Genomic DNA, 57,671 nt, shown 5'->3' on the forward strand with positions numbered 1-57,671 from the left:
TGGGAGTGCAAAGGTAGTAGCTTTTTTTCAATCTGCAATACCCCGAGCAAAATCTTTTTTTTTCTTTTCTTTTCAGCTTCCGGTGAAGCGCCTGGTTCCTGTCAAACCGGGTTGCAAAGGTAACACCCTTTAGGCGATGTTTGCAAGGGGTGAAGAAAATAAATTCGGAAGTTTTTTTTTCAGAAGGCCGTAGCGCTAATCGCTGCTGTTGTCACCGTAAAGGGGATTTACGCCCCGCTCGCCTAGTGTCTTTTCTGCCCTTCGCTTCCTTTCCCTTCCTGCTGAACGGGTTGCAAAAGTACGCACTCTTTGTTAACATGCAAGGCCTCAAGCTCAAGTTTTTCTGTCTGCACCGCTAAGTGGCTGGAAACCTGAAACATTCTTTTTTAGTCGCTGTTAGCTATCGGGGTTAAAGATGCTTTGCCTGACTTCCGTCTTACTTTCCTTCCCCGTTCGCCCGGCGGCCCCGGACGTGAAGTGATAACAGCCATTTGACCTCGGAAAGTTCCCGAGAGCAGATTAATTTAAAGCTTTAGTTTCTATAGTGTCCTTGTTATAGTATAGAACTAGAGTTTAAGTATAGATAACCTTTCAAACTATAAACAAGAAAGGCTCCCTATGACAGGAGCCTTTCTTTGTATTCATTCAAAAGCTAAACTTTTTCAGCTTCTCTTTTCAAGGTACTCTTTCTATCTGGCCCTACCGAAACTATAGTTATAGGCACATTTAGATGAGACTCTATATAAGAGAGGTAATTTTTAAAGGCTTCAGGTAAATCTTCAGTAGCCTCTATTTTATTTAAGTCAACTCTCCAACCTGGCAGTTCTTCATAAATCGGCTCCAGTCCTTCTTCGTCTAAAGAATGCGGAAGCTGATCAGTTATCTCCCCCGAAGCTAGCTTATAGTGCGTACATACTTTTATAGTATCAAAATCTGTCAGCACATCTGCTTTCATCATATTAAGCTGGGTAACCCCGTTCAGCATGATACTATACTTAAGTGTTGGCAGATCTACCCAACCACAACGGCGCGGACGACCAGTTGTTGAACCAAACTCGCGGCCTGCTTGACGGATAGCCTCTCCTTCTTCGTTCAGTAACTCTGTTGGGAATGGACCACTACCTACACGTGTGCAGTACGCTTTAAAGATTCCATATACTTCGCCTATATATTTTGGAGCTACACCTAAGCCGGTACACGCACCTGCTACCATAGTAGTAGAAGAGGTTACAAACGGATAAGTTCCGAAATCAACATCCAGTAAAGAGCCTTGAGCACCTTCTGCAAGAATACGCTTCCCACTTTGCAGTGCTTCGTTGATCAAATACTCTGTGTCAGCCAGTTTTAAGGTGCGCAGGTAATCTACAGCCTCGAAGAACAATTGCTCCTGTTCGCCTAATTCCAACGACTGGCCATAGAACTCAACAGTTTTGCGATGGCGTTCTACCAGTTTATTATAACGGTCTTTAAAATCAGCAGCCAGGATATCACCAACACGCAAACCAACACGACCAATTTTATCCTGGTAAGTCGGGCCTATACCTTTTAAAGTAGAACCGATCTTGCCGCTACCCAATGCTTCTTCGGATACTCTGTCTAGAACCTTATGCGACGGTAGAATCAGTGAAGCTTTCTTGGAGATGTACAGGTTTTGGGCAGCATCTACACCGCGGTCCTGCAGTTTCTGCATCTCGATGCGGAATACGATCGGGTCCAGCACTACGCCATTCCCGATAACATTCTGAATATGAGAGTGGAAGATACCTGACGGGATCTGGTGCAGCACATGTTTGGTGCCTTCAAACTCTAACGTATGTCCTGCATTCGGACCACCCTGGAAACGGGCTACAATGTCATAGGTGGGTGCCAGTACGTCAACGATTTTGCCTTTGCCTTCGTCGCCCCACTGCAGACCTAATAAAATATCAACTGCCATTTAAGTGTTAGTAAATTGATTCTTTTAAGAATTGTGCCGCGTAATCGTCGTTTTCAGCAATCGTGAAAATAGCATTGAGCTTTGTAACGATCAGCAGCTTGCGGATATGTTCTGATGGTTTAATGAGTACGAGCTCACCGCCCCTGTTTCTGAATTTAGTAAGCAACGATACAAGCACGCCCATACCACTGCTATCCATAAACCTTACATTAGAGAGATCGACCGCACAAAGAAAAACTTTACCATCCTGTAGTCCATCCACTTCTTCAATCATCTGATGCGTATCTTTCCCGACTATAAGGTCACCCTCCAGCCGTACGAATAGCACATCATCTTTAAGCTCTGTCTGGTACTTCATGTTTTTGCTCTGTAGTCGCTTTTTTGGCGCGGCAATCGCCGCAAATACCGTAAAGGTTTAGAGAATGATGCAAGATATGAAAATTTAGTAGTTCGCCCACCATAGTTTGGATCTGATGTACCCTTGGATCGCAAAATTCAACCACTTTATGGCATTCTGTACAAATCACATGGTCGTGCTGGCGATAGCCGTATGATTTCTCGTATTGCGCCAGGTTGCGGCCAAACTGATGCTTGCTTACAAGGTCGTTTTCTACCAGCAGGTCCAGGGTGTTATAAACTGTTGCCCTGCTCACGCGGTAGTTTTTGTTCTTCATGCTTATATAAAGCGACTCTACATCAAAGTGCCCGTCACGGGAGTAGATCTCTTCCAGGATAGCATAGCGCTCCGGCGTTTTGCGAAGGCCCTTGCTTTCCAGGTAGGCGGTAAAAATCTTCTTTACCTCTTCAAATTTTATAGGATTTAATACCATGTGCTTGTTTTATAGTTTGCTGCCAGCTCTAGAGCATCTTTAAAATTCGTTTTTTCCATGCTCTTAATCGAAACGCTCAACGGTAAGTATACCGTTCACTTTCCCCATGCGCTGCATCAGTTTATCGAGGTGGCCGGTATCGTTCACGAACACCATTATATTACCTTCAAAAATGCCGTCATGCGAATCTATAGTTATAGAGCGCATGTTTACCCGTAAGCTGTTTGAGATAATGCGTGTCAGGTCATTTACCAAACCTACCCTATCGGTACCTTTTATCCGGATACCAGCCAGGAAAGCCAGTTCTTTCTGATCTGTCCATTTTGCTCTTACCACGCGGTTACCATAGTTCGACATCAGTTCGATAGCGCGCTGGCAGTTGGTACGGTGTATTTCAATATCTTCATCACCGGTCTCGAAGCCAAAAACATCATCGCCCGGTATCGGGTTACAACAGCCGGCTATCTTATAGTTCATGTTAGAGGTATTTTCCCCTATCACGAGCATATCAGAGTTTACACCACGAATTTTCTGCACTTCCCTGTCAAAACTTTTCGGATCAAGAGTAGAGCTTCCTTTTTCGGCGGTGGCAGTGAAGATAACTTCTTTAATGTTTTTTGTATCGATGTGACCAGTGGCCAGTCTATAGTATAAGTCCTGAACCGATGGCACATTAAAGAAAGCCATCAACTTATTCATGTTTGCCTGGTTATCGGCTACTTTGAGCTGCGCCAGACGCTTATCAAGCAAAACCTTACCCTGTTCTGTTTTATGTTTGCGTTCCTCACGCAGCGCCTCTTTTATGCGGGACCGCGCCTTGGAAGTGACCGCGTAGTTTAGCCATTCCTCGTTAGGCTTTTGTTTTTGCGAAGTTAGAATCTCCACCTGGTCTCCGTTATAAAGCCTATAGCTGAGTGGCACCAGTTTCTGATTAACCTTTGCACCCAGGCATTGTAATCCTATCTGGCTATGGATCTCAAAAGCAAAATCCAGGGCAGTTGCTTTATCCGGCAAAATGATCAGTTCACCTTTCGGCGTAAATACAAACACCTCTTCCACGAAAAGGTTTTTGCGGAACTCATCCATAAACTCAAGCGCGTTGCCGGTATTGTTCTCCAGCATATCACGCACTTTATTTATCCATTGCTCCAGACCCGATTCGTTGCCGGCGCCATCTTTATATTTCCAGTGTGCAGCGTAACCACGTTCGGCAATCTCATCCATACGCTTGGTACGAATCTGCACCTCTACCCACTGACCAGACTTACTCATTACCGTAGTATGCAGCGATTCGTAGCCGTTAGCTTTTGGCGTATTTACCCAGTCGCGGAGGCGGTCCGGGTTTGGCTGGTAAAAGTCTGTTATAATAGAGTAAACCTGCCAACAGGCTGCTTTCTCATTTTCGAAGGGTACATCCAGTGTAATACGGATGGCAAACAGGTCATACACCTCTTCGAATGTAATGTTCTGTTTCTTTATCTTTTTAAGGATGGAGTAAATAGACTTTGGCCGGCCTTTTATATTAAATTTAAAGCCATGCTTGTCCAGTTCCTCCTCTATAGGCGCAATAAAATCTTTAATAAACTTACTGCGAGCGGCACGGGTCTGCCTGATCTTGTTTGATATATCCTTATAGGTCGCTGTATCGGTATACTTTAAGTACAGATCCTCAAGCTCCGATTTAATGGCGTATAAACCCAGGCGATGCGCAAGTGGCGCATACAGGTACATGGTCTCAGATGCAATCTTCAGCTGCTTGTGGCGGGGCATGCTATCGAGCGTACGCATGTTATGCAGACGGTCAGCCAGCTTTATCAATATAACCCGTACATCGTCGCTGAGGGTAAGCAGCATTTTACGGAAGTTCTCGGCTTGCTGCGAGGTACCGTAATCAAAAACACCGGAGATCTTGGTAAGCCCTTCTATAATGCGCGCTACACTTGGCCCGAAGTCACGTTCAACGTCTTCGATCTCCATTTCGGTATCTTCCACCACATCGTGCAAAAGCGCTGCAACTATAGAAGTAGTACCCAGGCCAATTTCCTCTACAGCGATCTGTGCAACTGCTATCGGGTGATAGATATAAGGCTCACCGGATTTGCGACGCATATCTTTATGCGCCTCTACAGATGTGTTAAAGGCTTTTTTTATAATCTTGGCATCGTTATCCCTTAAAAAGGGTTTGGCATGCCGAAGTAATCTTCTGTATAGTCGTAAGATCTCTTTGCGTTCAGCTTCCGGATCGATCATAGTAATAATAGGGTATCAAAAAAAGCGGGTAACCACTAGACAGCTATGCAACCCTTTATCTATATAAGTATAAAACAGCTGCTAACCTAGTAAGTTTCAAATATACAGGATAAATAGCTGCTTTCAATAGGAGCACTCAAAAGCTGCACGGTATAGTTATAAAAATCTATCCGGTAACTATAACTATGGCTGAAGAAGCACTAATAGCATACTGGTTTGCATGGCCTGAACTATAGTTTGAAAAATTTATTTAACTCTAAATAAAACATAATTAACATGTTACCTATGAGACCTGAAAAATAATTGACTTTTTTTTGGGGCAGGTATTGCAAATAAGAATCTGCGTTGTAATTTTGCATCATCATTACAAACAAGCACACATTATGCGGATGTGGCGAAATTGGTAGACGCACTAGACTTAGGATCTAGCGCTGCGAGGCATGGGGGTTCGAGTCCCTCCATCCGCACAACACAAACGAACCCTCAGCAGTCATGTTGGGGGTTTGTTATTACTGGATGTACCAAATTAAAAATTTATAGCCTTGAATATTACATTAAACCAAACCGACAGCACTAACGCGCAACTGAAGGTGGTTCTGGAAGAAGCGGATTACGCTTCTAAGGTAGACCAGCAGGTAAAGGAATTCAGCAAAAAAGCACAGATCAAAGGTTTCAGACCTGGTAAAGTGCCTGCCGGCCTTGTTAAAAAAATGTATGGCAAGAGCATCCTGGTAGAGCAGATCAACAAATTGCTTCAGGAAGAGATCTCTAAATACATAAAGGATAATGATGTAAAACTGCTGGGCGAACCACTTCCGGAGCCAAGCCAGGCTAACATTGACTGGGATAACCAGAAAGACTTTGAATTTACGTATGCTGTTGGTTTACTGCCTGACTTCAACCTTCCGTTGGATAAGAGCGTAGACGGTTACGCAATTGAACTGGACAAGAAAACAATTGACGAGGCTTACGAAAACATTAAGCGCCAGTTTGGTAAAACCACTAACCCTGAAACATCAGAAGAAGGTGATTTTATTTATGGTGACCTGAAGCAGGTTGACGGTGAGTTTGAGTCTAAGACGTTGATTCCGACAAGCCGCGTTGTTGCTGGCAAAGAGCAGTTTATCGGTGTTAAAGCTGGTGATGTTATCAAGTTTGACATCCGTAAAGCTTTTGGTGATGACAATGCTGCCCTTGCACACGTAACCGGCCTGAGCAAAGAAGTAACAGCTGAGCTGAATGGTGAATTTGAATTTACTGTAGAGAAGATCAACCGCACAGAAGAAGCTGAGTTAAATCAAGAACTTTTCGATAAGCTTTTCGGTAAAGACGCAATAACTACTGAAGAGGAGTTTGATGCGAAGATCCGTGAGACTATAAAAGAAAACTACGACCGTGAAGCTGATAACCTGCTTAACCGCAACATCATCGACACACTGGTTGACAACGTAGCTGTTGATATTCCTGCTGATTTCTTTAAGCGCTGGTTACAGGTTACAAACGAAGGCCGTTTAACAACTGAGCAGATCGAAGAAAACTTTGACAAATACACCAAGGAGTTAAAGTGGTCGATGATCAAGAACAAGGTTGTTGAAGAGAACGAGCTGAAAGTGAGCAACGATGAAGTTGTAAGCAGCACGAAAGAGAAGATGATGGCGCAGTTTAACATGCCGGAGATACCAGAAGAACTGGCTGAAAGCATGAACAACTATGCACAGCAGTATCTGCAGCAGGATAACGGCCGTAACTATATTAATGAGTACGAGCAACTGCTGGCCGAGAAGGTGCTCGCAAAACTAAAAGAAAAGATGACTGTTGTAGAGAAAAGCATCTCTGCAGAGGACTTCAGAAACTTATCGTTCTAATCTGAGCGAATAAGTTTATATATTACCAAAAAAGTCCTTTAGTTTTAAAGGACTTTTTTATTTTTGACAAAACCGTAACACAAACAACTATGATGTTTAACAAAGACGAGTTCCGCAAATTCGCTGTAAAAGGCCAGGGCCTTAGCGGGCTGGGCGTAGACCAATATATCCATCACATAGAAGGAAAGGCCATGCACAACATCGAGAGCATGACGCGCTCGGTAATTGAGGAACGCCCTACTAACTTCCGTGAGATCGACGTTTTCTCACGCCTGATCATGGACCGTATTATTTTCCTTGGCACGCAGGTAGATGATTTTATCGCTAACATCATCACAGCACAGTTGCTGTTCCTGGAGTCGGCGGACGCGAAGAAGGACATTCTATTATATATTAACTCACCGGGTGGTTCGGTGTATGCCGGTCTGGGTATTTACGATACCATGCAATATGTGAACCCTGATGTGGCAACGATCTGTACTGGTCTGGCTGCAAGTATGGGGGCTGTATTGCTGGCTGGTGGTGCTAAAGACAAGCGTTCTGCTCTGCCTCACTCCCGCGTTATGATTCACCAGCCGATGGGTGGTGCACAGGGACAGGCAACTGATATAGAGATCACAGCCCGCGAGATCCTGAAACTGAAGAAGGAGCTTTATGAGATTCTAGCTTCGCACTCAGGCAAATCGTACCAGGATATTTACGACAACTCGGAGCGTGACTACTGGATGCGTGCCGAAGAAGCAAAAGAATTTGGTTTGATTGATGAGGTACTGACCCGCAAGAAGCAGTAATCAGTTTGACCAGCTATAAACCATAAGCCCACTTCCCAAATCGGAGTGGGCTTATGGTTTATAGTTACTTTATAGTACACCAACTATAGCCCTAACTGAAAAGTGAAAGAATCTCAAACAATTTATCAACAGGGCTATGTGGATACCTTCTTCGTATAACAAACTATAAATCAAACCTTTGACCAAAAATAGAGTAATATAAATAATTTAATTTTTAGGGTATTTTTGAGCGTTTTGCTAAGGATGTCTTAAATTTTTTATGTTTTATTAAACTTCCAATTTTGTACCTTTGTTTTGAGCGTGAAAATATTCGCTCTTAATTCCCCGTACCAACTAATACTTATGGCTGAAATTACGTGCTCATTTTGCGGCAAAAACAAGAAGGATGTATCGGTAATGATTTCCGGTATAAATGCGCATATCTGTGACAGATGTATCGGGCAGGCACAACAGATCCTGAACGAGGAGAACAAGATAAGAGCGAATAGCCGTAGCCCTAAGTTTAACCTGATGAAGCCGCGCGAGATGAAAACATATCTCGACCAGTTTGTGGTAGGCCAGGATGATGCGAAGAAGGTAATGTCAGTAGCGGTTTATAACCACTACAAGCGCCTGATGCAGCACAACGAAGGGGAAGCCGAGGAAGTAGTGATCGAGAAATCGAATATTATTATGGTTGGCGAAACCGGAACCGGTAAAACTTACCTGGCCCGTATGATGGCCGGCATTCTGCAGGTTCCTTTCTGTATTGCCGATGCAACCGTATTGACTGAAGCTGGTTACGTTGGTGAAGACGTTGAGAGTATACTTACCCGTTTATTACAGGCCGCAGACTATAACGTGGAAGCTGCTGAACGTGGTATTGTTTATATTGATGAGATCGATAAAATTGCCCGTAAGAGCGATAACCCATCTATTACCCGCGATGTAAGCGGCGAAGGTGTACAGCAGGCCCTGCTTAAGTTACTGGAAGGTACGGTAGTAAACGTGCCACCACAAGGCGGACGCAAGCACCCTGAGCAGAAAATGATCACTGTAAATACAGAGAACATCCTGTTCATTTGTGGTGGTGCTTTTGTTGGTATCGACAGACTGATCAAAAACCGTTTGAATACCCGCCCAATTGGTTTCTCTAAATCGAAGCAGGACGATAACGAAGAAGGTGAAAACTTCCTGCGTTATTTATCGGCACAGGATCTGAAAAACTTTGGCTTGATACCTGAGCTTATCGGTCGTCTGCCAGTATTAACGCATCTTGACCCGCTTGATAAAGAAACACTGAGACTGATCTTACTGGAGCCTAAGAACTCTATCGTGAAGCAGTACAAGCGCCTGTTCGAGATGGAGAACATTAACCTGAGCTTTGACGAAGGTGCCCTGGAGTACATTGTAGAGAAAGCAGCTGAGTATAAGCTTGGTGCCCGTGGTCTGCGCTCTATCTGCGAAGGTATTATGACAGACGCTATGTTCGATCTGCCATCAGAAGAAGGAACTCATGACTTGGTTATAACAGGTGATTATGCCCGTGAAAAGTTTGAGAAATCAAGCCTTAAGAAATTGAAAGTAGCGTAACGCTCACTTATAGTTAAAAACAAAGATCCCCGGTAGTTTAGATTACCGGGGATCTTTGTTTTTATAGGTTTTGTGTCTGCTCTCGCTCGCGTCCCGCGAGTTTGAGGTATTCGGTAGCGTCTCGCCACTTTGCCATACTATAGCTCTTTCGGACATCCTTGTCCGAAAGCCATCTGCCGGGGATTTCCTAATCCCCGTATTACGAATAACGCGGACTAAGAAGTCCGCAGCAGATTTGGTTCCGGACATGGATGTCCGGAACAGCAGTAAGTAACTTCGAACTATAGTTTACACGGGCCGGAGGCCTAGCTATAGTTCGACACGAGCGAGGACGCTCGCTCCATTGTATGCAATTATAGCTTAATCCAAATCTCTGTCGCCACGCTTCAATTCATCTACGGAGCGCATTACTTTATCTTTCAGGCCTGATTTATATTTCTCCAGTTTATCAGCAACGGCAGCGTTTGTTGTTCCGATGATCTGAGCGGCTAAAATTCCTGCATTTAGAGCACCATCTAACGCAACTGTTGCCACTGGTACGCCACCTGGCATCTGAAGTATAGAAAGCACTGAATCCCAGCCATCTATAGAATTACTTGATTTTACAGGCACACCGATAACAGGCAGTGTTGTAAGAGAAGCAACCATACCCGGCAGATGTGCGGCGCCGCCAGCTCCGGCTATAATCACCTTCAACCCTTTTTTGCGCGCTTGCTCAGCATATTCGAACATGCGGTGCGGGGTGCGGTGCGCCGAAACTATAGTTAGTTCATATGGTACGCCCAGGGTTTCCAGTATTTCGGCAGCGGCATCCATAATTTTAAGGTCAGACTGGCTGCCCATGATTATACCTACTAAAGGTTGTGTATGTGTAGTTTGCTCGGCCATCGTTTTATGCTTTTACTTTTATTACGTTTTTAATTTGCTCGGCACGCTGCTGCGCTTCTTCTATCGTTTGCCCCAGCACAGTAATGTGTCCCATTTTGCGGGCAGGCCGGGTATACTTTTTACCGTATAGATGGATGTAAACGCCCGGTACAGCCAAAGCTTCCTGCAAGCCTTCGTACTTCGCTTCGCCATCAAAACCAGGTTCGCCGAGCAGGTTCAGCATTACGGCGGCGCTTTGTATCTCGGTAGAGCCCAGCGGCAGGTTAAGGATAGCGCGCAGATGTTGTTCGTATTGCGAGGTATAGTTGGCTTTTATTGTATGGTGGCCGCTGTTGTGCGGACGAGGCGCTACTTCATTTACCAGGATCAGCCCATCTTTGGTCAGGAACATTTCCACAGCCAAGATGCCCACCATATCAAAAGCTTCAATTACGCGGGTGGCAATCTCAATGGCGTAGCGCTGTAATTTATAAGCTACATTGGCCGGCGCGAAAAGCGAATCAACTAAATTATGCTCCGGATGAAAACTCAGCTCTACTACCGGGAAAGCCGTAACTTCACCATTTGCATTGCGGGCAACTATGACGGATATCTCTTTCTCAAAATCAACCAGCTTCTCCAGCACACTTGGCTCTTCAAAGGCTTTCACGAAATCAGCTTCGTTTGTTAAACGGGTAACTCCTCTCCCATCATAACCTTCGCGGCGCAGCTTCTGGAATGCAGGCAGGAACGCTGTATTTTGCTCCAACTCGGTCTTATCTGCCAGAATTATAAAGTCTGAGGTCGGGATGTTGTGTTTGCGGAAGAACTCTTTCTGCAGGCCTTTGTCCTGAATAGTGCGAACAGTCTTGGCATCAGGGTAAACTTTTACACCTTCCTGCTCCAGCTTTTCAAGGGCATCTGCGTTTACGTGCTCAATTTCTATAGTTAGAATATCGCACTGCTTACCAAACTCATATACGGTGTCAAAATCGCGGAAGCTGCCTACAAAAAACTCGTTGCAGATATCCTTGCAAGGTGCATTCTCATCGGGGTCCAGCACTAAGGTATAGATGTTAAAATCGAGCCCGGCCTGCATCAGCATACGGCCCAGTTGCCCGCCGCCCAGTATACCAAGCTTTACTTCTCCTTTCATAGATAGGGTTTTGAGTGTTCGTTCCTCAAAAATAAGGATTATAGTTAAACCTACCCGCCACAACTATAGTAATATGCAGCTACAACAAGATAGACTTTGATTTATATACGCAAAGCCTTATATTGATAGCTTAACTTTTTTTGAAACCGCACAATCTTTAATGGAAATCATACTTGCCACTTTTTCTGCATTATTCTCTGTAGTAAACCCGTTCGGCGCCATGCCGGTCTTTCTTACGCTTACCCAGGACGATACGCCGGCGCACCGTAACCAGCAGGCCCTGAAAGCTTGTTTATACATGGTGGGTATCCTGGCAGTGTTTTTCCTGGCAGGGCAGTATGTACTTAACTTTTTTGGTATCCGTATCCACGATTTGCGCATTGCAGGTGGCCTGATGATCATGCGTGCTGGTTTTGAGTTGCTTTCGCCAGGAGCAAGCAAGAAGAAGATATCACCGGAAGTTGTGGAAGAAGGGCAGCATAAAGAGGACATCTCATTTACGCCGCTGGCCATGCCGATGCTTTCCGGTCCCGGAGCCATTGCGGTAAGTATAGCCATGTATACCACCTCGCTTTCTTACCTGGATATGGCTTTGATTCTGGTATCAATCGTGTTGCTGGCGATAGTTTGCTATATTATCCTACGTTTCTCGCATCAGCTTACACGCTATATGGGCAAATCTGGGTTGTCGGCCCTCTCGCGCATTATGGGTTTTATAGTTTTATCTATCGGGGTAAACTTTATAGTTTCAGCTATTTATGCGCTGTTCTTTACAGGGCGGTAGGTTTTCCAGTAGATATCAGGAAAGATGAAAAACTCGATTTTAGCAATATTACTTTTAGCTTGTTTATCATGTCACGTGAAGGATGAGAAAGCTAAAGCTATTGCAGAATCCGAAAACATAAGATATAAGGTAGGTCTACAGTCTATCGGTAACGATTGGAAACTCGACTCAACATTTAAATTTCTTTCTATTCATCCCAATTTTATCATTGTAGATAGAAAACTGCAGAATACAGCAGATCAAGCTATATTTTACATAGCTGATTATTTATCCAATAAGAATGGAGATGAGAGAAAGGTGGTTTACTTACGAAATGAGAATGGCAACGCCAGGGTTGTTAAAGAAGAAGATTCTTTTGTAACCGAGTACAATAACACTGGAAAAGTAATTCTAAATTTCACTTATAACTATGATTTAAAGGAAAAGTCTTTTTGTGTAGACTCACTACCTAGTATCGAACTTGTAGAATTGAATCAAGCAGAATTTGAGCGTATGATTAAAGGGGCAAAAGAGATTGATGCAGAAATCTGTGGTACAGCGGCTGATGAGATTCTCACTAAAGGCTTTCCTAAAAAACATACTTTCATTCAGGAAGATGAATTTAAAATGAGATTAAAGATTTTATAGAACGAGCAATAAGTCTTTAAACTATAGTTCTTCCCCAAACCACACCTCACAAAACCAAGTAAACATTCCCAATAGTTTGGTGATAACGATCACCTTCACATAGTCGGCAATTTAGATTATCTTTGCGCCATGCAATTGAAGAACGACCTGCTTATTAGAGCTGCCAAAGGAGAACCTGTTGAGCGCACACCGGTATGGCTGATGCGCCAGGCCGGCAGAATTTTACCTGAATACAGAGCCGTACGCGAAAGCCTGAGCGGTTTTAAGGAACTGGTGGAAACCCCTGAGTTTGCTGCCGAGGTAACAATACAACCTGTTGATATTCTGGATGTAGATGCGGCCATTATCTTTTCGGATATACTGGTAGTACCGGAAGCGATGGGCTGTACCTACGAAATGGTAGAAAAACGTGGCCCTTGGTTCCCGAATACGATAAGAACAGAAGCCGATCTTAAGAAGCTTCGCGTGGCCGACCCGCATGAGCACCTGCATTATGTGCTGGATGCCATAAAGGTTACCAAAAAAGCACTGAACGGTCGTGTGCCGCTTATCGGTTTTGCCGGTGCACCCTGGACAATTATGGCTTACATGGTAGAGGGCAGTGGTTCTAAAACGTTCTCGCATGCGCGTGGTATGTTATACACTAACCCTACGCTGGCGCACCAAATGCTCCGCATGATAACCGACACAACTATAGCTTACTTAAAAGCGCAGGTTGAGGCAGGTGCTAACTTAATACAGATATTCGATTCATGGGCAGGCATTCTTACGCCGGCGCATTACCGCGAATTCTCGTTGCCATACATCAGTGAGATCTGTAATGCCATCCGCGATGTGCCTGTAACAGTATTTGCGAAAGGCGCTTTCTTTGCCCTTGAGGATTTCGCAAAACTGAATTGCGAAACTATAGGTCTTGACTGGAACATGGAAGTGGCTCAATCCAGAGCACAAGTTGGTCCGAACAAGACCCTGCAAGGTAACATGGACCCATGCCTGCTTTATAGTTCATTTGACACGATACAGAAAGAAACTATAAAAATGCTGAAGGAATTCGGTCCGCAGCGCCACATTGCCAACCTTGGTCACGGCGTTTACCCGGATACGGACCCAGAAAAAGTAAAATGCTTCGTACAGACAGTGAAAGAGTACGGAGAGTTTAGAAGTTAGAAAGTTGAAGAGTTAGTGAGTTTAGGAGGTATAAACTCCTCCTAAAATAAAGTAAACTAAACTCTGACATAAACCAAAAGAGAAAGGCCTGCAATTGCTGCAGGCCTTTCTCTTTTATCACTTTCTAACTCTTTAACTCACTAACTCTCTAACTATAAAGGTTATCCTACCGGCAAATGGGCTGACGGGTATTTATAGTCTGAAGATGGAACACGGGTACTGAGAGCTAACGCCAGTGTTAAGGTACCAACCCTGCCAATGTACATCGAGAGTATCAGTACCATTTTACCCATATCTGATAATGCAGCTGTAATACCTGTACTATAGCCTACAGTAGCAAATGCGGAAACCTGCTCCAGTGCCAGCCTTATGACATCAAACTGCCCATCTGAAATAGTAAGTATAAATACGGCGACCATATTAAGTATGGCAGCGAATGCAAAAACTGAAAAAGCTTTGTAAGCCACTGAATGCGGAATGGAACGGTTGCCAATTTCCAGGTTTTTTTTGCCGCGTATAGTTGCTATTACCGCCAGCAGAATTACCACAAATGTTGTTGTTTTGATACCACCACCTGTAGAGCCTGGCGATGCCCCGATAAACATCAGGAAAATAAACATCAGCATAGTGGGCGTTGTTAGCTGCGAAATATCAACGGAATTAAAGCCGGCAGTACGTGTAGCCACCGACTGGAAGAAAGAAGCGATCAGGGCTTCTGCAAAACTCAGGTCAGCTAATGTGTTGTAGTACTCCAGTAAAAAGAAACCTATAGTTCCCAGCGCGATCAGGGCTGCAGAAGTATAGATAGTAATGCGCGTTAGTAGTTTCCAGTTTTTCCAGGGAGCATCCATCCGGGTTCGCATAGCCTTTGGGGAAAGCACATCCACTATGGTTGGGAAACCGATACCGCCAAAGATGATAATAAACGCTATAGCCAGGTGCATTATATAGGAGAAGCGCACAGGTTCTGTATAAAAGCCCGCCGGGTAAAGCGAAAAACCAGCATTACAGAACGCCGACACGGCATGGAAGATAGAATAAAATATCTTGCTCCCCAGATTCGGAAACTCTACCTGCGGCCCCCAGGTCATAAAAACAATGGTTGCACCAATACCTTCTATCACAAACGTGAGCACTACAAGCTGCTTTAACAGGCCCTGGGAAGAAAACAGGTTCTCCCCTTCCAAAAGTTCATGCATCGCAACGTGTTGCTTTAAGCCAATCCCCTGCCGCATGATGGAGGCGAAAAAAGTAGCAAACGTTACAATGCCCAAACCACCTAATTGCACCAGCATAAGCAAAACAACCTGGCCTGAGAAAGTAAAATAAGTACCCGGATCTACCACAGCAAGACCAGTTACGCAGGCTGCGCTGGTAGCCATAAACAAAGCATCTATAAACCGCATGCTGCCCTGCACCGTGGTCATTTTAGGCAGCATAAAAAGCCCTGTCCCGATCAATATCAGCAGTATAAAGCTCATGATAAAGACGGTGCCCGGCTTTAGCTGCAGAGTTTTAAGATGTACTTTGGTCTCAAGCAACTCTATAATCAGCAGCACCAGCATGTAAAGCGATACTACCACGCGGTAAACCTCCACTGAAAGCGGTATGCCTATATTCTCGAAGATGTTATAGACGACTGGAAAGTCGAGCAGGTACGTGCCCACCTGGTTTACCAGGATGATGACCATTAACGTGCCCTCGAACCAAGTACGGCGCAGAAATTTTACGCGCTCAAAACTATAGAGAATGCGGAGGAAGTAGATTAAGACAAAGACAGCAAGAATGGCATCGATGGCGAAATAAAGTGATTGTAGATCTACCGGGCTTTCCACTACCCCGTGCGTATAGATCAGCAAACCCACCGAAAGGATGGTGAGCACATAGGTCGTACGCCGCATGAGCGCGTAAACCCTTAATTTACTGCCATAAAGTGCTCTGTTTAGCTGTTCTGTATTCATTTTGCAGTTGCAAATGTAAGCACCTTTATAAATTAACCAACAGCTAAGTGTGTATCCGGGTATTTGTAAGCTGTAGTGTACGCCCGCGTACTGATAGCCAGTGCCAGCGTAAGTGTACCCACCCTGCCAATATACATAGACAATATAATTACAGTTTTACCCATATCAGATAGCCCTGCAGTTATGCCTGTACTTAACCCAACCGTAGCAAAAGCTGAAATCTGCTCAAAAGCCAGGCGTAAAATATCAAACTTGGAATCGGAAATGGAAAGGATGATCAGGAAAAAGACATTGAAAACCACGGCAAACGTAAAAACCGCAAAGGCTTTGTAAGATACCGAATGAGGTATGGTTCTGTTACCGATCTCGACATTCTTCTTGCCAACTATAGTTCGCCAAACCGAAAGTACAATTACTGTAAAAGTTGTTGTTTTTATACCTCCACCCATAGACCCCGGGGATGCCCCGATAAACATCAGTATCATCATAATTAACAGGGCAGGAACTGACACCGCTGAAATGTCTACTGTATGATACCCACCTGAGCGCGTTGTTGCCGATTGGAAAAACGAGGCTATAAGCGATTCTATAAAACTCAGGTGTGAGAGTGTATTATAGTACTCCAGCAGGAAAAAGGCAAGCGTACCAAACGCCAGCAAACCAGCGGACGTGTACACGGTTACTCTTGTTAACAGTTTCCAGTTTCGCCAAGGGGCCTCCATACGCGCGCGCATGGCCTTCGGTGAGAAAAGATCGATTATAGTTGGGAAACCGATTCCACCCAGGATCATCAGCCCTGCAATTACCAGGTGCATCGTATACCAGGATCGGAGCGGATCACTATAAAGGCCTTGTGGGTAGAGCGAAAAACCGGCATTACAGAAACCGGAAATGGAATGGAAAACAGCAAAGAAGATCTTACTCCCTATCACATCAAACTCTGTATTCCACTCCCAGGTCATAAAAATCAGTACCGCCCCGATCGCCTCTATAGACAGCGTCATGATGATGAGCTTGCGAAGCAGGCCTTTGGTAAACGAGATAGACTCACTTTCCATGATCTCATACATAGCCACATGATGCCTAATGCCAATCCCTTCCCGCATGAGCATAGCAAAAAACGTGGCAAAGGTCATTACACCAAGTCCGCCCAGCTGCACCAATGTAAGCAATACCACCTGCCCCGAAAATGTCAGGTAAGTGCCTGGGTCTATTACCGTAAGGCCGGTAATGCAGGACGCACTGGTAGCCATGAACAGCGCATCTATAAACCGCATACCTCCGGCAACAGTGGTCATTTTGGGTAGCATGAAAAGTGCAGTACCAATGCCAATCAGTAAAATAAAACTCATCAGGAAAATTATAGCTGGCTTTACCTGCAGGGTTTTAAGGTGTACTTTGGTCTCGAGCAGCTCAATAATGAGTAACATCAGCATGTACAAAGACACCAGTACCCGATAGATTTCCACAGAAAGCGGAATACCTATCCCTTCAAATAAATTGTAGACAACCGGAAAGTCGAGCAGGTAAGTACCCACCTGGTTTACCAGGATGATGGCCATTAACGTGCCCTCGAACCAGGTACGCCGGAGAAATTTTACACGCTCAAAACTATAGAGAATGCGGAGGAAATAAATAAGAACAAAGACAGCAAGAATGGCATCGATGGCATAGTACAGAAAGCGTAATTTTACCGGGCTCTCCACTACCCCATGCGCATAAATCAGCAAACCCACCGACAGGATGGTGAGCACATAGGTCGTACGCCGCATGAGCGCGTAAGCCTGTAGCTTGCTGCCGTATAGAAACCTGTTAAGAGGTTCGCTGTTCATGCATCTCGAATAGCTTGACCTTCTTTGCTTCGTCCAGTAAGTGTTGCTTGTTTACCGGCACAACGCCGACCTGCTCGCAAACCAGGCCACCACCCAGGTTACTCAGGCCTGCCAGAAACTGAACAGACGTACGTAAGGCCATACAAAGTGCAGCTATACTGATAACTGTATCGCCGGCGCCCGACACATCCGAAATAGACCTGTGATGGGCGTCGATGTAAGTCTTTTCGGTGCCATCAGCTATAAATACACCTCGCTCAGAGAGTGTTACCAGTACCTGTTCTGTTTGCAGGCGTTTCTGTAGTTCGGTAACGGCTCCTTCAAAAGCGTGCAGGTTCTCGTCAGCAAACTCTACCTTCAGGCCTTCTTTCAGTTCTTTCAGGTTTGGTTTAAAAAGAGTACACCCAACAAAGCTCAGGAAGTTTTTCTTTTTCGGGTCGATAACTGTTGGGATGTTGCGCTCGTTGGCCAGCTGGATGAACCGCTTAATATTGGCTTCTGTAAAAACACCTTTGTCGTAATCTTCCAGCACAACTACATCTGCCTTATCCAGCAACTTCAGATAACGCTCCTCCAGGTGGCGGTTATCGTATTCTGTCAGTTCGGTTTCTATCTCGGCATCGATGCGCAACAGCTGCTGGGCACTGGCTATAATGCGGTGTTTTATAGTTGTTACCCGCTCCGGACTCTGCACAATGCCCTCTGCTGAAAGGCCTTTGTCTTCTAAAAGACGCAGGAAATCACCTCCATCCGTATCATCTCCGATCACAGAGCAAAGCAGTGGTGTTGCACCCAAGGCCTGAATATTTAACGCCACGTTTGCAGCGCCACCCAGTCTTTTCTCGCTTTTTACAACGTTAACTATAGGTACCGGTGCTTCCGGCGATATGCGTGTTGATTTACCCCATAAATATGAGTCGATCATCACATCGCCAACTATAAGCACGGTCAGCCCATTAAAGGCTTCAAAAATATGTTCTAAACTATTGATCTGATCCATTACTGAAGTTTAGCCAGGCTCTCCTTAATGCGGCGCAACGCCTCTACCAGTTTCTCGTCGGAAGTAGCATAAGAGAAGCGAACACACTGCGGTGCTCCAAATGCTTCGCCGCTAACTACCGCCACCAGGGCATCGGTAAGTAAATACATGCAGAGATCCAGGGCATTCTGTATTGTTTTTCCTTCGTAGCTCATCCCAAAGTAGTAACTCACATCCGGGAAAATATAAAAAGCTCCTTCAGGCACATTGGTTTTAAATCCGGGAATATCATTCATTAACTCCAGCACCAGGTTACGGCGACGGAAGTAGGCATTACGCATTTCGATGGCAGAATCTTTTCCGCCCTGTAGTGCCGCATAAGCAGCTTTCTGAGCTATAGAACAGGTACCGGAAGTGATCTGGCTCTGCATTTTATCGCAGGCAGCAGCAATATCTTTATGAGCAGCAATATACCCCACACGCCAGCCGGTCATAGCGTACCCTTTTGAGAAGCCATTTACGGTAATAACGCGGTCCTTTATGAAGTCGAAGCTGGCCATGCTGGCATGCTCCCCTTCAAAATTGATGTACTCGTATATCTCATCTGCTATGACATGCACCTTCGGGTATTTCTCCAATACTTTCGCAAGGCCCAGCAATTCTTCTGCAGTAAATACAGAGCCCGTCGGGTTGCATGGCGAAGAATACATGATCAGTTTGGTATTGGATGTAATGGCAGCCTCGAGTTGAGCCGGTGTAACTTTAAAGTCGTTTTCCAGGCTGCCCATCACCTGTACAGGAACACCTTCTGCCAGTTTCACGATCTCTTCATACGATACCCAGTATGGTGAGAAAATAATTACCTCGTCTCCGGGGTTAACCAGGCACATAACGGCATTAGCAATACTTTGCTTGGCTCCGGTAGATACTACTATGTTCTCTGGTTTATAGTCCAGGTTGTTATCGCGCTTAAATTTATCCGCGATGGCCTGTCGTAGTTCCGGGTAACCAGGTACCGGGGTATAAAATGTAAAGCCATCATCAATAGCTTTTTTGGCAGCATCTTTTATGTATTGTGGCGTCTGGAAATCAGGTTCTCCAAAGCTCAGGTTTATCACATCGTGCCCCTGTGCAGCCAGTTCACGGGCTTTTTTAGCCATGGCTATCGTTTGCGACTCAGACAGAGCAGTTATTCTGTCAGATAAAATGCTGCTCACTTCTTTTATATCCTGCATGTAATTTCAATTAAAGGCCCAAAGGTACTTATTCTGTTACAGACTTTCCAGAAAGCAGGCCTGTAAAACAGCATACGGGGTTTTGTTAATCAGGTAAGTTGGTGAATTGTTGCGGAAGTATGAAGTAATCAGGATATAATATTTTGATCATGATTCTGTTTGAAGTGGAGTTTACACAGGATCAGATTGAATGGGGAATATTGGCATTTGCAGTTTTGTTAAGAACTGGAAGCCTATGCAGTTCTTGTTTGTGTTTGAGTTCTATGTCCAACCACCCCCAACCCTTCCTTGTTTAAGGCGGGGAGCTTTTACGGCCTTTGCTATAGCTAAAGGTATGGTTTCATTTTTGCTGATTTAACCCACCCCTACCCCTCCCGAGAGGGGAATTTCTGCTATTGCTATAGTTTGAGTTACAGTTCTATAGTTGGATTTTGTCATCCCCTACCCCCTTCGAAGGGGGACTTTTCTGCTACTACTTTTCAATATGTCATTTCGACCAGCGGGAGAAATCTGAGTTTGCTATAGTTACAGCCTGTGAACAGGACAGGTTTACCTGTCCCTTTGGAATTACTACCACGATCAAGCCATGCAACAATAGTTAGTCACTCAACTATAGCTTTTACTATCGAACTGATCACAGTCTTTGGGTTGAGCGCCTTGTAGATTTCTGGTGCCGCCAGGTATTGTGAGGCACGAACAAAAGAAATGTACACCGCGCGATGCACAAAGACGGGGCCTCCCGGCCGTGAGGGCACCAAAGCTAAATTGAAACAATAAGTTAGTAGAGCTCCCAGGATTTGAGAAAGCTATGAAAGATAAGGTTTGGTTCGAATCAGCGACTATCGCAAACTATGAGCTGAGATAGATTTCTCTCTGCGTTCGAAATGACAAAAGAGCAACTATAGGACGATTTATATTCTCTCTAATCTAAATAAAACAGCCTTACACTACTCCTTCTGACTAGCCTGAAACAGCTTCTGCTTCTCTTCTTTGGAAAGACTTTCGTAACCGGAACTGGAAATTTTATCCAGTATCAGATCGATCTCTTTCTGGCTTGGCTTGCCTGTTACAGTTGTGGTGCTGCCATTCGATCTGCCTGCAAATGTTGTATTCTTACGGTGGGTAACTTTCATTTCTGGCCTGCGGCTGAACAGCCTGCCAAAAAAGTCGAACATAGCGTGAAGTGGACGCCCCATATCGCTGCCACGCTGAAGTTGTTTAATAAAGAGCCAGCCAATGAGGGCGCCTCCTAAGTGAGCAATGTTACCACCTGCGTTATCGCCTACCGCTCCGGATATAGAAAGTAAAACCAGGAATAAGGCAATGTATTTAATGCGGACCGGCCCGATCAGGATGAGGTTAAACGTATAGTTTGGAAGTAGTGTAGCAGCTGCCACAACTATAGCCAGCACACTTGCCGAGGCTCCGATCATAACTGAACTGGCAGCACGGTCTTCGAAATAGGGAATAAAGTTATAGCTGAGCATATACAGCACACCGCCGGCAATACCGCCTATTACATACAAACTCAGCAGTTTTTTATCGCCCAGGTACTCCCGTATCAGTTGCCCGAACCAGTACAGGTTCAGCATGTTAAAAATAATGTGCAGAAACCCCTGGTGCGTAAAGAAATACGAGATCAGCGTCCAGGGGCGGGTGATAAATGTTGCCATATCGGAATGCAGCGCTACAAAGCTCATCAGGTAGTTGTAGGCACCCGGTCCGATGGTAAATGTGAGCAACAGGCGCAGCACGATCAGCACGACAAACACGATCACGTTGATCAAAATCAACTGTTTCAGGGTGTTGTTGGGCTGCCGGAAAGCGTCTTTTATATCTTGAAGTATACTCATGTTTTAGATGCTCGGAAAGAGACTTTAGGTGACACGGGTATTATCAGGTATCTTATCAATTCGAAAGAGCAAATTAGGGATTTAGTTCGTGTCGCAGGGTTTCTATACTTAATACTCGCGGTAATCGTTTCGCTGCCACATTTTAATTAGTATATACGCAAACAACATTCCGCCTAGGTGTGCAAAATGGGCCACATTATCGCCGGCAACGCGATTAAAACCAGTGTATAGTTCGTAAGCTCCATACAGCATTACAAAATACTTTGCTTTTATAGGCACCGGCAAAAACAGCAGCATCAGCTCCAGATTCGGAAAGAGCATACCGAAGGCCATCAGAATACCAAAAACAGCTCCGGACGCACCCAGCATTGGGCTGTTAAAAATAGTATCGTACACTTCTCTTACAACCGCCTTGCTTTGCTCTGTGTATTCCGGTATATCCGGGTTACGCTTCATCATTACGGCCAGCTCTCGCCCGGACCCTTCACGCAGATGCTCATCCATATAGTTGTTGAATGCAACTGGGCTTGGGTTTTCAATATAAGCTATTGTGTTTTCGCGCAACTCATGCAGTTCGTAGGCACGCACCCCAGAGTATAACACACTCGCGCCCAAACCAGTTATCAGGTAAAACGCCAGAAAACGCTGCGAACCCCAGAACCGCTCCAGCATTGGTCCGAAAATAAACAAACTGAACATGTTGCTGAACAGGTGCCCCCAGCCGCCATGCAGAAACATGTGCGTTAAAAACTGTACAGGATTAAAATAATCGGAGCCGAAGTGGTAAAGCGCAAACTGCCGGGCATCAAAAACATTACCCTGAAGTATAAAAACTACTATGTTTATGATCAGCAGGTTCCTGACCATAGGAGTTATATTGAACATGTTTTATTTCGTTTGAAGTATAAAGTCAGCTTACGTAAGTTGCCAGCGTTTATACTTGTGTTGCTACTATGTTTGGCCGAACAACAATCAGCAAGGCAACAATCAGCAATTAATTTTTCTGGAAAAGCTCATGCAACTGATTCAGCTCCATGATCACAAGTGTTTTCTGTCCGGCTGGTGTATAGTTTGGTACCTGGCAGGCAAATAATTTATCTACTAACGAGTTCATTTCCAGTTCCGACATACGGGTTTGTAAACGGCTTGCCAGTCTTTTGGCCATTGCACGCGCAAGATTTTCCCTTCTGTCTAACTTCAGAGTGGCCATATTGTTTTTGTACTGCTCTACCAGTTCCTCCAGCAGTTCCTTTTCGTTTGCTGCCTGCACATCGGCAGGTATCGCATTCAGGATGATCGTGTTACCACCAAAATCCTCGAACTGGAAACCTAACTCAAGAAACTCCGCTTTCAGCTCTTTTACCAACGCAGCATCTGTTGGGGACAGATCTATAGTTTGCGGGAACAGTAACGCCTGCGAGATCACAGCTTTTTTCTGTAACGAGGCCACATACTTTTCATACAGGATCCGTTCCTGCGCTGCATGCTGGTCAATTACCATTATCCCGGATTTCACCTGCACCAACAGGTACTTCTGATGCACCTGCAGCGTTTTATTGGAAGTAGCCGGGCTATCAGCAAAAGCATCATCTAAAAAGCTTGTACTTACCGATGACGATATGCGTTCTTCACCAGTTGGCTGGTTACGGATAGGCTCGTATAGTTGCTCCCAGCCAGCCGAACTCATTCTTTTAGGTGCTGACGATGGTGCCGAGAACCCTCCTGAAGCAAAGGTGGTTCGCTCCTGTTCAAAAGCATCTTCGTTATTCTGTATGCGGATAGGCTGCAAAGGTGCAAAATTAACGTCTCCCTCAAAATCCAGCGACGGGGCAATATTATGCGTGCCCAACGACTTACGAACAGCCGAATGAACTATAGCATACACCGTTTTTTCGTCGTCAAACTTGATTTCGGTTTTGGTGGGGTGTACGTTTATATCGATCTTATCCGGTTCAATATCAATAAAGAGCACATAGAAGGGGTAGCTTTCTTTCGGTAACAACCCTTCAAAAGCCGTCATCACAGCATGGTTCAGATAGCCACTCTTTATAAAGCGATTGTTCACAAAAAAGAACTGTTCGCCGCGGGTTTTGCGGGCAAACTCAGGCTTGCCAATATAACCCCGCACACTCAGGAACGGCGTTTCTTCGTCGCAAAGGGCCATCTGCTCTTTATAGTTGCTCCCGAAAATACCGATAATACGCTGGCTTAGCTTGGCAGATGGCAGGTTAAATACCTCAACATCGTTGTGGTACAACGAGAAAGCAATTTCAGGGTAAGCCAGCGCCACCCGCTGAAACTCATCCAGGATATGACGCATCTCCACTGCATTGGTCTTCAGGAAATTACGGCGGGCCGGTACGTTATAAAACAAGTTCTTAACGCATATACTTGTACCCGATGGCGTTACAACAGGCTCCTGGGTAACAACAGCTGAACCTTCCACGATAAGCTTTGTGCCGGTATCGGCGCCATGTGGTTTGGTCTTCATCTCTACCTGCGCCACAGCACCTATAGATGCCATCGCTTCACCCCGGAAACCCATCGTACGGATGCGAAACAGGTCTTCTGTACTTCTTATTTTAGATGTGGCGTGGCGTTCAAAACACATACGGGCATCAGTCTCGCTCATGCCTATGCCGTTGTCCACTACCTGTATCAATTGCTTGCCTGCCTCCTTCACGATCAGCTGCACACTGGTTGCCTTTGCATCAATGGCATTCTCCAGTAATTCCTTTACCACAGAAGCCGGCCGTTGCACTACCTCACCGGCAGCGATCTGGTTTGCTAAGTAGTCTGGCAGTAAATTTATAATATCGGGCATCCGGTATCTGGCTAATTAAATCAAACGATTTGCACAAAATCCGGTGTTTTTAAAAAGCGGCCGGATTTTTGACTTTCACTAATTTGTAAAAACAGAACTAATTCTGATAAAAATTTATTACTAATTTACAGACCGATTAAGAAATGGCATCCGGAAACTTATAAGAAGACCGATTGCTTTTATCCTTAAATTTGCAATATTAGCATGTACGGATTCGGAGTTTAAGGGCGTTAACGAAAAAAGGCACTGGCTAAAAGCAAACTTTTGCACTGCTGCAAAGATAAGCCACCCACTCAGTTCCAATGAGCTCCCGGGTAGCCTTTTGAGATCATTTAAATTCGCCGGATTAACCACCGTTTCCCGTAACTGCCTTTTGCAAAAATAGGCTTAATTTCGACTTGTTCCAATAATATAATACCTGCACAGGATGCTTAAGAGTTTTAGTTTAGGATTGTTTATACTTATTTTCCTTGGGATGGGCCCTCTGATGTCGTTATCGCCATCAGACGAAATCGTAGTGGGCGTGAAAGAGCGAAACTGGGTAGACAGTGTCTTTAATTCTTTGTCTCCTGACCAGCGTATCGGGCAGCTGTTTATGGTTGCTGCCTACTCTAACAAAAACGAAAAACATTTCCGGGAGATAGACACCCTGGTAACCCGTTATGGCATCGGCGGACTGATGTTCATGCAGGGCGGACCTGAGCGCCAGGCGCGCCTGAATAACCGCTTCCAGGGCGAGGCCAAAGTACCAATGCTGATCGCCATGGATGCTGAGTGGGGTTTAAGCATGCGCCTGGATAGCACGATGAATTTTGCGAAGCAGATGACGCTGGGCGCCATGAACGACGAAAAATACGTGTACATGATGGGCAGGGAGATTGCCCTGAAGATGAAGCGCCTGGGTGTAAACGTAAGTTTTTCGCCAGTAATGGACGTAAATGTGAACCCGGCTAACCCAGTTATTGGCAACCGCTCGTTCGGCGAATCCAAGGAAGAAGTTACAAAACGTGGTATTGCCTACATTAAAGGGTTACAGGACCATGGGGTAATAGCTGTTGCCAAGCACTTCCCGGGCCACGGCGACACCGATACCGATTCACACCTTGCTTTGCCGGTTATCAAACACGATATGAAGCGCCTGACCGAGGTGGAACTATATCCTTTTAAGAAATCATTCGAAGCTGGCGTAATGGGCGTGATGGTAGCACACCTTTACATTCCTAAGATCGACAGTACAAAGAATTTGGCAACTACCCTGTCAAAGCCGCTTGTAACTGGCCTGCTTAAAGAGAAAATGAAGTACAAAGGGCTGGTTTTTACAGATGCCCTGAACATGAAAGGCGTTGCCAGCTACTACAAGCCTGGTGAAGTAGACCTGAAAGCCCTGATGGCCGGTAACGATGTCCTCCTTTTCCCGGAAGATGTGCCTACAGCTATCGCTAAGATCAAAGGCGCTATCGCCGCAGGCCAGATAGATACAACGGAACTATACCAGCGGGTACGTAAAATACTACACGCTAAATATTGGGTTGGCCTTAACAACTATAAGCCCGTACAGCTTGCCAACCTGAAGCAGGACATGGATCGTCCGCTGGCAAATGTAGTGCAGGAGCAACTATACGAACAGGCCGTAACTATAGTAGCAAACAAAAATAACCTCCTCCCTTTCCGTAACCTCGATACGCTGAGCATTGCCTCGGTGGCAGTTGGTGTAGGGCCGGATAATAAGTTTCAGGAGATATTGGGCAACTATGCGCCGATGGCTAAATTCTCTATTTCCAACCGTTTTGCTCCGGACTCTGTTTTTACCAACATTATTCCTCAACTGGAAGGCCATGACGTGGTGCTGGTAAGTATCCATAACATGAACAGCACGCCTGCTAAAGATTTTGGTATCGGCTTAGGTACACGCGCTTTTATCCAATACCTGCAGGACCGCACTAATAAAAAAGTGATCGTAGCGGTGATGGGTAATGCGTATAGTTTAAAATACTTTGAAAACACAAACTGGCTGACTGTTGGCTACGAAGACAACCCTGTATCGCAATCACTGATGGCACAGGCACTGTTTGGCGCACGTGCAGCTAAAGGTAAACTTCCTGTTACCGCATCTACCAAATTTAAATCAGGTACCGGTATCGAAACGCCATCGTTGGGTCGCCTGAAATATGGTGTTCCGGAGAGTGTAGGCATGGACTCCAAAGTACTGGCCCAAATCGATAACATTGCCCTGGAAGCTATTGCTTATGCTGCCACACCGGGAGCACAGGTATTAGTTGTAAAGGATGGAACTGTAGTTTTCGATAAATCTTACGGGTACTATACCTACGAAAAAGTGAAGCCGGTAACAAACAATACCGTGTATGATATTGCATCTATCACCAAAGTAGCTGCTACCCTGCAGGCAGTTATGTTCCTGAAGGATCAGGGCAAGATCAACCTGGATGGGAAGATATCAACTTATTTACCTGAGCTGAAAGGCACGAATAAAGAAGGGCTGATTTTACGCGATATTCTGACGCACCAGGCCGGTTTGCAGGCTACCTTACCACACTGGCAGAAAACGATGGATAACCGCACCTTAGATCAGGTATATTACGCCAGCACGCAGACCGATGTGTTTCCGAACGAAGTAACGCCGGGAATCTATTCTATCAAATCTATGGAGGATTCGCTGTGGACCTGGACCGTGAACTCGAAATTACTGGCGAAGAAAAAAGATGCGAAAAGCTACGAGTATAAGTACAGCGACCTGGGCTTTTATATCATGAAGCGAATGGCTGAGCACATGCTTAACCAGCCGATAGATGAGTTCCTGGATCAGAACCTGTATGCACCGCTGGGCATGAGCACGTTAACGTATAACCCGCTCTTAAAGCTTCCACGCGAAGTCATTGCCCCTACGGAGGATGACAATTATTTCCGAAAGTCGTTGGTTTGGGGGACGGTGCACGACCAGGGGGCTGCTATGCTGGGAGGTGTTGGTGGTCATGCCGGCCTGTTCTCGAACGCTAACGACCTGGCCAAACTGATGCAGATGAATTTACAGAATGGCGAATATGGCGGACATAAATTCTTTAACACACATGTAGTTACAGAATTTGCAAAGAAACAGTACAAGACCAGTCGTCGTGGCCTGGGATGGGATAAACCGGCACCAGATGGCAACGGGCCTACGTCTAATCTGGCTTCGCCAAATACTTTCGGCCATACAGGCTTTACCGGCACAGCTGCCTGGGTTGATCCGGACAATAACCTGATCTACATCTTCCTGTCTAACAGGGTTTTCCCGGACGCCGGAAATACCAAGCTGGTAAAGTATAATATCAGAACCAGGATACATGATGTGATCTATAAATCAATCGTACCAAAAACATAAATATTTATCCGTAATTTGGCAGGTGCAGCAACAAAAGTTAGCTGCACTTGTTGTTTACAGCATATTTAGAACAACTATGAAGATCGGCATTGTCTGTTATCCTACCTTTGGCGGTAGTGGCGTAGTAGCTACAGAACTTGGTAAAGCATTAGCTCTTAAGGGTCACCAGGTCCATTTCATTACTTATAGCCAGCCTGCGCGCCTAGATTTCTTTAACGAGAACCTTTTCTACCACGAAGTATATATTCCATCGTATCCCCTGTTCCAGTATCCGCCTTACGAGCTGGCCTTGTCCAGTAAAATGGTTGATATTGTTCAGTTCGAAAAGCTGGACCTGTTACACGTACATTATGCTATCCCACACGCGTCGGCAGCTTTTATGGCCAAGCAGATCCTGAGAACGAAGGGCATTAATATCCCGGTTATCACCACGCTGCACGGCACAGATATTACGCTAGTAGGTAAAGATGCTTCTTTTGAACCGGTGGTTACGTTCAGTATAAACCAGTCTGATGGCGTAACAGCGGTATCAGAAAGTTTGCGCACCGAAACGTATGAGTTTTTCCCGATAGAGCGCGACATTGAAGTTATTCCAAACTTCATAAACCTGGAAAAATTCCGGCGTCAGAAAAAAGAACACTTCCGTACAGCCATCAGCCCGAACGAAGAAAAGCTGCTGGTGCATACCTCTAACTTCCGGTCCGTAAAGCGCGTGGAAGATGTGATCGAGATATTCAGCAAAGTGCACGAACACATACCGAGTAAGTTACTGCTTGTAGGCGACGGCCCGGAGCGCCCTAAAATGGAAAAGCTTTGCCGTGACCTGGGCATTTACCATGATGTCCGCTTTTTAGGTAAACTGGAAGCTGTGGAAGAAGTACTGTCCATTGCTGACCTGTTCCTGATGCCATCTGAAAAGGAAAGTTTTGGTCTGGCAGCTCTTGAAGCGATGGCCTGCGAAGTACCGGTAATCTCGACAGATGCCGGTGGTATTCCGGAACTGAACATTAACGGTGTAACCGGTTTTGTAAGCTCCGTAGGCGACGTAGAGAGCATGGTTAAAAATGCACTTTATGTGCTGGATGATGAACGCCTGCCAACCTTCAAGGCAAATGCCTTAGCGCGCGCCCATGATTTTGATGTGGAACGAATCGTCCCGCTTTACGAAGCTTTCTACCAGAAAATCATTGCGGACCAGCTAGCCGAAATTAACGGTTAAACTATAGTTTGATATTATAAAATCCCCGGTGCAGGTGTAAATGACCTGTATCGGGGATTTCTGTTTCAGGAGATTCTATTGCTGGTTTAGGGAGGGGGTTTAATGATTGGGCTATAGTTGGATACTAGGCTTGTAGTTACTGGTTGCTGCCCTTAACCCACCCCTACCCCTCCCGGGAGGGGAATTTCTGTTGTTGGTATAGTTAAGCCTTTAGTTTTGTAGTTATTGCTTCTCCGCTGGCGCGAGCGTCCTCGCTCGTGACTTGCTATGTTGTTGAGTCTCCTGACTCAATTGGCCCGGCAGGGGCAGGCAAAAGTAGTAGCGCTGGCTATTGTGCTATAGTTGCTGCTAATCCAACCACCCCTAATCCCTCCTTGTCTAAGGCGGGGAGCTTTTAGGCTACTGCTATAGTTGGAGTTATAGTTCTATGATTACGGTTTTAACCCACCCCTGCCCCTCCCGAGAGGGGAATTTCGGCTGTCGCTATTGTTCGTGGCTATAGCTGTATAGTTTCCGTTTGTCATCCCCCTGCTCCTTCAAAGGGGACTTTTCTGGCTACTGCTTTATGTTCTGTCATTTCGACGATAGGAGAAATCTGAATTTGCTATAGTTATAGACCACGAGCAGGGCAGGTTTACCTGTCCCCACGGAACTATAGCCACGATAAATCTCGGAGCTTATAGGTTCAAACTATAGAAAGACTATAGCTATCGAACTCATCACAGTCTTTGGGTTGAGCGCCTTTGATTTGTTGCGGTGCCGTCAGGCAATCCGAGGCACGAGGATAGCAAGAAAGCAGCAGCGCGATGCCCGAAGACGAGGCCTCCCGGCCGTGAGGGCACCAAAGCCGGATTGAAACTGCAGGTATGTAAAGCTCCCGGGATTAAAGGCAGCTTTGAAAGGAAAGCTTGGTTCGAGTTGTATAATAGCAAACTATAGAATTGTAGCTTCCCAAACTATAAGCTGAGATAGATTTCTCACGATGTTTGAAATGACAAAAGTGGGGCTTTTAGATTAAAAAACCTGAGCAATCTCCTGCTTTACAAACGTAATAGCACGAGCAGTTGGGTCTGTTTCGGTGGCGAGGATAGACTCTAAAATACGCTTTGCCAGGTCGGTACCTTTTGACTTATCCGGCATTTCCTGGTAGGTCCTGTTGATCAGGTTCACCACTTCTTCGCGGGCGTGTTTAACCTGCTGCCAAGCCTGCTCACTCATATAGATCTGCTGCGACATGTTATGGCTGAACTCATTGCGAATCTCACTCAATAACATTCGGTGGTAATCTGAACCAGTGTGGCCTGAGCCGCTTACACGAAGCAGTAAATTACTTGGAGTAATTCGTTCTAACAGCAATACAATTCGTTCGTAGGCCTGCAGGCGAATAGGTACAACTACTTCACCGTTCTTTTGCTTTAGTTGCAGCAGGCGTAGTTTATAGTCCCGTTCATTCTGGTTCTGTACTAATTTGTACATGGCTATGGCCACTATAAGCCCCGGAATCGTAATTTTCAGAATATCTATGATCAGCTCCATATTATCAGGTTTAGAACGCTAAATATCGTAAAAAATTAATTTAGTATAGTTGAAATCATTTTGCCTACCAGGCTGTTTACATAGTAACGAAGTATAGTGGTACGTATTTATCTTCAGAAATGCGTAACTTTGCTATCTATTAGAAACAAAACAACTATGGCAACAGAAGTAAGATTAGCCCCTATAACTATAACAGACAGAGCTTTAGCAGAAGTTAAGAACATTCTGGTAGAGAAAAATGTACCGGCAGAATACGGACTGCGCATTGGTGTGCAGGGCGGTGGTTGCTCAGGTATGTCTTACCTGCTTGGTTTTGACAAGCCAAAAGAAACAGATGAAGTGTATCAACTGGACGGTGTAACGCTGGTGATGGACAAAAAGCACGGCATGTATGTAATGGGTATGGAAGTTGATTTCCAGGATGGCCTGAACGCACGTGGCTTTGTGTTTAACAACCCTCAGGCAAAAAGCACTTGCGGTTGCGGAAGCTCATTCTCGGCATAAGGAATTACCTTTTTTCTCTTAACATAGCAAAAGCCCGGCACGTGTGTCGGGCTTTTGCATTTTTATACTTTCCGGTCTAATAGGTTTTGGTTTGACATTTACCATTTACTTAAATGATAAAATATATTTCCATTCCACTTATACTCTGAACCACGACCTAAGGTAAACTTATAAGTAAAAAATATAGCAAGAAGTAAGAATAGTGCTCCTGATATCCAATAAATATCTCTACTTCCTTTAGAATATTTCCAGCTAATAATTACGCAGATAACTAAAGAAGTGGAGCTTGCCAGAGCTAAAAGGATGAAATAAAACATATCTCCTAAACCATACCCGAAAGTAATTTTCCCTATTGCCGTAAACCCTGTTACCAATAGAAAATAAAGAAAAATTATCCAATTTAAAATTAGCGATATCTTAGTCTGCCCGTCGAGCTTAAATATGTAGATTAATAATTTTTGGTCATGGTGGCCGGCACTACCAGTATAAAATCAGCTTTGTTCTTATTTTCGTCGGTCAGCTTTTCTAAATCTTCCTGGGTGACGGTGGTTATAGTTGCTACTTTCAGGTTTGGCTGCTTCTGTTTCAGGTACCAGCCAATACCTTCGTAGTTGTCGGAGTGGTAAGATCCATTTAAATGCAGTACCTTGTTCCCTTTGACAACCTGATTCAGAATCACATACGCCATAGTAGCATCTTTCAGGGCTTGCGCCTGCACAATACTTTGGGCTTTGGTGTTACCGTGAGTGTTGCTGCCAAACATGCTCAGCATATTTTTATAGCCCGGCAAATCCATTTCTACAACTATAGGCAAAGGTGCTATATATGTTTTCGCTTCCGGGGTCAGGTTATCCAGTGCAGTTAAACCACCAGATGCAACTATAGCAGCGTAGCGGCGAGGCACGTTGGTGGCGACAAATGGAATGCCTGCATCTTTGGCAAACCTGACTACAGGCTTATAGTCTGTTTTATAGTTTGGCCAGGGGCGCGACTCCTGTTCGAAATTATTCTCCGCTATCTGTCCGTTCAAATATTCATCCAGCACCAACTGCACATCCGTTTCAAACATTTCGGCTCCTATGGCAAACTTTTGCTGATGGGCTTTATGCAGGTCTTTAGCTATTTCCAGTTGCAGCCAATGTGCGATCGGGTCGTTATGCTGCTCCCCGAACAGAACTACATCTGCTTTCTGTAGCTCATCCAGCATTCTGCTATACTTTACATCCTTGCCGGCTTTCGTGAAGAGTTTGTAGGCAGGTTTGTCCTGGGCCATAGCAGTTATAGTTAGCAGTATACATAAACAGAATAAGCTGGCTGTTTTTTTCATATCTATAGTTAACGCATTGATAATACGGGCCTTTTAATCAGCAGATTACTTTTAATATACAAAAAGAGCCGGTACTTTTCAGCACCGGCTCTAATAGAGTAAACTATAGTTTAAACTCTATAAAACAGCCACTTGGAAAGCTCTTTATAGTTGATCTTCTTGCCATACATTAAAATACCTACGCGGTAAATACGCGAGGCCAGCCAGGTTGTAAATATAAACCCAACTATAAGCAGCCCCATAGATAGCAACAGTTCCCAGGCAGGCACACCAAACGGCACGCGCACCATCATCACGATTGGTGAAGTAAACGGAATGATAGACATCCAGAAAGCAACTGCCCCGTCCGGGTTCTTCAGTACTACGGAGTAGGACATGATGAAGGAAATAACCAACGGAATGGTAATCGGCATCATGAACTGCTGGGTATCAGTCTCGTTATCAACAGCGGCACCAATGGCACCAAAAAGCGAACCGTACAGCAAATAACCTCCCAGGAAATAGAACAGGAAGCAGCCGAAAATAAGCAGCAACGGCAGGTTGGCAAAGCTCTGGGTCACATCCTGAATGGTGTTGGCAAACTCATCGCTGTTGGCCGCTGCTTCTTCAGGTGTTTCCTCATCAAGGTTGGCTACACTTTCGCCTTCAGCAGCGACTTTACCGGCCTGGTACTGCTCCATTGGGCTTGGCGCGGCATCTATACCAAAAGCTGCAGAAACAGCTGTCACAGCTACAAAAGAAAGAATTATCCAGAGCAGGAACTGCGTTAGGCCAACCGCCGCAATACCAATGATCTTGCCCATCATCAACTGGAAAGGCTTAACCGAAGAAATAATAACCTCTACAATGCGGCTGGTTTTCTCTTCAATAACACCTCGCATGATCTGCACACCATACAGGAAAATAAAGAAGTAAATGATAACCGCAGCTACTACCCCTGCCGCCGATGTAATAATAGCGTTGTTATCTTTTTCGCCTTCCTCGCTCAGGTTTATAGTATTAAGCTTTACATCAGCCTCAATCTTATCCAGCGTTGCGCGATCTAAACCGGAAGCCATGAACCGCTGGTTCTCAATTTCCTTTTCCAATGCGTTTTCAAGGCGCATCTGAGTTTGTATGCTGGTGTTCTTTTTGCCGTAGATCGTTATCCCTTCCGGATTATCTATCGTGATTTTGGGGATGTAAAGCAGGGCCGTATTGTCGGTTTCCTGGTAAACTGTTTTAGCCTGTTCCAGGCTACCTGCCAGGTGCACAAACTTCAGGTCTTTCTTATTCTCCAGCTTATCCCCAAACAAGCCGCTTTCGTCCAGCACCATCACCGTCTCCTCATCGCCGGACATGGTAATCAGCAAACCGGGCAGAATCATGAAAGTAGCCAGCAACAGCGGTGTTAGCAACGTCATGATGATAAAGCTCTTTTTCCGAACTCGTGTCAGGTATTCGCGCTGTATTATTAACCAGATCTTATGCATGGTGTGTTTCTGTTACTTTACGGATGAAAATATCGTTTATGCTTGGCACCAACTCTACAAAAGAATGGATCTCTACCCGCTCCACCAGGTAGCGCAGCAGGTCGTTTGGCTTCACACCGTTTTCCAGTTTTATATTTGCCCGGAAAACACCATTGTTCTCGTGTTGCTCCAGCACTTTAAAGTCAGGAGATGTTACGAGAAGATGACCATTACCAATTACCTGGAACGTATCGGTTTTATAAGCATCTTTTATTTCGCGCACCGGGCCATCCAGCACTTTCTGCGAACGGTTTATCAGGGCAATGTTATCGCAAAGCTCCTCTACAGACTCCATACGGTGCGTAGAAAAGATGATCGTTGCACCATTATCACGCAGGCGCAGTATTTCGTCTTTTATCAGGTTGGCATTTATCGGGTCGAAACCAGAGAATGGCTCATCCAGGATGATCAGCGTTGGTTCGTGCAGTACGGTGGCAATGAACTGTACTTTCTGCTGCATCCCCTTCGAGAGGTCTTCAATGTGCTTACCCAGCCACTCCCGGATCTCAAAACGATCAACCCAGGTTTTTATACGTGCGGTTGCATCGGCTTTAGAAAGTCCTTTGAGCTGCGCCAGATATAGCAACTGCTCTCCTACTTTCATTTTTTTATAAAGTCCCCGCTCCTCTGGCAGGTAACCCATATCTTTTATATGGTCGGGTTTCAGACGTTCGCCTCTGAAGTAAATTTCACCTTCATCAGCGCCTGTTATCTGGGTAATTATACGGATAAGAGAAGTTTTACCGGCTCCGTTTGGGCCCAGTAAACCAAAAATGCAGCCTGCCGGTATGGCAAAGCTCACATTATCGAGGGCAGTGTGGTTAGAATAGCGTTTTGTAACGCCATCGATCTTTAGAATACTCAAAGCTTAAAAACCATTTGATGTAATCAAAAATAGCTTTTAAGCATCAGAACGACAACTTTATATCCGCTTTATACTATACTTTTCGACAAACTATACCTATACCCTGACAAAGCTATTGTACATAAAGACACAAAAACAAAAGAGCCGGCCCTTAAATCAAGAACCGGCTCTTCGTATAGTTTATAGTTATTTACTGAAAGTAGTCTTTCACTTTCTCGAAGAAACCTTTATCGTTTTTGCCCGGATGCGGTGCAAAATTATCTGAATCGCGCAGGCTTTCCAGTGTTGCACGCTCTTCTGAGCTCAGGTGTTTCGGCGTCCAGACATTGATATGGATCAGCTGATCGCCTTTGCCATATCCGTTTATGTCTTTAATACCTTTGCCACGCAGCCTGAAGATTTCGCCGCTTTGCGTACCTGGTTTAATATTGATCTTTACTTTACCGCCTATAGTTGGCACTTCAATATCGGCACCTAAGGCAGCATCCATAAAGCTGATATACTGGTCGAAGATAACATTGTTTCCATCACGCTTCAGGGTTGGGTGCGCCTCTTCTTCTATCTGAATCAAAAGATCACCCGGTACACCACCGCGTTCCGGCACGTTACCTTTTCCGCTCATAGACAGCTGCATGCCATCCATTACACCAGCTGGTACATTTATAGTTATTACCTCTTCCTGCAGCTCTCGTCCGCTTCCATGGCAGGCATCGCAGCTTTTGGTAACTATGCGGCCTTCACCGTTACAGGTAGGGCACGTTGCCGTGCTCACCATCTGGCCCAGCATCGTGTTTACAACCTTACGCACCTGACCAGAACCCTGGCAGGAGTTACAGGTCTGCATATCGGTTCCGTTTTTGGCACCGTTACCGCCGCAGGTACTGCAGGCTACATAGCGTTTTACCTTTATCTTTTTCTCAACGCCGTTGGCAATTTCTTCCAGGTTAAGCTTGAGTTTAATGCGCAGGTTGCTGCCTTTACGCTGTCTGCGGCCACCGCCACCCTGGCGTCCGCCACCAAAAAAGCTCTCAAACGGGCTGCCGCCACCGAAAATATCTCCAAACTGAGAGAAGATATCGTCCATGTTCATGCCGCCTCCGCCGCCGTTCACACCCTGGTGACCGAACTGGTCGTAGCGCTGACGCTTCTGCTGGTCGCTTAATACTTCGTACGCCTCAGCAGCTTCCTTAAACTTATCTTCTGCCGTGTGGTCGTCCGGGTTTTTATCCGGGTGAAATTTGATGGCTAACTTACGGTAAGCTTTTTTGATCTCCTCCTGCGAAGCTCCCCTGCTTACCTCCAGCACCTCGTAATAATCTCTCTTAGCCATTTGCTTACGCTCCTATTATAACCTTTGCAAAACGGATCACTTTGTCGTTCAGCGTATAGCCTCTCTCGATCACGTCTACAATTTTGCCTTTCAGCTCTTCTGATGGCGCCGGAATCTGAGTTACTGCTTCGTGCATATCCGCATCAAAATCAGAACCAGCCGGAATATCCATTGGCTTCAGCCCTTTCAGTTCTGTTACCTTCTTCAATTTATGGAAAACCAATTCCAGCCCCTGCAACAATGCATCCACATCTTTGGTTTCTTCCATCGCCAGTCGTGCACGTTCCATGTCATCCATTACAGGCAATAGTTCGCCCATCAGATCCTGGTTCGCTGTTTTTAAGATATCCTGGCGTTCTTTGGCAGTTCTGCGTCTGAAGTTCTCAAACTCAGCCATTAAACGGATGTATTTATCTTTCATTTCTGCCAACTCTGCAGCGGCACCATCTTGCTGGTCTTCAGTAGCAGTTTCTTCGGTTTCGTCTACCTGGTTCAGGTTTCCTTCCGTTTCAGCACTGGCAGTGTTCTCCTGCAATTCGTCGTGCTCCTGTTCTTTTTTAATATCTTTATCTGACATAATGCCTTAAAAAAGTTAGATGAATAGGTCTTCTTTGTCTTTTCAATTGTCTTGCCAAACCAGCGCATGTGCCAGAATGGCACTGCTTGATTGTTAAATTGTTTAATTGCTAAATTGTTGATTACTGCCTTTTGCGAATCTTAACAATTAAACCATACAGCCATTTAACAATTTGCGCTATAGGCGCTTCAAAAAAAATCGGTAGACAGCCTGATAGCCACTACCGATTTACATAAAACTATAAATAACTGGCTTAGCTGTTTAAAGCATTCCAGATCATGTCTTTTAACTGAGATATATTTTTACCGGTGATACTTGAGATAAACACGGTCTCGAGTTCTTTAGGTAACGTACTTCGCATCTCATTCTCCAGCTCTTCGTCCAGCATATCGGATTTAGTGATGGCAAGCAGGCGTTTTTTGTCGAGTAATTCCGGATTAAAGGTTTCCAACTCATTCAGTAATATTCTATACTCTTCGGCAATGTCAGGGCTCTCGCAAGAGATCATGAACAGCAACATAGAGTTACGCTCGATGTGGCGCAGGAATCGTAAACCAAGTCCTTTTCCTTCCGAAGCTCCTTCTATAATTCCCGGAATATCGGCCATTACAAACGACCGGTAATCGCGGTAAGCAACTACACCCAGGTTTGGTACCAGGGTTGTAAATGCATAGTTGGCAATTTTAGGTTTGGCCGCCGATACCACAGAAAGCAACGTAGACTTACCTGCATTCGGGAAACCAACAAGGCCAACATCGGCCAGCAGTTTCAGCTCCAGAATTACCCACTCCTCGCGGCCTTCTTCGCCGGGTTGGGCGTAGCGTGGCGTCTGATTGGTAGGTGATTTAAAGTGTGCGTTACCTAAACCACCTCGTCCGCCTGGAGTAAGAATGATCTCCTGGCCATCTTCGGTTATTTCGCACATCATTTCGCCGGTTTCAGCATTCCTGGCAACTGTTCCAAGTGGAACCTCCAGAACCTGATCTTCGCCTTGCGCACCGCTTGAGTGGCTTGGGCCACCATTCAGGCCGTTTTCGGCTATAATATGCTTGCGGTATTGCAGGTGCAGCAACGTCCATAACTGGGAATTGCCCTTCAGTATAACATGACCGCCACGACCGCCGTCGCCACCATCAGGTCCACCTTTTGCCGTTTTCTTATCGCGGTGCAGGTGAGCAGAGCCGCCACCACCGTGTCCGGAGCGTGAGCAGATCTTAACGTAATCTATAAAATTTGATGATGCCAATATGGTAGTAATGTGGACTATAGTCCGGTAAATGCTTACTTCTCTTCTTTCTTTGCTTTCAAAGAATCTATCTGGTTGCAGATCGCTCCAAAGATCTCATCGATCTCGCCAATGCCATCTACTGCAAAATATTTGCCTTGTCCTGAGTAATAATCAGCAACAGGTGTAGTCTTAGTATTGTACTCATCCACACGCTTACGAATCAGTTCTTCGTTCTGGTCGTCAGGGCGGCCTGAGGTCTTACCACGAAGCAGCAAACGTTTGGTTAGCTCTTCATCGTCTACTTTCAGGGCAATCATGCACGAGATTTGGGTGCCATGCTCTAACAGCAGTTTATCCAGCCCCTGTGCCTGTGGCACGGTGCGCGGGAAGCCATCGAAAATAAAGCCGCCGGCGTTTCTGTTTTCCTGCACTTTATTAGAGATCATCCCGATTACCACTTCATCCGGAACCAGTAAACCATTATCCATCAAAGATTTGGCTTTCAGACCCAGTTCAGTACCCGCTGCAATTTCAGAGCGCAGCAGATCGCCGGTTGACAGATGAATCAGGTTATATTTATCGATCAGCTTCTGACTTTGCGTGCCTTTTCCAGCACCTGGAGGACCGAACAAAACGATGTTGAGCATATCTTAGGTTATAATAAAAAGCAAAAATAGGTATAAAATTCCTGAAATGTTAAATTTTTTGACCTGCCAACCTCAAGCCTCTGGCAAGTGTAAGCCGGTTACTTTAAATAAATTACGATACGATCTTATAGATATCGCGCAGGTTGCGGCCAAGGCCGTTATAGTCAAGTCCGTAGCCTACCACAAAGTCGTTAGGTATTGTTTTGGCCACGTATTTTACATCTAACTGGTGCTGCAGGCAATCCGGCTTAAGCAGCAGCGATGCTACCTCTACTGATGCCGGCGACTTGGCATGCAACTGGTTTATCAGGTTATGTACTGTATGGCCGGTATCTACAATATCTTCCAGCACTACTATATGCCGTCCTTCCACATTATCTGTCAGGCCCAATACTTCTCTCACTTTCCCGGTACTTTCCATATCCTGGTAAGATGACAAGCGGATAAAGGAAATCTCGCAAGGGATATCTACACGTTTTAACAGGTCAGAGGCGAACATGAACGAACCGTTGAGTACAGCCAGAAAAAGGGGATTTTTGCCTTCATATTCTTTGCTGATCTGCTCAGCCAGCATGGTAATGCGGGCTATTATCTCTTCTTCGTACAGGTAAGTGCTAAAGTCGCAATCGTGCAGCGTAATCGTACGGGGGCTCATAGTTTGCTTTTTGGTGAGTTACACAAAGGTAGCATTTTAGAATATGATAAAAAAAGAAGCCCGGCGCAAAGCCGGGCTTCTTTATACTAATAACTATAGTTGAGGTTACTTTGCGGCAATACCAGCTACCGTTACTGTATTTTCAGCATTTATAGTTTTTTCTGCTGCCGGAGTAACTTTCACTTCCTCAGGAGTCAGTTTTGGCTCTTCCGGAATGGCAGGAGTTCTTTCTGTTGCAATATGTGGCGCAATTACCAACGATACAATCGACATTAATTTGATCAGGATGTTCATAGATGGACCAGACGTATCTTTGAACGGATCACCTACGGTATCGCCGGTTACAGATGCTTTGTGAGGCTCAGAGCCTTTGTACTCCATCACACCGTTGATCATTACCCCTTTCTCGAATGACTTTTTAGCGTTATCCCATGCGCCACCGGCGTTAGACTGGAACATGGCCATTAGCACACCAGAGACGGTAACACCAGCCAGCAAACCACCCAGAATTTCAGCAGAAGGCGTTTCTTTAAACACACCTTTCAGGCCGAAACCAACTATAAGCGGAACGATGAGGGCAATAGCACCTGGTAACATCATTTCGCGGATAGCAGCTTTAGTAGAGATAGCCACGCATTTTTCGTACTCCGGCTTGCCGGTTCCTTCCATGATACCCGGAATTTCGCGGAACTGACGACGAACTTCGTGCACCATGGCCATAGCCGCTCTGCCTACTGCTGCAATAGCTAATGCAGAGAAGATGAACGGAATCATGGCACCAATGAACAGACCAGCTAAAACAGGCGCTTTGTAAAGGTCAATAGAATCGATACCGGCAATACCAACGAAAGCTGCAAATAAAGCTAGTGAAGTTAAAGCAGCAGAAGCAATTGCAAATCCTTTACCAGTTGCTGCTGTAGTGTTACCAACGGCATCCAGAATATCGGTTCTGCCACGTACTTCTTTCGGCAGTTCGCTCATTTCAGCAATACCACCAGCGTTATCCGCAATCGGTCCGAATGCATCGATAGCGAGCTGCATAGCGGTTGTAGCCATCATACCTGCGGCTGCAATTGCCACACCGTATAAACCGGCTGCTGCATAAGAGAATACGATACCTGCCGCCAGAACTATAATTGGCAGTACAGTTGAGTGCATACCTACTGCCAGACCAGCGATAATGTTGGTAGCATGGCCTGTAGAAGATTGTTGCACGATAGAGTTAACAGGACCTTTACCCATTGCAGTATAGTACTCTGTGATAATACTCATTAAAGTACCTACTACCAGACCAACCATAACTGCCAGGAACACATCGTTTGCAGAGAAATCGAAATTACGCAGGTTCATCTGTTCCGGTAGCATCCAGTGGATCACAAAGTATGCACCTACAGCTGTCAGGAATACAGAGATCCAGTTACCACGGTTAAGGGCAGCCTGCACATCGCCACCTTCTTTTACACGGATGAACAACATACCAATCAGGGAGAAAATGATACCAAGACCTGCGATCAGCATGGGAAGAATAACCGGCGATAAGCCCCCGAAATTATCTTGCGCAATAACCTCGCGGCCAAGTACCATGGTGGCCAGTATAGTTGCCACATAAGAACCGAACAAGTCGGCACCCATCCCGGCTACGTCACCTACGTTATCGCCTACGTTATCAGCTATAGTTGCAGGGTTACGCGGGTCATCTTCCGGGATACCGGCTTCTACTTTACCTACAAGGTCAGCACCAACATCAGCGGCTTTGGTATAGATACCTCCACCCACACGGGCAAACAGGGCAATACTTTCAGCGCCCAGCGAGAAACCTGTCAGTACCTCCAGGGCACGCTCCATCTGGATACCATTTACATCGGCACCAGTGCTCTGTACGAAGTAGTAATATAAAACTATAAACAGTGAGCCTAAGCCAAGAACAGCCAAACCAGCCACGCCCATACCCATTACCGAACCACCTGCAAACGATACATCAAGGGCACGGGAAAGGCTGGTACGGGCTGCTTCAGCGGTACGCACGTTTGCTTTTGTGGCAATGCGCATACCTATAAAACCGGCTGTAGCCGAAAAAACAGCACCAATAATAAAGGCTATTACAATGGACCAGTGCGATCGCTCACCACCGGAATAGCCCAGATAACCTAAAAATAAGGAAGCAATTATGACAAAATAAAAGAGCACTTTGTACTCTGCTTTTAAGAAAGCCATCGCACCATCTGAAATGTGGCGCGCAATCTCCGTCATGCGCTCATTACCTGCGGGCTGCTTCGTTACCCATGCCGACCGTATAAAAGTATACAGTAAGGCCGCCAGACCAAGAGCAGGAATCGCGTAAAGAATATTTTCCATTTAAAAGAGTTAAGAGTGTTAAGGTTAAAGAATATTTGAATATAGCTATTAAAGAAATGAGTTTGGCTTGAATATTCCAAATATTTTTACCTGAAAGCGGTTTAGAACGATTAGCAGCTATACTTCTTAGACTGAAGCGGTTGAAGCTATAGTTTGCATGGATTAGCCCAACTATAGTTTAAAAGCAAAAAAGCGCAGTTCTGGACCGCGCTTTTGTAGTGTATTATGCTTTTGATTCAGTATGTAGATTTCGTTAAACGAACCAGATGTGCAAATAAACCTACACTATTTTGTCACCCTGAAAGGATCTTGTGAGGTAATAGTACAGGTTTAATCTCCCTTCCACCAAGTTTCTTCCAGAATGACAGTGATTTTTATGTTAGACTGATCTATCCAGACACTTGTAAACTCACACAATCACTCTTTAACTCCTAAACTCTCTAACTCATAAACGCTCTAACTAGCTATAGTTTTTCGAGCAATGCCTTGTAAAGCTTTACCATACTATAGATGTCATTCTTGTTTACGATCTCATCTGGTGTGTGCACGTTATCTTCAGGGGCACCTACAAAGCACCAGTCCCATGGATAAGCGGCTTTCTGCAATTCTTTGGCATCGCTTCCGCCGGCCCCTTCCACTTCCAACTGGTACGGCACACCGGATTCTTTGGCAATGCTAATGATCTTCTGCACATACGAGCGACGCGGAATCAAGCTGTCACGCATCGAGATGACTACCCCTTTGCCCGGCTGTACACCTTCTGTAACCCAGGTAATATCAGCGATCAGGGCCTGGCGTACGTGGTAATGTTCATAAATATACTTAGCAAGGTAAGCAACGGAACCGCCGCCGTGTTCTTCCCAGCAACTAAACGCTATAATACCATTTTCTAAGGTTTCGGCTACTTTTAGTGCAGCCCAAACTCCCAGGCGGTTATCCATGTAGCAGCTTTGCACTGTTTCATCTGTTTCCCTGAAATCAGACTTGAATACCAGTTCGGTGCCGCGGTCAATTTCCCGATGGTACTCATAGCTTAGTTCGCCTTCTTCTTCATCGTATTTCAGCGTGCAGGTAATATCTCCCTGGCTATCGGAGCCTGTTAGGGTGTAACCGGTTTTAGAGGCAGGCCCACCGATCGGTACCAGCTGGTGGCCGTAGCGCACAGTATATCCGATAGAATCCATATGAGCAAAAACGGCGGCGTTTGGCTTCCCGAAAACGAGTAAAATACAATCCTGAAAATCTTCGTTATTTACTATAACGGGTTGCACCTTCCACTGAACTTTATGTGTTTCGATATAGTTTAGCAGGAAGTCAGTCATCTTTTTTTCGTTGCCTGACGGTGCATGAATCTGGCAGAGTTGTTTCAGGAGCTGCATGTTTGTAGTTTTGGGTTTGAACTCAAAATTAATATAAAAGTTGTACTTTCATTTCCTATCCTGATACGGTAGCAAGTGGCGCACAAAAAATAGAATTTTACAATTTCACATGAAGAAGTTTTTATACATCGCCTTCGGTTTACTTTTACCTGTAATGGCTTCGGCACAAACCCAGGAAACTATAGGAGATACTACTGCCATGCGCCAGGTTAATATTGGTACAGTAGATGTAATTCCTACTGCGGTGAAGGTAAAAGGCATGCTGCTGCTGAACAAGGATGTACAGTATGAACTGGAAGGTGCGGTTGATAACATGTACAACTTTAAGTATGAGCGCGCTGAAAAGCAGTTTAAATCATTGCGTCGCCGTTATCCGGAGCACCCGCTGCCATACTTTCTGATGGGCCTGAGCCAGTGGTGGAAAATTGTACCTACTAACATTCAGACGAAAAAATACGATGACCTGTTTTTCGCTTACATGGATACCACTATTCAAAAGGCGGAAGAACTATACGATAAGAATGAAAACAACACGGAAGCGGCCTTTTTCCTGGCTGCAGCCAATGGTTTCTCGGCCCGCCTGCATTCTGAGCGAAGCAACTGGCGTAAGGCAACCGTGCACAGCAAACGCGCGATAGAATATATGGAGATTGCCAAAGCCGGTAACGGCCTGAGCCCGGAATTTCTTTTTGGGGAGGCACTTTTTAATTATTACGCTATCTGGATACACGAAAACTATAAAATGTTGCGTCCTGTGCTGGCTTTCTTCCCGGATGGTGATAAACGTTTAGGCTTAAAGCAGCTTCGCCACGTGTCGAACAGCGGTTTTTATACAGGAACAGAAGCAAAGTTCTTCCTGATGAAGATCTACGCAAACGAAGAAGGCAACCTAGATGAATCGATGAAAATTGCGCAGTCGCTGGCAACCAAGTACCCGGACAATGCCTACTTCCAGCGCTTTTATGCCCGTTTGTTATTTGTGCAGGGCCACTTCTCGATGGCAGAGCGTGTATCGTTGGATATTCTGCATAAACTTGAACAGAAAATGCCGGGCTACGAAGCTGTGAGTGGCCGCTACGCATCGTACATTCTGGCTTACGTTAACCAGAACAAATACCGCGACCTCGAAAAAGCAAAGCAGTATTACCAGGAATCCATTATGTATGCGGAGATGAGCAACGAACGTGATTCGGGTTACTTTATTAACTCTTACCTGAACCTGGCCCGCATCAGCGACCAGCAAAAAGATAAATCGAAGGCAAAGCGTTACTATACTATCGTAATCAACTCTTCAGAAAAAAAATCAGCAGCATTTAAAGAAGCTCGCAACTTCCTGAAAGCGAATAAAAAAGTTAAGTAAACAGTTCCAGAAAGGTTTGCTCATGCGCAGCCATGGAAAAGGCCTGCGCAACCCATTGCTTACCGGCACGGCCAAGTTTAGCTCTCAGATCGGCATCCTGTAGCAGGAGCTCCAGCTTTTCGTACCATTCCTGGTGCGTTGTACAACTATAGCCAGCTAAACTATCAGGCACGGCTGTCATATTTGCTCCAACCTCGGAAACTACAGCTGGTATGCCCAGCGCCATGTATTGCAGGGCTTTAAAGGCACATTTCCCTTTTGCCCACTCGGTATCGGGTAGTGGCATTACACCTATGTTAAACTGCAGCAGACTTTCAACTTCCGTAGCTTCAGACCAAACTATAAACTTCAGCGATTTTAGCTTTAAATCCGGTTCCCGGTCTGCCACCACTATAAAATCGAAACTATAGTTTTGTTCCAGTTGCTGCAAAACCGGTTCTATAAGCTTTAAATACAGCAACGTAGAATGCGATCCGATCCAGCCTATAGTTACCCGTTTCGCTTGCTGGTCTTTAATCCTGCTATAGTTTACAGTTGTGTTTATAACAGTAGGCAGATAAACAGAATTCGGGTTATGGTTTAAGGCATATCGCTGCAGAAAGTGATTCCCGGTACTTACCTTATAACTCCAATTACAGATTTGAGCAATTTTGTGATGCCATTTATAGTTAGATGCCATGCTGTTATCTTCCGTGGTATTCGGCATCCAGATAGCATCATCAAAATCGAAGATCAGCTTTTTACGAAAGACTTTTGCCGCCAACCACTCAAACCACGGCGGCCCCACAGGGGTGGCTTCGCGATGGATAAAAATATAGTCGTAAGCTGGCAGCCTGCTTAACAGTAAAAGTCTTCTCAACATACCCTTCACTAATCCGAACAGTTTCTGGAAACTATAGCCTTGCTTGTAAAGAATATCCAAGGTTGCCACATCCCAGAAAGGAGCAAGTTTATAGTTTATAGTTTGCTCCTGCAGCACAGGCAGCCACTGCTCTACTCTATACCTTTGCGAAGCAGCTTTGCCAACCGGGTAAGGAACTACAAATAGAATTTTCATAGCCCGTTACTGCTGAGTTGATTGAAGAAATATTCATACGCTTCCCTGATCTTCTCCGGTGATCTATAGTTTGCTGCTAGTTGTGGTATTTTCTGCCGGTGAGTTGGGTCACTAACTATAGTTTGAATCTGTTGAATAGCTTTCTCAAGGCTTCCATCTAACGCTAAATTAAAAAGCGCGCCGCCTCCTTCGTTCTTTATGATATCACTATCATCGCCGATGCCTTCTGTCAGTAAAATAGGTAAGCCATTAGCCCAATATTCACCTATTTTAACAGGTGACAGATATTTTTTAGATGGCCCGGGCTTGTAAGTTGCCAACGCAAAATCGGCAGCAGATAGGTAGGGGGAGACCTGCTCATGTGGCACTGAAGCAACAAACGTCTTACTCAGGTCGATCTTATAGTTACTCAGTTGCTGCTGAATTTCCTCACTTGGTTGTGGTGACAGTATGATCAGCCTGAAATCTGGGATGAAGTTAAAACACTGTTGGTAGATCCGGAAAGCTTCCTCATTATAGTATAGTCCGCCAAATTTGCCGACATAAATGCCTACAATAGTCGTATCAGAAATGAATAGCTCCCGTCTTACCCGATTCCTTTCCACTGTCGAAAATTTAAATTTATTAAGTTCAACAGGATTTCGACCCAGTTTGATCTTTGCATCAGCTATACCCCAGCTATGTAATAATACCTGCTCATAGTTTCTTGTTACTACAAGAAGTCCGCTCGAAGCTCTTAACTGCTTTGCTTCCCACTTCTTCTGAAGTAAGTATCTGGGATCGATTCTACTCCAGACGTTACTTTCAGCCATATAATCTGCATGTGGTTCGTATATTATATAAAATGGAATTTTAGTTTTTTGCCATACTTTCAAAGCCAATGTACCAGCTAATGAACCACTTGCAACTATAGCACTAACCTTTTGCTGCTTTACAATCTGCTGCAGCAGTTTAGGAAAAACTATAAAATCATTGATTTTATTTAGTAATGAGAATTTATAGTTTCTGCTGTACAGAGGTATGTGCCTCACATTAGGGTACAACGCTAGAAAGTCAGGCTTCGGGAGCTTTGCTGCTTCACGTTCTATAGTAATAATTAAAACCTCAGTGATGCTGTTCAGGTGCTGTAAAATTTTTAGATGCGGAAAAACTGCAGCATGTGTAAGCACATCAGAAAGTGGCCAGTAGCTAATAACTAAAATTCGCAACTTCTTCACTTTAGCGGTCATCTTCGAGTACAGAAAGCAATTTGTGTATATGCTTATTAAATGAAAACTTTGACTGTAGTTCTTCTTCTATTGCTACTTCATTAATGAGTTTTGCATCTCTATTCTTATAAATGAAACTTAGCTTCCTGACACACTCAGAGAAATCAAGAGCCTTGAACAAAAAGCCTGTTTCTCCATCCCTGACTACTTCATTTGTTCCTCCTATATCAGAGCATAGCACTACTCTTTTAGCCTGTAGTGCTTCTAATATGACCAGAGGTAAGCCTTCAAACTCTGAAGGAAGGGTAACTAGGTTGAAATATGGAAGAACTTTCAGAAATAGGCTATTTTCTATAGGCTCTTTTACATAGATGTAATCATCTAGCTTAAATTCTTTAATCAATTGTTTTATCTGAACTTTTTGACTCCCTTCTCCTAGAATAAATAATCTTATATGCTTTGGTAAGAGCCCTTCCTTCTTCACAAAAGCAGCAAAAGCATTTATGAAAAATATCTGACCTTTATAGTTTTCTAATCGCCCAGGCAACAGTATATTATACACAGCTTTTCTTCGTTTTAACAATGAAACAAAGTCCTGTGAACTAGCTCTTAACGTGCTACCTTGTTCAAGTACATGCAAAGGAAGAGCATTATAAATTACTTGCTGGTAGCTATGTTTTATCAGATTGATCTCAACATCTCTCTTCACCGCTTCAGACACAAACAAATGAGCATTATCATAGCGCTTTGCAAGTAGTTTGTTTACTTTATTTATTATATAGCGCTTAAAGGTATTTACAGGAAACTGTTTATATTGTGTGATATGAAAATACTGGTATAGTCTTAATTTTCTAACTTCGCTTCTTAAAGTGCTTTTAACCAGCCGCATCAGAAAATGTGCATAAGCAGCATGAGCAATTACTATATTAATTTTATTTTGCTGCACAAATCTTCTTATTCTATAGGTCACGCTTAGGGAAGTTAAAAGTGATCTTACAGAAAGATAAGAATCTGCTTGCCCAGCAAACAATATTCTATCTAAAGCGAGTTTTAAATGAAATGAGTCAAATATTTTTTGGTCAAACTGCGAAAGAACTACAAGGAAAACTTTATACGAATTTTTCTCTAATGCTTTTATCTGGTTAAGCACTTGTATTGTAATACCCTCATGTGCAACCATAGGTAATACTATCATCACACTTTTACAGGTATATAGTAATTGGTCTTCCTGCACCATTTCGATTAATTATTTACATTGAATTGCCTCTTATTTCTCATACTACCCAATACAATTGTTTTTAACAGTATGTATAAATGTAAGAACTTGAGCAGAATCAAACTGTATCCCTTAGATGAAAAAAGAACGACTGTTAATACTATGCGATCATAACAGAGAGGACTTCTTATTGCCTTACAAATGTATTAAGGAAAAGGCAGAGTTACTGTTCCTTGAGTTTCCTTCTAAAAAGAGTATTACTGCCGATTACTATAAGGAATATGGGAAAGTAACTTTCTGGAGTGAATACAAGGATGCCTTTAGTCTTTTGGAACAAGTTAATCCTAAAAAAGTAATTTTTCTTTGGATTGACACTTATCAGCAGGTTGCGCTAAATTTAGCTTGTAAAATAAAAGGAATTAGAACTTATATTATCGAACACGGCATTCGTGACTGGCGTGCCAATATTGAATTGGAACAATATTTCTTTAATCCGGTCAACATTAGCTTATCTAACCGATTTAAAACACTTTCAACAGAACTAATACCTCGTCTTAAAACTCGCTTATTCCTGCTGAATACGCTACGAAAACTTCCAGAACCTGAGAAATCATTTCTAAAAGATTATACAAGACTCCGGAGAAAGAGTACATATCATACGATTAAACAAAAAGTAATCTCAGAATTAAGACTCCCGAACGCATATATTTCTTATAGCCCAAAAGTATTTAGTGTACATCAGCATTTCGATAAAATACGTACTGATCATGTTGTACATTTTATTGGCGTACCTCTGTATGATGAATTAGCAAATACTATTTATAAAGCTGACTCCTTAATTTCTCAATCTAAAAGTATAGTTTTGATAGATCAGGGATTAGCAAATCGGAACTTACTAGGTTGGAGAATAGACTCCTACAAACAATTTTTAAAGGAGCTAAACCATTACTGCCACTTAAGCGGCTTTACTTTACATATTAAGTTTCATCCTTCAGATATAAATGCAGTAAGTGATTATAATCTAAATAAAATTTCAGTTAAAATCATTGATGACACACAATTAAAGCAATTACTCCCCCACACACCAGTCATTATAGGCTTCTTCTCTACACTATTACTACCCTTAGCAGCCATGTCACACACCACCCTAATCACCCTGGAAAACCACCCGGCAGGAAAGCTCGATGTATCAAAATCGTTTGTGGATGCAGGTGTGGCGCACCCAGTCTATAGTTTAGATGAACTGCCAGAAGCCCTGAATAACATAGAGCAACTTCATCAGCAGCAACTACCCAACAAAAAGAAATTCGAACAGGACTGGCTTTATAAATTCGATGGGAAGGCAGGCGAGAGACTTAGAGACATTCTGCTGAGTAACGAACTATAAGACAAAAAGGGCGTCAAACTATAGTCTGACGCCCTTTTCTGATTTATGTAATTAAGGAAGTTTTATGCTGTTTCAGCTGGTACCTGAATTTTGTCTTTAAAGTATTCCAGGGTTTTTCTTAGGCCTTCTGCGCGATCTACTTTTGGCTCCCAACCTAAAATTTCCTTAGCACGGGTAATGTCCGGCTGGCGTTTCTGCGGATCGTCCTGCGGCAATGGCTGATATTCTACTTTCAGCTCCACACCGGTCAGGTTGCAGATCTCTTCAGCAAACTCTTTTATAGTTATCTCTGATGGGTTACCTACGTTCACCGGCAGGGCATAATCGCTAAGCAGCAGGCGGTAAATACCTTCTACTAAATCATCCACATAGCAGAACGAACGCGTTTGAGAACCATTACCGAAAATGCTCAATGGTTCGCCACGCAGTGCCTGGCTTAAGAATGCAGGCAGTACACGGCCATCATCGAGGCGCATTCGTGGACCATAGGTGTTAAAGATACGAACGATACGGGTCTCCAAACCATGGTGCATGTGATAGGCCATTGTCATCGCTTCCTGGAAACGCTTAGCTTCGTCGTAGCAGCCACGCGGACCTACCGGGTTCACGTTACCCCAGTAATCTTCGTTCTGTGGGTGTACCAACGGATCGCCATAAACTTCTGAAGTAGAAGCAATAAGCATGCGTGCACCTTTCGCCTTGGCCAGGCCAAGCAGGTTATGCGTTCCCAACGAGCCAACTTTCAGTGTCTGGATCGGAATTTTCAGGTAATCGATCGGGCTGGCTGGTGATGCAAAATGCAGGATATAGTCCAGCTTACCGGGCACGTGCACAAACTTAGATACGTCGTGGTGGTAAAATTCAAAATCCTTCAGTTTGAAAAGGTGCTCAATGTTCTCCAGGTTACCTGTGATCAGGTTGTCCATGGCGATCACATGATAGCCTTCTTTTATAAATCTATCGCAAAGGTGTGAGCCCAGAAAACCGGCTCCCCCTGTAATTAGTACTCGTTTTTTAGTCATGATTAAACAGTTGCATTTAATTGCTCCACAGGCTGTTTTACACCAATGCCATAATAGGTGAAGCCTTTTTCGTTGAGGTCTTTGGCATCGTAAATATTACGTCCGTCAAATACTACTTTATCTTTCATCAGTTTGCTGGCTACGGTAAAGTTCGGCGAACGGAATTCCGGCCACTCGGTTACCAGCAGCAGCGCATCAGCATCGATCAGCGTTTCATACTCGTCCTTACCATACTGGATGGTATCGCCCAGCGAATGCTTAGCCTCTTCCATAGCTACCGGGTCGTAAGCTTTTACCTGCGCACCCTGCTCTAAAAGTTTCTTGATGATCACCAAGGATGGTGCTTCGCGCATATCGTCGGTTTTTGGTTTGAACGACAGCCCCCATACAGCAAATGTTTTGCCGGCCAGGTTACCGCTAAAGTGTGTGCTGATTTTATTGAAAAGTACCGATTTCTGGTTCTCGTTAACTTCTTCCACCGACTTCAGTACACGCATCTCGTAGCCATTTTCGTTGGCAGTACGGATAAGCGCCTTTACGTCTTTCGGGAAGCATGAGCCGCCATAACCTATCCCCGGGTAGATAAACTTGTTACCGATACGGGCATCAGAGCCAATACCTTTACGCACCATGTTTACATCGGCACCCATGATCTCGCACAGGTTGGCAATGTCGTTCATAAAGCTGATTTTGGTAGCCAGCATCGCGTTAGCCGCATACTTGGTCATCTCTGCCGAAGGAATATCCATAAAGATAAGCGGGTGACCGTTCATCAGGAATGGTTTGTATAGTTTGGTCATCACCGTTTCTGCTTTCTCAGAACATACACCAACTACAATTCTGTCCGGTTTCAAAAAGTCTTCGATCGCAGCACCTTCTTTCAGGAATTCCGGGTTAGAAGCCACGTCAAACGGTATGTCTACGCCACGGGCAGTTAATTCTTCCTCGATAGCTTTACGTACCTTGTTAGCAGTACCCACCGGCACAGTACTTTTAGTTACCACAACCAGGTAATCGTTCATGTTCTGGCCAATAGAACGGGCAACGGCCAGTACATATTTCAAGTCGGCTGAGCCATCTTCGCCCGGAGGCGTACCCACGGCTATAAAAGCCGCATCGCACCCTTGAATGCTGGTGGCAAGGTCAGTAGAGAATGATAAGCGCTCCTTTTGGGTATTGCGCGCTACCATTTCTTCCAGTCCCGGTTCGTATATCGGCAGAATGCCTTTCTTTAAATTCTCAATCTTATTTGTATCAATATCGATACAGGTAACATCGATACCTACTTCCGAAAAACATGTGCCCGTTACCAAGCCAACATATCCGGTGCCAACTACAGCTATTCTCATATGCTTTGAATTATCTTAATTGCAAATTTATACTATTATATATTAAAGTATCCTTAATTATAAGGATGATTCTTTTTTCTTGAATTAACTACCCGTTAAAAAGGTGTTCTTCCACCAGTACTGAAAAACCAACAGCGCCCACACCTGGGTTTGTAATGTGCCGGCTGTGTTACCTTTAAACGACAGCCGGAGTTTTCTTATTTGCGCTACATCAAAAATCTGTTGTGCCTCAATCAGTTCATCCGATAAGTACTCATTAACCAGACCTGCACCTTCTGTTTGCAGAAACGACAGCAGTGGTATCTCAAACCCTTTTTTAGGCCTTTTATATAGTTCAGCTGGCAGCATCTGCCGGAAAGAATCCTGCAGAATCTTTTTTTGGTATGAGCTGTCTATTTTTGATGTTACCGGCAGTGAAAATGCAAATTTCACAACCCTATGGTCTAAAAAAGGACTTCTGATCTCAAGGCCGTTTGCCAATCCCATCAGGTCCGTTTTGGGAAGCATATCGTTTGCCAGAACGAGTTGCCAATCGGCACACAATACGCTGTTCAGGTCGTAATGTTTCCTGTTTAAACAGTCTAGTAACCTGCTTTTTCTGGCGGTGTATAAACGGTTAGCTGCTTTAGCCCTGTTTTCTGGTTTTAATAGCGCTAAAGCCTGCTCCTCTTTTTGCCAGGTTGCCCAGAACCAGTACCGGTCCGAGGCCGGTAGTTTTGCGCCTGATGCAAAGCGATGTAACTGTCTTACTTTATTCGTAACAAAAGAGTTTCTGGTTTTAGGCAGATTTTCCCATAAATATTCAAGTTTTGTAATAAATGCGGCTGCAGGGCCATTTGAGAGCGCCTGAAACTCCGCACGATGCTTGTTATAGCCCGCAAATAATTCATCAGCTCCATCCCCCGACAAAGCTACTTTTACCTGTTTGCCGGCATATTTGCTCAAACTATAAACTGCCAGCGCTGAAGAATCTGCAAAAGGTTCGCTCAAGCCATCCAGCATCCCGAAAATATCACTGTACAGATCCTGGTTTGTAAGAAGTAGTTCCGAATGATTGGTTTTAAACCTATCAGCAACTAAGCGGGCATAACCTGTTTCATCAAAAAAAGGCTGCTCCGGAAACCCTACCGAAAATGTCTGAAGTTCCTTCACCTGCTGCGAAGCCAGTCCTACAACGATAGAAGAATCAATTCCGCCACTCAATAGAGCCCCTACCGGAACATCCGATACGAGTCTTTCGGTAACTGCCTGCTGCAGTAATGCCTGTAACTTTGATTGTTGCTGCTTATAGTTTAGAGTATTTGCAGCGGCTTTTTCGCCATCAAACGGCAGCTTATACCAGTTACTGTCGTGCACTTTGTTATGCTTAACTATAAGGTAGTGGCCGGGAAGTAGTTTTTTTACCCCTTTCAGTATAGTTGCAGGAGCTGGTATATAAGTTAATTGCAGGTATTGGAAAAGCGATGTATAATCGAGTTCGCGGGGTACGCCCAGTTCCAGTAAGGCCTTCAGTTCAGAGCCAAACAGGAATTTATCGCCATCTTTATAGTACAGTAAGGGCTTTTCGCCGAAACGGTCGCGGGCAACAAACAGGCTCTGCTCAGCCGCATCGTAAATGGCAAAAGCAAAAAAGCCACGGAGCTTTTTTAAGCACTCCGGCCCATACAGTATGTATAACTGCAGTACTACTTCCGTATCCGAGTCGGTTGTAAGCTGTATGCCTTTTGCAGCAAGTTTGGCCTGCAGCGCTTTATAGTTGAAGACCTCCCCGTTATAAACTATAGTATACCGCAGGGTAGCATCCGTAAAAGGCTGATCAGCATGATGGGCAGGTGCAATTATGGCAAGCCGGCGATGGGCCAGCGCCACATTTTGGTGTACGAAAGTTCCGGCAGCGTCCGGGCCACGGTGCCGGATCGCCCCGCTGGCTCTCTTCAACTGCGCTATAGTTTCTGAACCATTCTCAGAAAATGCGAAAACTCCTGTTATTCCACACATACTTGTTGTAAAGTTAGGATTTTCTCATTCAGTCGATGGCTTAAATCTGCCGAACGGCCCTAATAAGTAAGCTCGTTTTACTCAATTTTAACAACCTGCCTTCTGAAACAAAGTATAGTCTTAGTAAGAACACCCTATTTTAATATGAAACCAGACTGGTTAGATACTAAGGAATATCCTTTCGAATCTAAATACTTACAATTAGACTGTGGCAGAATGCATTACATAGATGAGGGTGAAGGCCCCGTAATTGTAATGGTACATGGTACCCCGGCATGGTCTTTTATTTACCGCAACCTGATCAAGCTTTTGCGCCCAAAGTACCGCTGCGTAGCCATGGATATGATCGGCTTCGGTTTATCTGATAAACCCGAAGATTTCAGTTACAAACCCAGAGCACATGCCGATAACTTCGCAAGGCTGATGGAGCATTTGCAGCTGAAAGATATTACGTTAGTTGTCCACGATTTCGGTGCACCCGTGGGGCTGGCTTATGCGCTAAACAACCCTCAGAATATCCGCAACATTGTTATGCTCAACACATGGACCTGGTCGCTGTCGAAGCACAATACTTTTTCCAAAGCCAGTAAATATTTAGTTGGGCCGTTGGGCAAATTTTTACATTCCAAGCTTAACCTTTCTACAGGCGCCTTAGTGAATGAGCTTTTCGGAGATGCACAAAACCTGCCGAAGTCTATTCAGGAGCAGTATGTAAATGCGCTTGGAACTCCGGAGCAGCAGGTACGGTCTCTTGCCTGCGCCCGCGAACTGGTAGGCGTAAGCAAATGGTACGAAGAACTTTGGCAAAAACGCAAAAACATACGGGACATACCTACCCTGATACTTTGGGGCGAACGGGACAAACTTGTAAAAATTGAAGCCTTACAAAAGTGGAAACGCTTCTTCCATGAATGTTATGTAATACATTTTGAGGATAGTGGACACTTTTTACAGGAAGAGAATGCCGATGAGCTGGCTGGATATGTCAGTAATTTTATAAAAGAAGAGCAGAAAAAGCGCGAGCCGGCTCTGTAATCCTAAAACTTAAAGCCAAACTTACCTATTCTATTATGAAAGCGAACAAACCTCTGAAGGAAGCAATCCTTCGGGCACCCGAATCAACAGACGAAAACAAACAACCTCAGCAGGAAAAACTATATCATATGGGTACTACTGCAAAACCACAAACCGAAACAAATCTCCAGAATGCGCAACAGGACCTTGTAAACGAAAAGCCACGCAACCGCATGGAGTCTTTGTATAATCTGCGGGAGCTGGAGTATGAGGTGGTGAAGGAAAAGAAAAATAAAGTTTAAGGATTAAGACCTATCAGTGTGCGCAGCTCCTGCTAGTGTCTGGGCAATTAGTTGATTACTTCTCATTTGTCATTTCGAACACAGTGAGAAATCTGAGTCCTATAGTTTACTACTCTACACTTCGATCCAAGCTATACTTTCAGATATCCTCTTATCCTGAGAGCTCTAATTGCCTACAGTTCTATAGTTGACTTTGGCGCCCTCACGGCCGGGAGGCCCCGTCTTCGGGCATCGCGCTGCTGCTTTCTTGCTTCCCTCGTGCCTTGGGCTGCCAGACGGCACCGCAACAAAGCAAAGGCGCTCAACCCGAAGACTGAGATCTTTCGCATAGCTATAGTTCTTCTATAGTTTGAACCGGTAAGCTTCGAGATTGATCGTGGTGAGAGTTTCGAGAGAACAGGTAAACCTATCCTTATCTCGGATTTAAACTATAAAACTATAGTTTAGAAAGTTGTAAAAGCAGAATTGTCCCTTGAGGGGACTACAGGGGTGTTAAGACAGTAGCTATAGAACTATAACTCAAACTATAGATAACATAAATTCCCCTCTCGGGAGGGGTAGGGGTGGGTTAAAACGCTAACTATAAAACTAGAACGGAAAGTATACTGGTGAAAAGCTCACCCCGCCTTAGACAAGGAGGAGTTGGGGGTGGTTGGACCACGCTACCTATAAAACTTTACCTCCAACTATGGCAATAGCTTTATCCTGAAAATCTGTTAATCCTGTAAATCCTGATTCAGACAATTCCTGTCCCTAGGGGCCAGTTAAGTCAGAAAACTCAACACCATCGCAAGTCACGAACGAGGAGACTCGCGCCAGAATTACGGACGATCAGACTATAGCTTTCAGGCAAATATCTTCCCCGGATTAAGAATACCGTTCGGGTCGAAAAGCTGCTTAATACCTTGCATAAGGCGCAGCTGCACTTCATTCAGCGCAATATCAATGTAAGGTCGCTGCACTAAGCCAATGCCGTGTTCTCCGGAAATGGTACCTCCCAACTTTACGCACAACCGGAAAATCTCCTTAATGCCTTCCGGTAACTTGTGCTGCCAGTCCTCATCTGTCATCTCGCCTTTTATGATGTTCACGTGCAGGTTACCGTCGCCGGCGTGGCCGTAGCAAACTGACTTAAAATTATACCTGGCACCTATCTCCTTTACACCGTGCAACAGTTTAGGCAGTTCCGCACGTGGAACAACGGTATCTTCTTCTTTGTAAACTGAGTTGGCTTTAACTGCATGCGCTACATTACGACGTAATCGCCAAAGGTCCTCTTTCTGTTTTTCGGTATCAGCTACCAGTATCTCATCAATATCAAACTGCTCCAGCACCTGGTAAACCTGCTCAGCTTCTTTAAAGAGTTGGTCCATATCGTTGCCGTCCAGCTCTATGAGCAGATGCGCCTGTATATCTTCAGGGAGGTTCACCTCAATACCCAGGTAGCGGCCAGACCATTTAATAGCATCGCGCTCCATAAACTCCAGTGCCGACGGAACTATACCAGCCATAAATAACTTCGATACCGCTTCACAGGCCTGCTCTTCATTACGGAAAGGCACCAGCATCACTATATTCTGCGGCGGGTAAGGGATCAGCTTAAACACTATTTTGGTGATAATACCCAGCGTGCCTTCGCTGCCGACCATAAGTTGTGTAAGGTTATAGCCGGTAGCATTCTTTAAGACATTGGCACCTGTCCAGGTTATTTCGCCGGTTGGCAGCACCACTTCTACGTTTAGTACATAATCTTTTGTAACGCCGTACTTTACAGCTCTCGGTCCGCCACTACTTTCGCTCAGGTTACCACCTAAAAAACAGCTCCCTCTACTCGATGGGTCCGGCGGATAGTATAATCCTTTGGCAATTACAGCCTCCTGAAAAACCTGGGTAATAACGCCCGGCTCAACTATAGCCTGCAGGTTACGCTCATCTATCGTTACAATTTTATTAAGTCGTTCCGTAGAAACTATAACTCCCTGATGCACAGCCAATGCCCCGCCACTTAGTCCGGTACCCGCTCCGCGTGGCGTTACTGGCAGCATATTTTTGTTACAATACTGCATAATAAGGCTGATCTCAGCAGCGTTCGCAGGTTTAAGAACAACTTCCGGAATGTAGCGAAGATCTTCGGTTTCGTCGTGGGTATAACGGAGCATATCGTCGGCAGATGCAGGTAAAATCACATTTGCATCGCCAACTATAGTTGCAAATACTTCGACGGCTTCCGGGGTTACTGTGTTAAATTTCATTTGTAAAAAAGGCTGGGTTATAGCTATATTAGCAGACCCTATTATTTTTATGTACTTACCTTGCTAAAGTAACGTTTTGAGAACAGCTTTTACAACTTCCCTCTTATTTATCTTTTTAATTGTCCTGATGGCTTCGTGCCAGTCGTCTGGGCCGGTGTTCAGTAAGCGTGGCGAAACCTACAAATCGGCACGGGAGATAGCTGCAGAAAAACGCCAGGAACGCAAAGCCCGCAAGTTGGCACGCCGAAATGGCGACAATGAACGACCGCTGGCATCTAAAGACCGCACCAGCCGCACTAAAGTAAAACGAAATCTGGATAAAGATATTGAGACCGTTATCGAAACGGCCCGCTCCTACACCGGCGTTCCATATCGCTGGGGAGGCACTACCCGCGTAGGCATGGATTGCTCCGGCCTTTTGTGCACGTCTTTTGAAAGTATAGATGTAAAGCTACCCCGGACTTC

The 57,671-nt window shown here is 44.8% G+C and carries 46 protein-coding genes and 1 tRNA gene (1 of these 47 running past the window's edge); 15 read left to right on the plus strand and 32 right to left on the minus strand.

What is annotated here, in order from left to right; translation table 11 throughout:
- Positions 1-652: 652 nt before the first annotated feature.
- From KYK27_RS13900 to KYK27_RS13915, 4 genes are all read right to left on the minus strand, one after another.
- On the minus strand, positions 653-1,936 hold the full coding sequence (locus KYK27_RS13900; protein ID WP_199110668.1) for an adenylosuccinate synthase: 1,284 nt from the start codon (positions 1,934-1,936) through the stop codon (positions 653-655).
- 7 nt (positions 1,937-1,943) lie between these two features.
- The gene (locus tag KYK27_RS13905; protein WP_199110669.1) at positions 1,944-2,294 is read right to left on the minus strand and encodes an STAS domain-containing protein; all 351 of its coding nucleotides are present in this window, start codon (positions 2,292-2,294) and stop codon (positions 1,944-1,946) included.
- Entirely contained in the window at positions 2,272-2,766 is a 495-nt protein-coding gene (locus KYK27_RS13910) for a Fur family transcriptional regulator (protein WP_199110670.1), read from the minus strand. Before KYK27_RS13910 ends, KYK27_RS13905 begins: the two co-directional genes overlap by 23 nt.
- A gap of 63 nt (positions 2,767-2,829) precedes the next feature.
- Positions 2,830-5,016: a RelA/SpoT family protein gene (locus KYK27_RS13915; protein WP_233150450.1), complete on the minus strand. Its 2,187-nt coding sequence runs from the start codon at positions 5,014-5,016 to the stop codon at positions 2,830-2,832.
- A 385-nt stretch (positions 5,017-5,401) separates the two neighbouring features.
- Here KYK27_RS13915 and KYK27_RS13920 point away from each other — a divergent pair.
- From KYK27_RS13920 to clpX, 4 genes are all read left to right on the plus strand, one after another.
- A tRNA-Leu gene (locus KYK27_RS13920) sits at positions 5,402-5,483 on the plus strand.
- A 75-nt stretch (positions 5,484-5,558) separates the two neighbouring features.
- On the plus strand, positions 5,559-6,881 hold the full coding sequence (tig, locus tag KYK27_RS13925; protein WP_199110671.1) for a trigger factor: 1,323 nt from the start codon (positions 5,559-5,561) through the stop codon (positions 6,879-6,881).
- Between the two features lie 92 nt (positions 6,882-6,973).
- On the plus strand, positions 6,974-7,672 hold the full coding sequence (locus tag KYK27_RS13930) for a ClpP family protease (protein WP_255532171.1): 699 nt from the start codon (positions 6,974-6,976) through the stop codon (positions 7,670-7,672).
- Between the two features lie 342 nt (positions 7,673-8,014).
- Positions 8,015-9,244, plus strand: coding sequence for an ATP-dependent Clp protease ATP-binding subunit ClpX (gene clpX / locus KYK27_RS13935; RefSeq protein WP_199110672.1), 1,230 nt, complete (start codon positions 8,015-8,017; stop codon positions 9,242-9,244).
- 360 nt (positions 9,245-9,604) lie between these two features.
- Here clpX and purE read toward each other — a convergent pair whose 3' ends face one another.
- Both purE and KYK27_RS13945 read right to left on the minus strand, forming a co-directional pair.
- Positions 9,605-10,132 (minus strand): 5-(carboxyamino)imidazole ribonucleotide mutase, encoded by a 528-nt coding sequence (gene purE, locus KYK27_RS13940; protein ID WP_199110673.1) that lies wholly within the window; start codon positions 10,130-10,132, stop codon positions 9,605-9,607.
- Positions 10,133-10,136: 4 nt separating this feature from the next.
- Entirely contained in the window at positions 10,137-11,267 is a 1,131-nt protein-coding gene (locus KYK27_RS13945; RefSeq protein ID WP_199110674.1) for a 5-(carboxyamino)imidazole ribonucleotide synthase, read from the minus strand.
- Positions 11,268-11,427: 160 nt separating this feature from the next.
- Here KYK27_RS13945 and KYK27_RS13950 point away from each other — a divergent pair, with 160 nt between their 5' ends.
- The 3 genes from KYK27_RS13950 to hemE all read left to right on the plus strand — a co-directional run bounded on the left by KYK27_RS13950 (position 11,428) and on the right by hemE (position 13,845).
- Positions 11,428-12,051 (plus strand): MarC family NAAT transporter, encoded by a 624-nt coding sequence (locus KYK27_RS13950; protein ID WP_199110675.1) that lies wholly within the window; start codon positions 11,428-11,430, stop codon positions 12,049-12,051.
- A gap of 75 nt (positions 12,052-12,126) precedes the next feature.
- Positions 12,127-12,678, plus strand: a complete 552-nt coding sequence (locus KYK27_RS13955) for a hypothetical protein (protein WP_219337372.1) — start codon at positions 12,127-12,129, stop codon at positions 12,676-12,678.
- A 129-nt stretch (positions 12,679-12,807) separates the two neighbouring features.
- The gene (hemE, locus tag KYK27_RS13960) at positions 12,808-13,845 is read left to right on the plus strand and encodes a uroporphyrinogen decarboxylase (RefSeq protein WP_199110677.1); all 1,038 of its coding nucleotides are present in this window, start codon (positions 12,808-12,810) and stop codon (positions 13,843-13,845) included.
- A 161-nt stretch (positions 13,846-14,006) separates the two neighbouring features.
- On the opposite strand, the gene KYK27_RS13965 is transcribed toward hemE, so the two are convergent.
- The 7 genes from KYK27_RS13965 to mutL form a co-directional block, all read right to left on the minus strand.
- Positions 14,007-15,806 (minus strand): TrkH family potassium uptake protein, encoded by a 1,800-nt coding sequence (locus KYK27_RS13965; RefSeq protein WP_199110678.1) that lies wholly within the window; start codon positions 15,804-15,806, stop codon positions 14,007-14,009.
- 32 nt (positions 15,807-15,838) lie between these two features.
- Positions 15,839-17,638: a TrkH family potassium uptake protein gene (locus KYK27_RS13970; protein ID WP_199110679.1), complete on the minus strand. Its 1,800-nt coding sequence runs from the start codon at positions 17,636-17,638 to the stop codon at positions 15,839-15,841.
- On the minus strand, positions 17,619-18,638 hold the full coding sequence (locus tag KYK27_RS13975; RefSeq protein WP_199110680.1) for a bifunctional heptose 7-phosphate kinase/heptose 1-phosphate adenyltransferase: 1,020 nt from the start codon (positions 18,636-18,638) through the stop codon (positions 17,619-17,621). The genes KYK27_RS13970 and KYK27_RS13975 overlap by 20 nt, the downstream gene beginning before the upstream one ends.
- Entirely contained in the window at positions 18,638-19,852 is a 1,215-nt protein-coding gene (locus KYK27_RS13980) for a pyridoxal phosphate-dependent aminotransferase (RefSeq protein ID WP_199110681.1), read from the minus strand. Before KYK27_RS13980 ends, KYK27_RS13975 begins: the two co-directional genes overlap by 1 nt.
- Positions 19,853-20,799: 947 nt before the next feature.
- Entirely contained in the window at positions 20,800-21,705 is a 906-nt protein-coding gene (locus tag KYK27_RS13985) for a rhomboid family protein (protein WP_199110682.1), read from the minus strand.
- 108 nt (positions 21,706-21,813) lie between these two features.
- A complete protein-coding gene (locus tag KYK27_RS13990) occupies positions 21,814-22,590 on the minus strand; it encodes a rhomboid family intramembrane serine protease (RefSeq protein ID WP_199110683.1) in 777 nt (258 codons plus the stop codon).
- Between the two features lie 109 nt (positions 22,591-22,699).
- Positions 22,700-24,529, minus strand: a complete 1,830-nt coding sequence (gene mutL, locus KYK27_RS13995; RefSeq protein WP_199110684.1) for a DNA mismatch repair endonuclease MutL — start codon at positions 24,527-24,529, stop codon at positions 22,700-22,702.
- A 427-nt stretch (positions 24,530-24,956) separates the two neighbouring features.
- On the opposite strand from mutL, the gene KYK27_RS14000 reads away from it, so the two are divergent.
- Both KYK27_RS14000 and bshA read left to right on the plus strand, forming a co-directional pair.
- The gene (locus KYK27_RS14000; protein ID WP_233150451.1) at positions 24,957-27,908 is read left to right on the plus strand and encodes a glycoside hydrolase family 3 N-terminal domain-containing protein; all 2,952 of its coding nucleotides are present in this window, start codon (positions 24,957-24,959) and stop codon (positions 27,906-27,908) included.
- Positions 27,909-27,984: 76 nt separating this feature from the next.
- Positions 27,985-29,127, plus strand: coding sequence for an N-acetyl-alpha-D-glucosaminyl L-malate synthase BshA (gene bshA / locus KYK27_RS14005; RefSeq protein ID WP_199110685.1), 1,143 nt, complete (start codon positions 27,985-27,987; stop codon positions 29,125-29,127).
- A gap of 1,014 nt (positions 29,128-30,141) precedes the next feature.
- Here the strand turns inward: bshA and KYK27_RS14010 are convergent.
- Positions 30,142-30,663 carry a hypothetical protein gene (locus KYK27_RS14010; protein ID WP_199110686.1) on the minus strand — a complete coding sequence of 174 codons (522 nt, stop codon included), beginning with the start codon at positions 30,661-30,663 and terminating at the stop codon, positions 30,142-30,144.
- Between the two features lie 156 nt (positions 30,664-30,819).
- Here KYK27_RS14010 and KYK27_RS14015 point away from each other — a divergent pair, with 156 nt between their 5' ends.
- On the plus strand, positions 30,820-31,167 hold the full coding sequence (locus KYK27_RS14015; RefSeq protein WP_199110687.1) for a HesB/IscA family protein: 348 nt from the start codon (positions 30,820-30,822) through the stop codon (positions 31,165-31,167).
- A 448-nt stretch (positions 31,168-31,615) separates the two neighbouring features.
- Here KYK27_RS14015 and KYK27_RS14020 read toward each other — a convergent pair whose 3' ends face one another.
- The 10 genes from KYK27_RS14020 to KYK27_RS14065 form a co-directional block, all read right to left on the minus strand.
- The gene (locus tag KYK27_RS14020) at positions 31,616-32,494 is read right to left on the minus strand and encodes a ChaN family lipoprotein (RefSeq protein ID WP_199110688.1); all 879 of its coding nucleotides are present in this window, start codon (positions 32,492-32,494) and stop codon (positions 31,616-31,618) included.
- 110 nt (positions 32,495-32,604) lie between these two features.
- Positions 32,605-33,966, minus strand: coding sequence for an ABC transporter permease (locus KYK27_RS14025; protein ID WP_199110689.1), 1,362 nt, complete (start codon positions 33,964-33,966; stop codon positions 32,605-32,607).
- Positions 33,959-34,870 (minus strand): ABC transporter ATP-binding protein, encoded by a 912-nt coding sequence (locus KYK27_RS14030; protein ID WP_199110690.1) that lies wholly within the window; start codon positions 34,868-34,870, stop codon positions 33,959-33,961. The genes KYK27_RS14025 and KYK27_RS14030 overlap by 8 nt, the downstream gene beginning before the upstream one ends.
- Positions 34,871-35,060: 190 nt before the next feature.
- Entirely contained in the window at positions 35,061-36,200 is a 1,140-nt protein-coding gene (gene dnaJ / locus KYK27_RS14035) for a molecular chaperone DnaJ (protein WP_199110691.1), read from the minus strand.
- 4 nt (positions 36,201-36,204) lie between these two features.
- Positions 36,205-36,777 carry a nucleotide exchange factor GrpE gene (locus KYK27_RS14040; RefSeq protein WP_199110692.1) on the minus strand — a complete coding sequence of 191 codons (573 nt, stop codon included), beginning with the start codon at positions 36,775-36,777 and terminating at the stop codon, positions 36,205-36,207.
- 253 nt (positions 36,778-37,030) lie between these two features.
- The gene (obgE, locus tag KYK27_RS14045; protein WP_199110693.1) at positions 37,031-38,023 is read right to left on the minus strand and encodes a GTPase ObgE; all 993 of its coding nucleotides are present in this window, start codon (positions 38,021-38,023) and stop codon (positions 37,031-37,033) included.
- Positions 38,024-38,058: 35 nt separating this feature from the next.
- Positions 38,059-38,652 carry an adenylate kinase gene (locus KYK27_RS14050; RefSeq protein ID WP_199110695.1) on the minus strand — a complete coding sequence of 198 codons (594 nt, stop codon included), beginning with the start codon at positions 38,650-38,652 and terminating at the stop codon, positions 38,059-38,061.
- A gap of 112 nt (positions 38,653-38,764) precedes the next feature.
- The gene (gene hpt / locus KYK27_RS14055) at positions 38,765-39,307 is read right to left on the minus strand and encodes a hypoxanthine phosphoribosyltransferase (RefSeq protein WP_199110696.1); all 543 of its coding nucleotides are present in this window, start codon (positions 39,305-39,307) and stop codon (positions 38,765-38,767) included.
- Between the two features lie 105 nt (positions 39,308-39,412).
- Positions 39,413-41,662 (minus strand): sodium-translocating pyrophosphatase, encoded by a 2,250-nt coding sequence (locus tag KYK27_RS14060; protein WP_199110698.1) that lies wholly within the window; start codon positions 41,660-41,662, stop codon positions 39,413-39,415.
- Between the two features lie 464 nt (positions 41,663-42,126).
- The gene (locus KYK27_RS14065) at positions 42,127-43,041 is read right to left on the minus strand and encodes a M20/M25/M40 family metallo-hydrolase (RefSeq protein WP_199110700.1); all 915 of its coding nucleotides are present in this window, start codon (positions 43,039-43,041) and stop codon (positions 42,127-42,129) included.
- A gap of 109 nt (positions 43,042-43,150) precedes the next feature.
- Between KYK27_RS14065 and KYK27_RS14070 the strand changes: the two genes are divergently transcribed.
- Entirely contained in the window at positions 43,151-44,401 is a 1,251-nt protein-coding gene (locus tag KYK27_RS14070; RefSeq protein WP_199110702.1) for a tetratricopeptide repeat protein, read from the plus strand.
- On the opposite strand, the gene KYK27_RS14075 is transcribed toward KYK27_RS14070, so the two are convergent.
- The 3 genes from KYK27_RS14075 to KYK27_RS14085 all read right to left on the minus strand — a co-directional run bounded on the left by KYK27_RS14075 (position 44,394) and on the right by KYK27_RS14085 (position 47,861).
- On the minus strand, positions 44,394-45,458 hold the full coding sequence (locus tag KYK27_RS14075) for a glycosyltransferase (protein WP_199110704.1): 1,065 nt from the start codon (positions 45,456-45,458) through the stop codon (positions 44,394-44,396). The two genes, KYK27_RS14070 and KYK27_RS14075, sit on opposite strands and share 8 nt — an antisense overlap.
- On the minus strand, positions 45,455-46,489 hold the full coding sequence (locus KYK27_RS14080) for a hypothetical protein (protein ID WP_199110705.1): 1,035 nt from the start codon (positions 46,487-46,489) through the stop codon (positions 45,455-45,457). The genes KYK27_RS14075 and KYK27_RS14080 overlap by 4 nt, the downstream gene beginning before the upstream one ends.
- Positions 46,490-46,676: 187 nt before the next feature.
- Positions 46,677-47,861 (minus strand): glycosyltransferase family 4 protein, encoded by a 1,185-nt coding sequence (locus KYK27_RS14085; RefSeq protein WP_233150471.1) that lies wholly within the window; start codon positions 47,859-47,861, stop codon positions 46,677-46,679.
- 157 nt (positions 47,862-48,018) lie between these two features.
- Between KYK27_RS14085 and KYK27_RS14090 the strand changes: the two genes are divergently transcribed.
- Entirely contained in the window at positions 48,019-49,269 is a 1,251-nt protein-coding gene (locus KYK27_RS14090) for a polysialyltransferase family glycosyltransferase (protein WP_199110708.1), read from the plus strand.
- A gap of 62 nt (positions 49,270-49,331) precedes the next feature.
- On the opposite strand, the gene KYK27_RS14095 is transcribed toward KYK27_RS14090, so the two are convergent.
- The 3 genes from KYK27_RS14095 to asnB all read right to left on the minus strand — a co-directional run bounded on the left by KYK27_RS14095 (position 49,332) and on the right by asnB (position 53,638).
- Positions 49,332-50,291 (minus strand): UDP-glucuronic acid decarboxylase family protein, encoded by a 960-nt coding sequence (locus tag KYK27_RS14095; RefSeq protein WP_199110710.1) that lies wholly within the window; start codon positions 50,289-50,291, stop codon positions 49,332-49,334.
- 2 nt (positions 50,292-50,293) lie between these two features.
- Entirely contained in the window at positions 50,294-51,640 is a 1,347-nt protein-coding gene (locus KYK27_RS14100) for a UDP-glucose dehydrogenase family protein (protein WP_199110712.1), read from the minus strand.
- An 84-nt stretch (positions 51,641-51,724) separates the two neighbouring features.
- Positions 51,725-53,638: an asparagine synthase (glutamine-hydrolyzing) gene (asnB, locus tag KYK27_RS14105; RefSeq protein WP_199110714.1), complete on the minus strand. Its 1,914-nt coding sequence runs from the start codon at positions 53,636-53,638 to the stop codon at positions 51,725-51,727.
- A gap of 216 nt (positions 53,639-53,854) precedes the next feature.
- On the opposite strand from asnB, the gene KYK27_RS14110 reads away from it, so the two are divergent.
- Both KYK27_RS14110 and KYK27_RS14115 read left to right on the plus strand, forming a co-directional pair.
- On the plus strand, positions 53,855-54,673 hold the full coding sequence (locus tag KYK27_RS14110) for an alpha/beta fold hydrolase (protein ID WP_233150452.1): 819 nt from the start codon (positions 53,855-53,857) through the stop codon (positions 54,671-54,673).
- 35 nt (positions 54,674-54,708) lie between these two features.
- Positions 54,709-54,954: a hypothetical protein gene (locus tag KYK27_RS14115; RefSeq protein WP_199110718.1), complete on the plus strand. Its 246-nt coding sequence runs from the start codon at positions 54,709-54,711 to the stop codon at positions 54,952-54,954.
- A gap of 173 nt (positions 54,955-55,127) precedes the next feature.
- On the opposite strand, the gene KYK27_RS14120 is transcribed toward KYK27_RS14115, so the two are convergent.
- Both KYK27_RS14120 and KYK27_RS14125 read right to left on the minus strand, forming a co-directional pair.
- Positions 55,128-55,283: a hypothetical protein gene (locus KYK27_RS14120; RefSeq protein WP_199110719.1), complete on the minus strand. Its 156-nt coding sequence runs from the start codon at positions 55,281-55,283 to the stop codon at positions 55,128-55,130.
- Between the two features lie 516 nt (positions 55,284-55,799).
- A complete protein-coding gene (locus KYK27_RS14125; protein WP_199110721.1) occupies positions 55,800-57,206 on the minus strand; it encodes an FAD-binding oxidoreductase in 1,407 nt (468 codons plus the stop codon).
- A gap of 76 nt (positions 57,207-57,282) precedes the next feature.
- Here KYK27_RS14125 and KYK27_RS14130 point away from each other — a divergent pair, with 76 nt between their 5' ends.
- A protein-coding gene (locus KYK27_RS14130; RefSeq protein ID WP_233150453.1) for a C40 family peptidase crosses the window boundary here: on the plus strand, positions 57,283-57,671 show its 5' portion. It continues 244 nt past the right edge of the window; 389 of the gene's 633 nt are visible here — the first part of the coding sequence; it begins with the start codon at positions 57,283-57,285; its stop codon lies off the right edge, out of view.

Origin of the sequence: Pontibacter populi (assembly GCF_019336435.1) — a bacterium.
Taxonomy (GTDB): Bacteria; Bacteroidota; Bacteroidia; order Cytophagales; family Hymenobacteraceae; genus Pontibacter; species Pontibacter humidus.

What these genes read in the sequence shown, in the direction of transcription:
- KYK27_RS13900 (WP_199110668.1), bottom strand. Translation starts at nt 1,936, where the DNA reads ATGGCAGTTGATATTTTATTAGGTCTGCAGTGGGGCGACGAAGGCAAA.
- KYK27_RS13905 (WP_199110669.1), bottom strand. Translation starts at nt 2,294, where the DNA reads ATGAAGTACCAGACAGAGCTTAAAGATGATGTGCTATTCGTACGGCTG.
- KYK27_RS13910 (WP_199110670.1), bottom strand. Translation starts at nt 2,766, where the DNA reads ATGGTATTAAATCCTATAAAATTTGAAGAGGTAAAGAAGATTTTTACC.
- KYK27_RS13915 (WP_233150450.1), bottom strand. Translation starts at nt 5,016, where the DNA reads ATGATCGATCCGGAAGCTGAACGCAAAGAGATCTTACGACTATACAGA.
- KYK27_RS13930 (WP_255532171.1), top strand. Translation starts at nt 6,974, where the DNA reads ATGTTTAACAAAGACGAGTTCCGCAAATTCGCTGTAAAAGGCCAGGGC.
- clpX (WP_199110672.1), top strand. Translation starts at nt 8,015, where the DNA reads ATGGCTGAAATTACGTGCTCATTTTGCGGCAAAAACAAGAAGGATGTA.
- purE (WP_199110673.1), bottom strand. Translation starts at nt 10,132, where the DNA reads ATGGCCGAGCAAACTACACATACACAACCTTTAGTAGGTATAATCATG.
- KYK27_RS13945 (WP_199110674.1), bottom strand. Translation starts at nt 11,267, where the DNA reads ATGAAAGGAGAAGTAAAGCTTGGTATACTGGGCGGCGGGCAACTGGGC.
- KYK27_RS13950 (WP_199110675.1), top strand. Translation starts at nt 11,428, where the DNA reads ATGGAAATCATACTTGCCACTTTTTCTGCATTATTCTCTGTAGTAAAC.
- hemE (WP_199110677.1), top strand. Translation starts at nt 12,808, where the DNA reads ATGCAATTGAAGAACGACCTGCTTATTAGAGCTGCCAAAGGAGAACCT.
- KYK27_RS13965 (WP_199110678.1), bottom strand. Translation starts at nt 15,806, where the DNA reads ATGAATACAGAACAGCTAAACAGAGCACTTTATGGCAGTAAATTAAGG.
- KYK27_RS13970 (WP_199110679.1), bottom strand. Translation starts at nt 17,638, where the DNA reads ATGAACAGCGAACCTCTTAACAGGTTTCTATACGGCAGCAAGCTACAG.
- KYK27_RS13975 (WP_199110680.1), bottom strand. Translation starts at nt 18,638, where the DNA reads ATGGATCAGATCAATAGTTTAGAACATATTTTTGAAGCCTTTAATGGG.
- KYK27_RS13980 (WP_199110681.1), bottom strand. Translation starts at nt 19,852, where the DNA reads ATGCAGGATATAAAAGAAGTGAGCAGCATTTTATCTGACAGAATAACT.
- KYK27_RS13985 (WP_199110682.1), bottom strand. Translation starts at nt 21,705, where the DNA reads ATGAGTATACTTCAAGATATAAAAGACGCTTTCCGGCAGCCCAACAAC.
- KYK27_RS13990 (WP_199110683.1), bottom strand. Translation starts at nt 22,590, where the DNA reads ATGTTCAATATAACTCCTATGGTCAGGAACCTGCTGATCATAAACATA.
- mutL (WP_199110684.1), bottom strand. Translation starts at nt 24,529, where the DNA reads ATGCCCGATATTATAAATTTACTGCCAGACTACTTAGCAAACCAGATC.
- KYK27_RS14000 (WP_233150451.1), top strand. Translation starts at nt 24,957, where the DNA reads ATGCTTAAGAGTTTTAGTTTAGGATTGTTTATACTTATTTTCCTTGGG.
- bshA (WP_199110685.1), top strand. Translation starts at nt 27,985, where the DNA reads ATGAAGATCGGCATTGTCTGTTATCCTACCTTTGGCGGTAGTGGCGTA.
- KYK27_RS14010 (WP_199110686.1), bottom strand. Translation starts at nt 30,663, where the DNA reads ATGGAGCTGATCATAGATATTCTGAAAATTACGATTCCGGGGCTTATA.
- KYK27_RS14015 (WP_199110687.1), top strand. Translation starts at nt 30,820, where the DNA reads ATGGCAACAGAAGTAAGATTAGCCCCTATAACTATAACAGACAGAGCT.
- KYK27_RS14020 (WP_199110688.1), bottom strand. Translation starts at nt 32,494, where the DNA reads ATGAAAAAAACAGCCAGCTTATTCTGTTTATGTATACTGCTAACTATA.
- KYK27_RS14025 (WP_199110689.1), bottom strand. Translation starts at nt 33,966, where the DNA reads ATGCATAAGATCTGGTTAATAATACAGCGCGAATACCTGACACGAGTT.
- dnaJ (WP_199110691.1), bottom strand. Translation starts at nt 36,200, where the DNA reads ATGGCTAAGAGAGATTATTACGAGGTGCTGGAGGTAAGCAGGGGAGCT.
- KYK27_RS14040 (WP_199110692.1), bottom strand. Translation starts at nt 36,777, where the DNA reads ATGTCAGATAAAGATATTAAAAAAGAACAGGAGCACGACGAATTGCAG.
- KYK27_RS14050 (WP_199110695.1), bottom strand. Translation starts at nt 38,652, where the DNA reads ATGCTCAACATCGTTTTGTTCGGTCCTCCAGGTGCTGGAAAAGGCACG.
- hpt (WP_199110696.1), bottom strand. Translation starts at nt 39,307, where the DNA reads ATGAGCCCCCGTACGATTACGCTGCACGATTGCGACTTTAGCACTTAC.
- KYK27_RS14060 (WP_199110698.1), bottom strand. Translation starts at nt 41,662, where the DNA reads ATGGAAAATATTCTTTACGCGATTCCTGCTCTTGGTCTGGCGGCCTTA.
- KYK27_RS14065 (WP_199110700.1), bottom strand. Translation starts at nt 43,041, where the DNA reads ATGCAGCTCCTGAAACAACTCTGCCAGATTCATGCACCGTCAGGCAAC.
- KYK27_RS14070 (WP_199110702.1), top strand. Translation starts at nt 43,151, where the DNA reads ATGAAGAAGTTTTTATACATCGCCTTCGGTTTACTTTTACCTGTAATG.
- KYK27_RS14075 (WP_199110704.1), bottom strand. Translation starts at nt 45,458, where the DNA reads ATGAAAATTCTATTTGTAGTTCCTTACCCGGTTGGCAAAGCTGCTTCG.
- KYK27_RS14085 (WP_233150471.1), bottom strand. Translation starts at nt 47,861, where the DNA reads ATGATAGTATTACCTATGGTTGCACATGAGGGTATTACAATACAAGTG.
- KYK27_RS14090 (WP_199110708.1), top strand. Translation starts at nt 48,019, where the DNA reads ATGAAAAAAGAACGACTGTTAATACTATGCGATCATAACAGAGAGGAC.
- KYK27_RS14095 (WP_199110710.1), bottom strand. Translation starts at nt 50,291, where the DNA reads ATGACTAAAAAACGAGTACTAATTACAGGGGGAGCCGGTTTTCTGGGC.
- KYK27_RS14100 (WP_199110712.1), bottom strand. Translation starts at nt 51,640, where the DNA reads ATGAGAATAGCTGTAGTTGGCACCGGATATGTTGGCTTGGTAACGGGC.
- asnB (WP_199110714.1), bottom strand. Translation starts at nt 53,638, where the DNA reads ATGTGTGGAATAACAGGAGTTTTCGCATTTTCTGAGAATGGTTCAGAA.
- KYK27_RS14110 (WP_233150452.1), top strand. Translation starts at nt 53,855, where the DNA reads ATGCATTACATAGATGAGGGTGAAGGCCCCGTAATTGTAATGGTACAT.
- KYK27_RS14115 (WP_199110718.1), top strand. Translation starts at nt 54,709, where the DNA reads ATGAAAGCGAACAAACCTCTGAAGGAAGCAATCCTTCGGGCACCCGAA.
- KYK27_RS14120 (WP_199110719.1), bottom strand. Translation starts at nt 55,283, where the DNA reads ATGCGAAAGATCTCAGTCTTCGGGTTGAGCGCCTTTGCTTTGTTGCGG.
- KYK27_RS14125 (WP_199110721.1), bottom strand. Translation starts at nt 57,206, where the DNA reads ATGAAATTTAACACAGTAACCCCGGAAGCCGTCGAAGTATTTGCAACT.